The following is a 57,671-nucleotide window of genomic DNA, read 5'->3' as shown; positions in this document are numbered from 1 at the left end:
ACCACTACAAGCTATTGCGCTCCCATTGGCCACTTACAAAAAGATGGCGACTATCAAGAGTCATGGCAACCGCAACCGATGTCAGAAACAGCCCTGTTGCGCTCCCAGCAAATTGCAGAGCAAGTCACTAGCGCCCTCGGTGGCTGGGGCTTGTTCGGCGTAGAGTTGTTTGTGAAAGGTGACGAGGTCATCTTTAGCGAAGTCTCGCCCCGCCCCCACGACACCGGCTTGGTCACTCTTATATCCCAAGACCTGTCGGAATTTGCGCTGCACGCCCGCGCTATTCTCGGCTTACCCATCCCCAATATTCAACAAAACGGCCCCTCGGCCTCGGCGGTCATATTAGTAGAAGGCGAATCTAAGCGAGTTTCCTTCGGCAACCTTGAATACGCTCTAGAGGCGCCAGACACCCAGCTGCGCTTATTCGGCAAGCCCGAGGTGAGCGGAAAACGCCGGATGGGAGTTGGCTTGGCGCGGGGAGGAGATATAAAAGCAGCAAGAGAAAAAGCCTTGGCCGTCGTGGGTGCGGTGACAATAGGGCTATAAATGTCTCGATATAGCCGTTTCTGTGGTGTGAAGATGCCGTGCCTTGTTTGCATGCGGGGCATCTGCTACTATCCGCGGCTTCATTTTCAAGCTACTCCTCACAAGTCGGTCCTTGATTAAAAAACACAAAGTTACAAGCTTGCTTATACGAGTGTGGTGTTTTCCCCGTGTAATAAGGACTGTTGTATGGTGCGCAAAGAAGAGAAATCTGCATTGAATATTCTAGCGATGATCAATGACCGAAGTACCATAATGAGTAAGGTGGTTAGTATATCCAGTTTACTGGTTCTGGCTGCCTGTTCATCTACTCCTGATGCCAATATAGATCGCGACGGCCTGGTGCGTAGCGAGGTGGTTCGCCCAAGCCCTGCCTCTGGGGAAGTCTTGCCCGCGCCGGTGTCAGGTATTGAAAATACAAAGTCTACTTACTATTACTCTGATATTGTCGGTGCCGATGCCATTACCGAGGGCGCTGAACTGCGTAATACCGCACCTGACGGCTCGGCGGAGCCAGATATTTCACTGGGTGGCTTGGATGACGCGATACAAGTTCAAGGTGTGCGCAGCGGAGTGGGAGATACGCTAAGCTTTGATGAGGCGCTCGCCTTAGTTTGGGAAGATCACCCCAAAGTAATTAAGGCGCTTACGGAGCTGGAGGCGACAGATTATGACCTTAAAGGCGCAAAGACAGGTTATTACCCGTATTTGTCGGTGACGTCTATTGAAGCCAGTAACGACGCTTCTAGTACGCAATTAAATCTCGTTCAGCCCATCTGGGATGGCGGACTTACTACAGCCGAAGTTAGTGAGGCGCGAGGCCTGCAAAAGGCCGCTATTGCCAGCCTAAACCAGGTGCGTTTAGATCTTGCGATTGAAACCTCGGAATCTTACCTCAATGTGCTGCTGGCCGAAGAGCAGGGGCGTCTTTGGGGGCGCTATATGGCTAGCCTAGAAGGTTTGCTCAATGCGATTAAGCGCAGAGCAGACAAAGGCGCATCGCCGATGATTGATATACAAACAGCGGTGTCGCGCCTTAGTCAGGCCAAGGCGGGCTTTGCTGCCAGCAAAGCAACGCTGTTGACTAATAGGTTGCACCTGTCTTCATTGCTACATATTCCCTTTGACGAGCTGAGTTGGCCTGGCGACCCATACCGTTTGACCGATGGTGAGGTTGCAGTAGCTAGGCAGCAGCTTAATTTCACGGCGCACCCTGCTGGACAGGCGGTGCTGGCAGAAATTGAAATTCAGCGTGCCAGAGTCAAAGCTGCCAAGGCGGCATTATTCCCAACAGTCAGCTTGCAATACAGCAATCAGCTAGATCAATCTGCTGGTGATTTCACACCAGACTCGTCAACCCAGTTAGTCTTGCAATATAACACCGGTAGCGGTTTGCGTGGCGTAGCGAGTTATCAGGCAGTTGAGCACCGTTTGCGAGGCGCCTTCCAAGATCTAGCGTTTGCACGCCGCGATGTTGGCGATATCATCTCCACCGCTTACGCAGAGCGTCAAGTTGCCTTGCAACAATTTAGTGCTCAGGTAGAGGCTGCTGAATCGTCCGTTGTGTTGGTGGACAGCTTTTTGCGTCAGTTCAAGGTGGGGCGCAAGCAGTGGATCGAGGTGCTCAATGCCCATCGTGAAGCTCATGAGGCTTTGCTCCAGATATCTGTGATTAAAAGAAATTATTGGTCTGCCAATATGCGCTTGGCGCTCCACGGAATGGTTTGGGGGCGGATAAGTAATTTGGTGCCGCCAACTGACATTAAATTTGAAACTCAGTAGTGTCACGCACAGTAATAATTTATTGCGGACGTTTTGTCATTACTAGCATTCAAACAAATAGATATATACAAGAGGTAGCTGCGGCTTATGTCAGATCAAGACGCTAATGCACTGAACGACGGCTTGGGTATTCAGGCTTTAATTGCTATGGCTGAGTCAAGAGGCTTGCACGCATCCCTTCATGAGGCTGAGCAGGCTTGGAGCAGTGTCACGGTCAGTGCAAATAGCAGTCGCCTAGCTGCTAGTTGGGCCTTTTTGTACAAGGGCTACACTGCTGCGTTTAGTCCGGTACGTTTATTATCCAATTCCCAGCTGCCGGCGTGGATTATTGGTGACACCTGTGTGGGATTGCTTAGAAAAGTCGCGTCGGGCGATGAGCCTGCTCAAGTCGAGTGGTTAGACGGCTCGGTTATCCCTGACGACTTTGAGCTAGAGCTTGCCTTGGTTCCCGTCGCGCCGCTTATGGACGCCGATGAGGCATTTTTACCTCAAGAAGAAAAGGGGCCTGCGACTAAGGCTATCTTAGAAGGGCTTAAGGCTCACAAGGGAATCTTTTGGCGCATTGGCGTTGCGTCCACTTTTGTTAATTTGATCGCCGTGCTGTCGTCGTTATTTGTAATGCAGGTATACGACCGCGTGGTACCGAATTTTGCTTATGCGACCCTGTGGTTTTTAGCCAGCGGTGTTGGCCTCGCATATCTTATTGACCTAATGTTTAAGTTTGCGCGGCTTAAAATGATGGACGCCTCAAGCAAACAGTTGGATGAGGCGATTTCGCTCTACATATTTGAAAAGTTGCTCAGTCTCAAGCTAGATCGTCGCCCCTCTCGTTTGGGGTCGCTTGTGGCGCAGGTTCGTGACTACGAATCTATTAAGGCATTCTTTTCGTCTACCACACTTTTTGCGTTGGTAGATTTACCCTTTATATTCCTGTTTATTGCGGTTATCTATCTAATTGCTGGGCCGGTAGCTATCGTATTGGCTGTGTTTGCACTGGTGTGTTTACTGATTGGCGTTATTTCGTATAAGCCAACGGCGCGCCTTCAGCAGCAAAACAATGATGCCATAGTGCGTCGCCAGGGCATGTTATACGAAGCAGTTGCGGGCGGCGAAGTAATAAAAAGCCAAGGCGGCGAAGGTAAGTTTGCAGATGCATGGCTGGTTGCTACGCGAGAAACCAGTGATCGCGCCGAAGCCCTGAGCGGTGTCACCGGTACTGTGCAAATTGTGACCTCATTTTTTCAGCAGGTCTCTTACGTATGCATGATTATTGTGGGTGTTTACGTTATCGAAACCGGTGAACTCACCATGGGTGGCTTAATTGCCTGCTCAATTCTAGGTGGTCGCGCATTGGCTACAATCGCCAACATATCAAGTGTCTTGCTGCGTTGGCATCACGCCAAGTACTCCCTCGCCATTCTCAATCAGCTGCTGTCTGCTGAAAGTGACGACAGCCCTGCGCGTCAATCCAACGTCAAAACCGAGCCGCTGGGCTTATCAATGCATGACGTGGTATATGCCTACCCCGGTTCTCAGCTTCCAGAACTGGTTGTACCTGGTTTGGAAATTCCGGCTGGTTCGCGTATTGCGGTATTGGGTCGTAATGGCAGTGGTAAATCCACCTTGCTTAAATTGCTAGCGGCGGTCGCAACCCCATCCAAGGGAGATGTGCGAGTAGCGCATTTAGATTATCAAGAGTGCCGCCCAAGCTGGCTGCGCGAAGTGATTGGTTACTTACCGCAGGAGCCTCGGTTATTCTCTGGCTCCTTGCTAGATAACCTAACCCTTGGTATGAGCACCCCTTCGGAAGAGGTGATATTTGCCGCTTTAGAAAAAACGGGCTTAGCGGACGCAGTTAACGCTCACCCTATGGGCTTGCAACTTCAAATTTCCGAAGGTGGCATGGGGATGTCAGGTGGCCAGCGCCAGCTTGTCGGTTTAACTCGTATGTTACTTCAACAACCCAAAATTTGGTTGCTTGATGAGCCAACGGCCAGCCTTGATAGCCGAGTAGAGCGGAAAATTGCTGAGGCCATTCAAGCCTTGCCAAGTGATGTGACCGTCATCTTTACTACCCATAGTCAGTCTTGGCTGCGTTATGCCAAACGCGTGATGCTGCTTGATGAAGGTCAGATCAAACGTGACGTTAGCATAGAAGAGTTTCAGAAAATAACGGAACAAGCCCAGCGGGCTAAGCCCAAGAGTAATGTAGTTAACGTGGGAGGGGTGTAAAGTGCGCCAAGAAGATTTATTTGCCCGCGCTCGACCGCTAGATGTGGGTCGCTTTGCAAAAATGACCGTAATGCTTTCATTTGTACTTGTTGCCGTCGGTGCTTGGGCAAACTGGGCGCGTTTAGATGAGCAAGTTCGCTCAGTGGGAAAGGTGATCGTATCTAGTCGGTCTCAAATTATTCAAGTTGTAGACGGTGGTGTTTTACAGGCATTGCACGTTAAAGAAGGTGATACTGTAAAAGCTGGGCAGCTGCTGGCCGAGCTGGATCGTGCCCGATTTGCTGCCAGTGCAGAAGAAACGCGCTCAAAGGCGCTTAACCTGCGCGCTAACTCAGAGCGTTTACGGGCAGAGCTGGCGGGGAGTTTAGAGATTGCATTTAGCCCCGAAGTGCTAGAGGATCAATCTTTGGTTGCACGTCAGACCAATCTTCATCAGCGTCGTCTTCAGCAGCAGCGTGAGCAAGAGGAAAGTTTAAGAAAATCCTTGGCTTTGGCGAGGGAAGAGTTAGATTCACTAGAAGAGTTATCTAAAACCGGCGATGCGGCACAAAGCGAGCTTCTATCTGCAAGAAGACAGGTGGTTGATTTGCAGGCAGAGCTTGCCAATAATAAAAATGAATACCGGCGTGACGCACAAGAGCAATTGGCCAGTACCCAGGGTGAGCTTGAGCAGGTAGTGCAAGTATTAAAGCAGCGAGACGAAGCGCTAGAAGCTACTTATATTACCTCACCAATGAATGGTACTGTGAAAAACGTCCAGATCACCACAATGGGAGCGGTATTAAAAAGTGGTGACGAGATCATGCAGATAGTCCCAGCGGACGAGCCCTTTTTAGTTGAAGCGCGGATATACTCGAAAGACGTTGCATTTGTACGTCGCGACTTAATGGCAAACGTCAAATTAGATGCTTATGATTTTACTGTTTATGGTGGCTTAAGGGGTAAAGTTGTCTATGTAAGCCCAGACACTATAGAAGAAGACCTAAAACAGAACGAAGACCCCTATTACCGCGCACTAATAGAGATCAATGAGGTGCCGGAGCGCACCAGAGAGGAGCAAATCGAAATTATTCCAGGGATGACCTGCACCGTAGAGATCATTACTGGTAATAAGACAGTTGCTCAATATGTAATGAAGCCCTTGCTTCGCGGTAGTGCAGCTGCGCTCACAGAGCGCTAACTGCCGGTTTCTGTCATCAACCCCCTTGTATTGGGGGTGGTTAGGTTGGCGATGCTAATGCACTAATTGATGGCGCGTGTGGTAAGGATAGAATAATAAAAAGTAACGGAGTTGCAGTAATGGAAGGTGTGTCAGTCTGTATAGAGGTTAATGGTGTTGTAATATAAAAATGGTAAAAGTTGCCTCACGTTAGCAGTGATGTTGGGCTGCTTTTTGCAGGGAGCTGCTTAGGTAGGCTTGCTGTATATGTAAGTACGATGTAAAGACCAAGCTTCCATTGAATTAATAGATGTAATCGCTGCGAATGGCGGTGGCTCAATTTGCCTATGCTGGAACTTAAAGAAACTTCTTAAAGGGTAGTGGTAAGCACTTATTGATGAAGAGGGTGAAATATGCACAAAAAGTGTAAAAAGGTCTTGACGCTCATGGGCGCCTAACGTAACTTTGAGAAAAATTTTTGGGCAGGGATTTTGTGCTGTCGCCGTACCTGTGGCAAAAATATTGAATAAAAGTACGTTATCGCCATTAATTTTTAAGATTGTAGTAGGGAGCTTTTTGGAATTATGAAAAATGAAACCGGCCGTTCAACAGATAGTACTCGTACCCAGGAGAAACAAATGAAAGAGTTTGACAAGAAGGACGTCGTTATCAATGACGTGGACGGGGATGCTGTTGATGCATTGTCTGCTGATTTGGCCGATGTGGTTGCTAACCAGACGGATAGCGTAGAAGAAGTTCAGCTGAGCCTAAGCAAAAAAGAGAAAGAGCTGGATGACAGCAAGCAAGCAGACGCAAAAGAAAGTGTCGACGTTGCTGCGGCTGACAGTGGCTTAGCCGACATGATCATGGCGGAGAGCCAAAGCACAGCAACTAGCGGCCAAGGTGGTGGTGCAGCGAGTGCTGATGGCGGTCTTAGCTCAAATGGCAAATTGCTAGCAGTAGCTGGCGTAGTAACTGCAGCAGGTATCGCTGTAGCAGCTAGCGATGGCGACGGTGGCGGCAGTGGCAAAAACAACCAAGAGTTTACAGTTTCTATCGATTCGCCAAGCGTGCTTGAAGGTAACTCTGGCTCTAAAGAGCTTAACTTCACTGTAACCTTAGATGAAGCTCCAAAAAGCGCTGTAACATTTAACTATTCTATCACTGCGGGCACTGCAACTGCAGATGACGATTTCGAAGTAGAATCTGGAACTATCACCTTCCAAGCTGGACAGTTAACTCAAAATGTTTCAGTTACAGTACTTGGTGATACCGACTTTGAAGCAAACGAAACAGTTATCCTTACCGTGACTGGCGAGCAAGCAGGTGCGGCGGTTCAAGGTACTGGTACTATCACTAATGATGATGCGGATCCCGCAGCTATCGACTATGACCTAAGCGTTGTTAACACGCCGAGCGTTGTTGAAGGCAATAACGGCACAGTAACACTGCGTTATGAGCTTTCTCTAGATCGCGCTCCAACAGAAAACGTAACAGTTAACTTCCAAACCTTGACGTCTGGCACTGCTACAGCGGGTGCTGACTTTGTTGCGCAAACTGGCAGCGTAACTTTCCTTGCTGGTCAAACAACTAGCGCATTTGTTGATATCGTGGTGAATGGCGATACTCTGGCCGAAGGCGATGAGACAATTAATGTTCTTTTCAGCAGCCCTCAGTTGTCAGCTCCTGTTACAAGCACCGGCACTATTCAAGACGACGAGTCAGCGAATACTTTCTTCCTGACCACTGGTATTGATAACGCATCTGCCGAAATCTTCAACTCTCAACCAGAATACACTCCAGGTGGTGACGACCTAGTTAACACCCTGCAAGACGAAGACGTCCTGACGGGTACTGGTGCGTACAACGTGTTGAATGCCACAATCGGCTCTATTTCTGAAGAAGGCACCGAGTCTGAAATCGCACCAACATTGATCAATATTCAGGAAGTAAACCTGAACATCAATGATGACGACGTTAGCCGTATTGACTTCCAAGACGCTGACGATGTGACCAATCTGAACATCGTGCGCATGACCGACACTGGTGCTTCTATCACTCTAGATAACCTCGCTGCAGGCACTGACGAAGTAGGCATCGAGAGCGCAACCAGCCAAGGCACAATCAACCTGCTTTACCGCGAAGACGAACTTACCGCGCTAGATAACACTTTAGCTCTGGACGTTGGTCAAGCTGGCGTTGTGCGTTTGAGTATGTTGAATATTGCTGAAACGGGCGACTCTGGAGAAGATCAGGGCTTCGGCTTTGAAACAGTGAACATGACCACTGATTCGCTGACCAATATCGACAATGTTTTCATTGCACCAAATGCCAATGAAGATCGCGACAACGACACCGACCAGTCTTTCAATCTAGATGCTAATGCGGAAACCGAAATTAATAACTTGGTTGCCAATGGCGTCGAGTTCATGACTATCTCCGCTGATGGCGATGTTATGATCGCAGCAGATGAAGACCTAGTTCTGCTCCCAAGCAATGATGGTATAGCGACAGCAGAGCTGCAAATGCTAACTATCGACGGCTCTGCCAACGTGACTATCGACGGATTGGACGGCGATATCGATAACGACACTACCGGTGCCGCAGGTGATTCGGCAGACGATACAACTCTAGTGGTTGATGCTGCGGCGATGACAGGTGATTTGACTCTCGGTGTGCTGACTGGCGCTGATGGTGAAAGCGCTGACGCAAACTACGAAGACCGTGCAGACAAAGATCTATCTGTAACCTCAGGTTCCGGTGACGACACTATCAAAGTCTACTCAAACTTGGCTGGTGATATTACTACCAATGATGGTAACGATACTGTTGCTATTGGTGATGCGGGTCTCGCAACTTACAATGCGGCTTACAATGCGGCATTGGCGGGGATTCTGGTGCCAACTCCTGCCGAAATCGAAGCTGCAAAAGCAGCAGGCTTGGCGGCTAGGAATGCTCCAGGTGCAGGGGTTGTTGATTTTGATCTCGAAGGCGTATCCACCATAGATACTGGCGCGGGTGACGACACGGTTGTTGCTGGCGATATGGGCGTGACTGACACTGATGCCGACGAAGACGGTAATGACGGTTACGACGATGTTACTGCAGCCAAAATTATCACTGGCGACGGCAACGACAGCGTTTCAGTTGGCAATCTGACTAATGGTCAAGATTGGGATAATTTTGACCTGAACGATGCCAATGCCGATGATCTTTACAACATTAAGGCTGCTTCAATTTCCACTGGCGCGGGTGACGACACTGTTGCCTTCGACATGGCTGCTGAAAACGCGGTTATAGACACTGGCGCTGACGCTGACACAGTTAATGTGCAGCTTGAAGGTCAGACAGTATTGGAAGGTGATACCAACGCTAACTACACCATGCTTAACCAAACTTCAGCCGGCGCTATCGCAGGTCAAACCAAAGAAGTTAAAGCAGATGGCACAGCTGACCTTCTTGGTGCACAGTTGCTGTTAGGCGAAGGCAATGACGTTGCAAATTTCGATGAAACAGATGAAGACCGCGATACTATTGAGTCGCAATTCTTTAACGCGACTTTGATTGTAGGGCAAGATGCTCTCCTTGACGGCGGTGCAGGCAATGACGTTATGAACGTTACTGCTTTGGACTTTGTTCAAGTAAACACCACAACCACCGCTGACGATGGCAACACTGCGGCAGAAGAGTTTAATTGGGATGTCGATGCCAATATCACTGGTATTGAAACCGCCAATCTTACTATCGCGAACCAAATCGACAACGCTACTGCATTAGCAGTAGGCGATGCAAAACTTCAGAATGATGACTGGGAACTGGACGGTGTAATCATCGCTGACGTGATGCGTTTTGACACCGCGTTGACCACCATCAACCTCGACTCTCAAGAAGTGCGTATGCGTCAAAGCGCCGCTACAGAGATTTGGGAAGCAGGTCAGGCAACTGAATTTGATTTGTTTAATTTCCGCGAAGACATAGCGTTAACGCTGAAGGCTAATGAAGCTTCAGGCGTGACTGGCGGTTTACGTGTCGATGACACAACTACTGACGTATTTTTGTATGTTGATGTAGACGGTGCGCGCGATCATGACGACGTGTTTGCACTAGACATTCAAGCTGGTAGCGAGTCATTTGACTTGTCGCTAATGATGGGCTCAACAACCACTGATACAGTGGGTGACGCAGCGTCAACGACCGATGACGACGACATGCTGGTTGAGAACGTGGTTATCAATTTGAATGACAGCGCATCACACGCTATCAACATGAATAACTTCGGTGATGCTGGTCACAGCGATGACTATATTGAGGGCTCGCTGGCAGTAGAAACCTCTCTCACAATCAACGACTCTAAAGACGGCACCGCAATCGTAGTAACAAATGTTAATGCGGATACCATTACTGGTATGGGCGCGGCTGACTTCAACATCACTGTAGATGCTGCTAACAACTACGAAATCACTACTGGTTCAGGTGACGATGTCATCAATATGATTGCTGATGATGTTCGCGCGGATGACAATGTAGACGACGGTTCTGACGCAGATGCGATTGATGCAACCGACGAAGCTGATTACGTTGATGGTGGTGCAGGTACAGACCGCCTAGTCGTCAGCGGCGATGATACCCTAGGTACTTCTAACGCACCTATCAGTGGCAACACTGACGATGACGTGTTTGAAGGTCTAGTATCGTTAGAGCAGTTAGAAATCAATAATGACACCGGTGCACTGCAAAGCAATGGCGTCGTACTTGATGAAGCAGCTCAAGATAAGACTAATCTGCAAGAGATTTACCTGACTGGTAACGGTGCGCAAAACACCAACCTGACTATTGGTGAAAACTTCGAGAACGACCTGATCATCGACGCTAGTACGAAAGATGATGGTGTGGCCGGTGTGGCAGGAGCCGCAACTAACCTGATTATCGAAAGCCAAGATTCAGATTCAGATACAGACCTCGTTAACTTAGATGTCAAAGTTAATCTGCAAGACGGTGTAGGTATTGACTTTGAAAACACGGGCGACAATTCAGCCGATGTAGCTATTACCGCTACCGTGTCTGAGCTTGCTGCTGGTGGAACGTCAATTTATGAAGGCGATGGCGCTGGAGACGGTGAAGGAACTTTCGATCTTCGCGTTCAGCAAGGTGTTGTGGCAGGGCAGGTGTCTGAAATTGACACAATCACTTTAGTCGATACCGATGCTTCTGGCGTGATTGATGCAGTAGCGCTTAATGGTGAACAAGACAACGATAGCATTAATGTTGTTGTGTCTGACAACTGGTCTGAGTCTAAATTCACCTTCGATGCTTCTGCTATCGAAAACAATGACCAAGACGCAGATGGCGACGGCACTGTTACGACAGCTGAGTACGATGCATCTATCTTGACCGGCGGTTTGACTTATAACGCAGGTTTAGAAACTGACGCTACTCACACTGTTTTGGGTACTGCTAACAACGACATGATTACTGGTAGCTCACAAGTTGATACCGTAACTACCTTTGCTGGCGACGATACAATCATCACCATGGCTGGCGATGATGTTATTAACTCAGGTGCTGACGACGACACAATCTTTGCTGGAGCGGGTGCGGATACGATTGATGCTGGTACTGGTAATGACCAAATTACTGGTGGTCTTGGTGTTGATACCATTACTACAGGTACTGGTAAAGACAACGTCATTATTAACGCTGTAGCAGAATCTACTGAGTCTCGCGCAGACGTTATAACTGACTTTGAAACTGGCAAAGACACCGTAACAATTAATGCTGACCAGACAAATGGCGGTATAGTGATTGCGAACGGTTCGACCGTAAACTTAGGTCGTTTTGCTTCAGTAGGTTCAATTGGTGCAGGTGATAATTCTCTAGATGGTACAGCTGGCGTACCTGTGTTGCTAGATGCCTACTATGCGAGTGGTGATCAGTTAGCAATCGACGTCGATGGCGATGGCGACATCACAGATATCAACGATGTTGTTATAACATCGGCTAACAGCATTGCTGCTGGAGATGTTAACTATAATGTTAATATTGCAGGTGGCAATAACCACGTCAGATTGGGTCAAGGTGTAGATAAGATTACAACTGGTGCTGGTGATGATGTTTTCACTATTGTTGGTTCGCTCACCGCGGCTGATGTTGCCGGGTATAACGCTAACGTATTAGGCGCTGGTGTTGTAGGTGCTTCTGCTCCGGTTCTTCAATACAACGACCTATTGTCAGTTCGTTCTGGTTCTGAAGCTAATGCTGGAGATGTCATCGACGCTGGTGCTGGTAATGATAACCTCCACCTATTCGGCACTGTCGATATGACTGCGCCTAATGTTTTGGCAGACGTTGTATTAATAGGTGTGGAAACTGTGACGATTCACTCGTCTGTGACGATGAGTCAGTCTCAAGTGCTTTCTGTAGGGCAAATTGTTTTAAGTGGTGACACTGCACATAACATTACAATTGTCGCTGATGATGGATCTGCGCTGACGTATGCACAGCAGCTAGCCATTATCGCAGCAATGCCACAGCCAATTTCGGTTACTGGTTCAGACGTTAATACTAGTGTGACTATTGGTGGTACCACATTAGTTCCTGCCGGTAGTCTTGCTGCGGGCGGTGTTGATGACGGCGCTGCTGCACTTACCGTGAACACTGAAGTCAATAACGTCGGTGCGGCTATTCAGCCAAATGCTCCAACTGCACCTGACTTGGCAGCTTCAGATGACTCTGGTGCGCTTAATAACGACGATATTACTAACGTCACTACTGACCTTGATTTCTCTGGTATTACTGCCCAAGCCAATCAAACGGTCACAGTATTTGACGATATTGATAACGATGGTGTGTATGACCTTGGAGAAAATGCGGTAGTCGTTACTTCTGGGGCTGGTGGAGCTTACTCGGTTCAGCTGGACTTGGCAGAAGGTAACCACAACATTCGGGCTTTCGTTACAGATTCAAGTGGAATTCGTTCCGATATGTCTGCGCCGACCACCGTTACAGTTATAGATACTAGTTCGCCGGTAGCCCCAACAGTCGCTCTGAACAGCGATACTGGTACGGTAGGTGATGGCTTAACCAGTGATAACGTCGTTAATGTGACAGGCCTTGAGGCAACGGCAACTTGGCAGTACAGCTTGGATAACGGTACAACTTGGGTGGCGGGTGTAGGTTCCAGCTTTAATATGGCTAACGATACTAGCTATGCTGCGGGTCAAATACAGGTTCGTCAAACTGATGTTTCCGGTAATGTGAGTCCAGTAGGTAGCAATGGCATTGCTTGGACAGAGGATTCTTCTGCCCCAGCAGCTCCGACACTTGCTTTGAACAGCGATTCAGGCGCTAACAATGCTGACGGCATTACTAATGACAACGTCATTAATGTTGCTGGCTTGGAAGGCACTGCTACTTGGGAATATAGCTTGGATGGCGGTGCTAATTGGACAGCTGGTGTTGGTAGCAGCTTTAATATGGCATCCGATACGGCTTACGCGGCAGGTCAGATTCAAGTTCGTCAAACAGACGCTGCTGGTAATTTGAGTGCGGTAGGCAATAATGGTGCGCCTTGGACAGAAGACTCTTCTGCTCCAGCGGCTCCGGCACTTTCCTTGAACACTGATTCAGGCGCTAACAATGCTGACGGTATTACCAATGACAACCTCATTAATGTTGCTGGTTTAGAAGCGGGTGCAACTTGGGAATACAGCTTAGACGGTGGTACTACTTGGATTGCAGGTGTTGGTGCTGGCTTTAATATGGCGTCCGATACAGCTTACGCGGCAGGTCAGATCCAAGTTCGTCAAACAGATTTGGCGGGTAACCTAAGTGGTGCTGGAAGTAATGCGATTGCATGGACTGAGGATTCTACAGTTGCTGCTCCAACTATTGCACTAGACAATGACACCGGAGTATCCAATGTAGATGGCATTACCAGTGACAACGAAGTTAATGTGACTGGGTTGGAAGCCGGCGGTACTTGGGAATTCAGTCTTGATAATGGCGTTACTTGGGTTGCCGGTGTAGGTACAAGTTTCAACCTAGCTGACAACACTAACTACGCTGCTGGTGGTGTTCAAGTTCGTCAGACAGACGTGGCTGGAAATTTAAGTGCTACTAGTGCTAACGGGATTGCTTGGAGCGAAGATTCGTTGGCTCCTGCACCGCTTACATTTGCCTTGAACACTGATTCGGGTGCTAACGGAGCAGATGGCATTACTAACGATAATGTTATCAACGTTGGTGGTCTGGAAGGTGGCGCCTCAACTTGGGAGTACAGCCTAGATGGCGGTGCGACTTGGCAGGCGGGTGTTGGCAGCACGATTAACATGGCTGATGACACGGTTTATGCCGTAGGGCAAATTCAGGCTCGTCAGACAGATGTAGCAGGTAATCAGGGCGCGATTGGTAGTAATGCAGCTGCGTTTACCGAGGACTCTACTGCTCCGATTGCACCAACTTTGTCCTTGAACTCCGATACAGGCCCTGCAGACGGTGTTACAAGCGATAACGTTATTAACGTTGCTGGTTTGGAAGGTACAGCCACTTGGCAGTACAGCTTGGATAGCGGTACAACCTGGCAGGCGGGTGTAGGCACCAGCTTTAATATGGCTGACGACACTGCCTATGCTGCTGGTAACATCCAAGTTCAGCAAACTGATTTGGCGGGTAATGTAAGTGCAGCCGGAAGCAATGCGGTAGCATGGACGGAGGACTCTACAAATCCTGCGGCCCCAACCTTGACATTGAACACAGATACCGGTTCGTCAAATGCCGACGGTATCACTACCGACAATCAGGTGAACGTGGCTGGCTTGGAGGCTAACGCAACGTGGCAGTTCAGCTTGGATAACGGTGCTACTTGGTCTGCAGGAGCTGGTAGCAGCTTCAACATGGCTGATGATACTGCCTATGCTGCTGGTAACATCCAAGTTCAACAAACTGATGAAGCGGGTAACACAAGTGCAGTCGGAAGCAATGCGGCAGCATGGACTGAGGACTCAACTGCGCCTGTGGCACCTGCTGCCTTCGCTTCAGCGGACGCAGCTACTGATACCTTCATCATAGATTTTGTTGAAGATCTTGGTACCGCTAGCGCTTCGTTGATTGATCTGTATGTGAATGGTGCTTTGGTTGGTGTTACGAGTGCTACTGTTAACGGCGCTGGAAACCTCGAGGTGGTATCAGCATTTGACTTTGTGGCTACTGATGTTCTCGATGTAGCGTTTGATGTAGGTGCAGTGACTGACGTAGCAGGAAATATGCTGCAAGCTGTTGCGCTTGGTGATAACCCAGCTCAGTTCGTTGTAGTGTAAAACGGGATAACACCGCACGACTTATAAGGCCGCTTTTTAGCGGCCTTTTTTTTACAAAAAATTTAGGTTAGCTAATTAATTGGCAGCAAAATTTGATATGGATGCAATGACGTAGGGCGCAAAAAGATAAGAAGTTGTCGTATTGAGGGAGGTGAATACATGCTAGAGCTAAGGCTTTAAATGGTGTTTGTGTAAACGGTAATCAGGGCATTACTCACCGTTATCTACTTCTAAATAACTAGTTATGGTGCAAGTTTGTGCCCTGAATTTAAAATTTGTTTATCTAGTTATTCAAACAGGAATTTTATCACTTTCACCAGAAGAGAATGGTGAGCTATTAGGTTCGTCGCTTTCTGTTTGTGTAAATTTCGATTGTAGAGTATCAATATGCTGCATTGAAAAAATCTGGAGAAATGCAGCATTTAATGCGCCAAGTTGGTTGAGCTCTTCAAGGTCTTTGCCGGGCAGTGAGGCCAAAAGCTCGGTGTTAACCTGATAGAATCCGTTGAGCGTTGCATTAAATTTACCAAGGTTTAAGTCAACACCCCAAGGCATTAAAAGGCCTGCGGAAGCAAGGGCTCGAAAGGCTTTGTCGGAAGCTTTTTGATCCAGTTGTATGTGCTGAATTAAGTTCATGATTTCTCTTAGGGCTGGTGAAGGCTTACCCTCAGTAAAAAAATGATTTCCTTCGCTTGAGTGAGAAGAAAGCCCCAACTTTTCATCTATACATAGAGTAGATTTGCCGTTCTCAGCACCAGGTTCTAAGTGAAAAGGTAGTACTCTTAATTTCGCTGGGATGTAGTGATTTTCTAACCAGCTTCCGTCTTCATTAAGAAATAAATGCGGTTTGTCACCAACTCCTAAAATGCAGGTTGCAATGAAATCATCGTTACGTCGGCAAAACCCAAAAGTATAGTGGCGAGCAACTTGTGCTAACTCGCTATTGAGCAGTGTAACGAAACCGCTGTTGATTAACGGCCTAAAATCATGGATAGGGATCCATCGTAAATTGGTATGCCTATCCTTGGTAACGGGTACAATAGATGTCACTTTCTGCCTCGATATTCAATGAATGAAATGGTTGATGGAAAAGCGATAGATCTTAACCCTGCAGTTATTTTATCGCGCAATAAAATGACTAGGGGTAATGCCGGCGGCAAATATTTGGGGTAGTAGTAATTTAATCCCACTGACGGGGCTAATATTAACAGTCTACAATTATCGTATCGCCATGCAGTAGTTAAAAATTAAATATAACAGATAGTGTGCTGAAGGATTAGAATAAATGAATAGGCATTTGCGGCTAGACCTCACAATTGACGCAATCTTGGTTTGTTCTGCCTCTACGGAAATCAATGCGATCGTGGTCATTTGTTTGTGATTGGTAATTTATAGGAGGCCGCTGGCCCAGGCCACCTTCTCTTGCGATAAAGCCGCAATTCACCTTGGCTGAGGCCGATGAATTACGCTCGGTTTGTCGTTTATGGTAATCGAGGTCAGCCAGGGTGAATTGCGTAGCAAGAGAGGGCAGCCTGGGCTGGCCCGCTCCTTGGGGTTTGTAAGAGTCGATAATTATAACTATTTGGTTTAGCGGTCTGGCTTAACTTAGCGGCTTCTTGTGGTAGTTTGATCCTTCACTTTATCGAGTATTTCTTGCCAGTTAATGGATTCTGGCATCGCTTTGTCAAACTGAGAGATGGCGCCTACTACTGAGCTGAGTGTCATTTTACTTGTTAATTGGGTTTGTTGATTGCTTGACGGTTCAAGGCGGTATTGCATGCCATGAAACACGAGGCTAGTAGCCGTTTGCATGGCTGCCGCCTTATCTACACCCTGCGTGACTAGAGCATCTGTAATTTGCTGTTCAGCGTTTGCCTCTGCGTGAACAATAGCTTTTTTGGCACCCGTGTTAGCTTGTGAAGTCAGCTCCATTTCCCGTCGAGTATAATGCCCGACTTCTAGGTCTAGTTGCCGCCTCATTTCGGCAGTTTCGTTAGCCTCCCTTAGTCTTCCGGAGCGAAGATTGTCAGCATAAGAAAGGTAGTCTTCGTAATTGCTGATCTCACCAGAGGAGAATTTCAAATAACCATCTACCGTAAGCTGTGAGGGCAGCGCACCATTGTAACTATCTTCTCGCGCTTGGTAGTACCAGTCTTTAAACTGTTGCGCTGCTACTTCAAGCTCACCTGAGTCATAGCCAAAATGGTCATTAGCACGGCGCGTTAATACATCTTCTGTCGTCATGAAGTCAGCGTTTTGGCCCTTTTTTAGCACGGTTACCAAGTTATAGTAATCGGTAATGTCTTCTTTATTCCCAGACGCCAACACACTCTCGGCATCAGGAACTTTAATGTTGTCCAGAACAGACCTGAAATTGACGGTAGATTGAGAGACATCGGTATTAACGCCATATTTATCTACTAATTTTTGGGATAACGATTCCGCATGTGATTTTGCGCTCGTATAGCTATTAAGTATTGGAAGATCATTAGTCATTGTGGGCGCCCACTTTATTCATTCTTTGAAGCTTAAAATTTGAGCTATCTAAAGTCTTAACAACTGTGATGCCGAGCTCATGTTTGATGCAACTATTTCCTTAATAGCGTCAACTCTATGTGTTTTGCTAACTAAGGTGAATCCGTAAAAATACGAGGCCGTTGATTTACGCTCGGTCTGTTGTTCGTGGTTATCGCGGTCAGGAGCCCGCTCCTACGCAAGATGGTAAGGAGTTTTGTAGGAGGCCGCTGGCCCAGGTCATCTCTTTTCGTTTGTGGGAGGCCGCGCCGAGGCCGATGAATTACGCTCGGTCTTTCGTTCACGGCAATCGCGGTCAGCCAAGGTGAAATGCGCTCCGACGCAGCCCGAGATCGCGGTCAGGAGCCCGCTCCTACGCGTGATGGTGCGGTGGTTTTGTAGGGGGCGCCCGGCCCAGGCCATCTCTTTTCGTTTGTAGGAGGCCGCGCCGAGGCCGATAGAATTACGCTCGGTCTGTTGTCCGTGGTTATCGCGGTCGGTGCCGATCACTTCACAAATTGCTAATAAGGGGCTATATAAGAACGAACACGGATAAAACTCTGAAGGATCAGAACAATGAGCGCTATGTCATACGTGGCTAACGCCACGGCCAATATCATTCATCACGGAGCGGTGAATGGCGTAACTGGCTCTTGCCACCAATTATTTGCTTCGCCGTTGCATTCAATTTTAATTGATTGCGGCTTATTCCAAGGTGCAGAGACTTCACCCCAAGGGCGGAGCGGCAATGATTTGTCTATTGAGTTTGATCTAAGCACTGTTCAAGCTTTGGTCGTAACCCATGTACATATTGATCACGTCGGCCGTATTCCTTATTTAATCGCCGCTGGTTTTCGCGGTCCCATCTATTGCTCGTGTCCGTCGGCAAAGTTGCTGCCCTTAGTTTTGGAAGATGCATTGAAGGTTGGGGTCACTCGCGATGCGACACTGATTGATCGATTTATGCGCTATATTCGCCAGCAAATTCGGCCATTGAACTACGGTGAATGGCAGAGCGTGATAGATAATAAATTGCGAATTCGCTTACAGCGGGCGGGGCATATTTTGGGGTCGGCGTACGTGGAGTGTGACGTACAGGATGATCATAGCACCCGTCGCCGAGTAATTTTTTCTGGTGACCTTGGCGCACCCCATACTCCGTTGTTGTATGCGCCGCACCCGCCCTCGGGTTGCGACGAGCTCGTCATAGAAAGTACCTACGGAGATCGCCAGCACCACCATCGTAAACAGCGAACCCAGGCTTTGCAAAAGACAATCGAAGCGGCGTTACGGGATGACGGGAGTGTGCTTATTCCCGCGTTTAGCATCGGTCGTACACAGGAATTGCTCTATGAAATAGAAGGTATTATCCATCAACAGCGTCGGCGCAGCGAAAGCGGTAGCCCTTGGCATCAGTTGCCAATCATAGTTGATTCGCCCTTGGCTAGCCGATTTACCAATGTGTATCGACAGCTAAACCAGTATTGGGACAATGAGGCAAAATCTCGTGTACGGCGTGGTCGTCACCCCCTTAGTTTTGAGCAGCTCATTACAGTGGATGATCACGACAGCCACATGCGATTGGTGGCAAGACTCACTCAAACCAAACAGCCGGCCATTATCATAGCGGCTAGCGGTATGTGTGCTGGCGGTAGAATAATGAACTATCTAAAAGCCATGTTAGAAGATCCCAGCCACAATATATTGTTTGTAGGTTACCAAGCTAGAGGTACCCCGGGCAGAGATATACAACAATACGGCCCGCGCCAAGGTTATGTAGACATTGATAGTGAACGCTACACCATACGCGCCGGAGTAGAAACGATTAGTGGCTATTCGGCACACGCCGATCAGCAGGACCTACTTAATTTTATTCGCCGAATGCGTAAAAAGCCCGATACCGTCCGCATTGTGCATGGCGATGATGATGCAAAGAATATATTAAAAGCCGCTATCCTTAATGAGCGCCTAGCTCGCAATGTCATTGTGCCGGCTTGATGAACTAAATCAAGGTCAGTGCTGGGTGGTTTCGTTGACCCGGGCCAATTCTTTTAGCTTGTAGGAGGCCGCTGGCCCAGGCCACCTTCTCTTGCGATAAAGCCGCAATTCACCTTGGCTGAGGCCGATCGAATTACGCTCGGATTGTCGATCGTGGCAATCGCGGTCGGCGCCCGCTCCTACGCTTGGTTGGTCTTGTAGGAGGTCGCGCCGAGGCCGATGGAATTACGCTCGGACGTCGTTCGTGGTCATCGCGGTCGGCGCCCGTTCCTACGCTGGTTGGTCTTGTAGGAGGTCGCGCCGAGGCCGATGGAATTACGCTCGGACGTCGTTCGTGGTCATCGCGGTCGGCGCCCGCTCCTACGCTGGTTGGTCTTGTAGGAGGCCGCTGGCCCAGGCCACCTTCTCTTGCGATGAAGCCGCAATTCACCTTGGCTGAGGCCGATGGAATAGCGCTCGGGCATTGTTCGCGGCAATCGCAGTCAGCCAAGGTGAATTACGTAGCAAGAGAGGGCAGCCTGGGCTGGCCCGCTCCTACGCATGATGGTACGGTGGTTTTGTAGGAGGTCGCCGGTCTAGGCTATCTTTTTTGGCTTGTAGGAGGCCGCGCTGAGGCCGATCGAATTACGCTCGGTCTGTTGCCCGAGGTTATCGCGGTCAGGCGCCCGCTCCTACGCGTGATGGTACGGTGATTTTGTAGGAGGTCGCCGGTCTAGGCTATCTTTTTCGCTTGTAGGAGGCCGCGCCGAGGCCGATGGAATAGCGCTCGGGCATTGTTCGCGGCAATCGCAGTCAGCCAAGGTTAATTGCGCAGCAAGAGAGGGCAGCCTGGGCTGGCCCGCTCCTACGCTTGGTTGGTCTTGTAGGACGCCGCAATTCACTTTCCCCACTGCTAAAAGTTGTAGCAATTTCTCCCCGAACTATGACGGTTCACACCATAATTTGCACGTTATAGTGGTATCTACTTAGTTAATTGAAAAGTTCAGCTGCCTATACTCCTTGCTGGATAACAGGTCAGCTGTGTCGTAAGCGCAGTTTATGCACTGGTGTAAAGCGGGGCGATATTTTTATGTCGCTACTCACTGAGGCAGAGGGGAAATAGCGTGTCTGATTTCACCTTAGTCCTGTTCAAAAATAGCGGCCTTCGATGGCTACGAACTTGATAGCACCCTTTTCGTCGTTTCCAAATAGCGACACCATGCAGCAGGAGAGCAGTATGAAAGATATGAATAACCCTTCTCAGGACAACGCCGACAGCAGTGTTGATATCCAGCTTGACCCCTTAGCGTTGTTAAAGGATCTGGATACAGGCGTGTCTAAGGACGATGCTTTTGACTCAGAGAATGAAAAGCAACGTCTGGAGGAGGAATTAGTAGTTGATGCTGGTGGTGGCGTATTGCTGGCGGCTTTGAATTCAGACGCGGCCATGGTTGCGCCAATGGATGTTGTGAGTAGTCAAAGCGATGTATGGGCAGAAAGCAGTGGTGGAACAAGTGGATCGTCTGCAGGCATTTCTACCGGTTGGCTAATAGGCGGAGGTCTACTGACTGCCGGTGTCATTGCGGCGGCGAGTAGTGGCGGTGGTGGTGGCGGTGGCGGCGGACAGGCTGCGAGTGTCAGTTTAACGCTGAATTCGCCTAGCGTTACCGAAGGTAATGTACTGACCTATACCCTGACTTTGTCTGAGCCATTGAATGAAGCGGTCACCTTTAACGTGCAAACAGTGGCGGCGACCAGTACCGCAAGTGAGGGTAACGACTATGTTCCCGTTGCGACTCAGGTAACCTTTGCTCCGGGTCAGACCGTGGCACTGGTCAATGTTACTACTCTAGGTGATACCGATTTTGAGAGTAACGAAACCGTGGTGCTATCTGTCACTGGAGGTCGCCTTGAGACGGCTATTACTGCCGAAGGTGTTATCGTCAATGACGATGTAGACCCAAGCACAGATGTGTACACACTTACCGCGAATAGTCCCTCAGTAACCGAAGGTGATGGCAATGCGGTATTGCTGACTTACACTATTAGTCTTGATCGCCCAGCTTCTGGCCCGGTCGTTGTTAATTATGAAACCCTGCAAACTGGTTCAGCGACGCCTCAGGATGATTATGTTGAAGAGGCCGGCGCTGTTACATTCGCCAATGGTCAAACTACCGCCACGGTAAAAATCACTGTGAACGGCGACTTGTTGGTAGAAGGTAACGAGACGGTCGTAATACGTTTAACCGGTGAAAAGCTCACCAGCTCAGTCGATGCTGTAGGCACCATTGTAGAAAATGATATTGACCCCACCGCGCCCACGGATGTATTTGAACTCACGGTAAATGACGATCTGGGCAATGCAAATATTTTTAATTCTAGTCCAGATTTTACTCCCGGCGGTGATGACTTTGTTAACACCTTGCAGGACGAGGATGTGCTTAATGGTTTGGGCGATAACCCAACGTTAAATGTGACTTTGGGTTCAGTTAACGACGACGCAGAAGCCCTCATTACGCCAACGCTGAATGGTATTGAAACTGTCAATGTTGCGGTTACCGGTCAAACCGTTGAAGGTATTAATTTTCAGGATGCCACTGGCTTGCGCGCCCTGAATGTGACACGGATTACCGCTAATAACTCTCAAGTTTCTATGCAGGACCTGGATGCCTCAACAACTTCTTTGAGTGTGACCAATGCCACCCGCGATGGCGTGTTGGAATTTGATTATCGCGAAGATGTGCTCACAGCTAACGATGACACACTGGCGCTAACATTGAATAGTGTGCGTCTTACTGAGCTGGCTATTACCGAAGGCGGCGATTCTGGTGAAGATCAGGGTTATGGTTTTGAGGTAGTTAATGTCGAAGTAACCAGTCTGACCAATATTGACGCGCTGTATATCAGCGCCAATGTTGAGGAAGATACGCTTTCAGGCACTGATCAAAGTATTAATATAACTGCAAACGACGATTTGGAATTGAACTGGTTGGAAGCAGATGGCGCTGAGTTTATTAGCCTAACTGCGAATGCCGATGTGGTTATTGCAATGGATGAAGACTTTGTGCTGTCACCGGGGAACGATGGTATCAGCACGCAAGAGCTTCAATTGTTAACCGTTTCCGGTGCTGGCAATGTCGATATTGACGGCCTCGATGGCGACATGAGTAGCGCAACATTAACAGTAGCTGGTGCGGCGATGACCGGCAACCTACGTTTAAGCCTCCAGAGTGGTGCTGATGGCAATAATTCTGGCGGCAGTGCGGCTGCACGAAATGATATAGATGTGTCGGTCACTTCTGGTTCAGGTAATGACGAGATTGCGGTCTACTCCGATTTGGCGGGAGATATATTTACAGGTGCTGGCGACGATTTAGTGTCAGTGGATAGCGACCTTGAGGGTGTGACACGTATTAATACGGGTGCAGGTTCCGACAGTGTATTTGTTGATGATCTAGATGCGACCTATTCCGACGATAACGAAGTTGATAATAGTGGCTTTGACGACGTTAGCGCTGCCAGCATTGATACCGGCGACGGTGATGACTTTGTGCACTTTGACGGCCTGCGCAATGGTGAAGATTGGGATAATGGCGATCTGACCGACAGCAATAACGACGACACCTATCTGACCGTGGCCAGTTCTGTATTGACCGGGGCAGGTAACGACACGGTTATTGCTGGGTATTTGCGTGAAAATGCCCTAGTGGACATGGGGGCTGGCAATGACAGCTTTACCGTTGAAAATGCCTTTGATGAAACCGTTCTTGAGGGCGATAGCCGCACTCAGACAGTGGCCGGCTTGTTCCGTGAGGTTGATAGCCTTGGTGCGGTTGATGAGTTAGGCGCGGTGGTTGATCTGGGCGCGGGCGACGACGTAGCCAATTTTTTGCAGGCAGATACCACCGGTGGCAATGACGATACCACCTTGCTGGGGGCAGATGCAGAGCTGCGCGGCGGTGAAGGTAATGATGTGCTGAATGTTGTGGCGCTCGATTACGTAGAAGTGGCTGCCGCAAGTGTGGCTGACAATGTCGCGACCTTAAGCGTGAACGAAGAAGACGCCAATGCCATGATTACCGGCATTGAAACCGCAAATTTTGTGATCGCGAATCAAATTGATAATGCAACCGCAACGGATGTCGATGGCGTAGTTGAAAATGACGACGACGAAGACGATGGCGAAATTTTTGCCGATATAAAACGCTTTGACGGCGACCTTGCGGTGATCAATCTGATCAGTGAGGAGCAGGCTTTACTGCAAGACCCAACGGAAGAAATTTACGAAGCGGGTAGCGAAGTGTACTTCGGTCTTCACAATGTACGTGAAGATATCGCGATCAACTTACTGGCCAATGAAGCAACAGGCGTGAATGCCGATGATGCGCTGGAAGATGACTACGATGTAGATGTTTACCTGTATGTAGACGGTGACAATGCGCGCAGTGACGATGATACGTTTACGCTGAATATTGACGCGAATAGCGGCGCTTTTGATTTGTCATTGGAGGTGGGTGAAACCTCTACTGATTTGATTGGTGATGCCGCCAGTGCGACCGATGACGACGATATGCTGATTGAGCATGTGGTGCTGAATTTGAACGACAGTAATTCCCATTACTTTGATTTCAACGGCTTTGGCGATAGCGGTCATAGCAATAGTTACCTTGAAGGCTCGGTCTCGGTTGATACGTCGTTGACTATCAACAACAGTAAAGCCGATACAGTGATTATTGCCGATGACGTGACCGCTGATGCTATTTCGATTCTTGGTGGTGCAGACGTGCTTTTGGCGGTCAGCGCTGAAAACAATTATCACATCAGCACTGGCGCGGGCGACGATGTTTTTTATATGAACGCCGATACCGTGCGCGCGGACGATAGCGTTGATGACGCCTTGAACGCACCGAATGTGGCGGCGGATGTTGACGCTATTGATGCGACTGACGAGGCAGACACTATTGCCGCAGGCGAAGGTCGTGACCGTCTGGTTGTCAGTGCCGACAACGATCTGGGTTCTACTAATGCAGTGCTTAACGGCAACACCGACGACGACGTGTTTGAAGGCTTAAGCTCAATAGAAGAGCTTGAAGTGAGCACTGATGGAGTCCATGGCCCGGATGCCGCTGGTAGCAATGTGATCGTGCTCGATGAGGCGGCGCAGGAAGTTACCGGTTTGGAGGCCATATTGTTCACCGGTGATCTGGCTCAGGTCAGTGATTTGACTATCGGTGAAAATTTTGAAAACAACTTGCTGATTGATGCCAGTGCCAAAGAAGCAGCCATGACCTTGACTATTGAAAGTCAGGACTCCGACGCTGATGTCGATTTGATCGATCTGGATGTCCGTCTTGCTACCCAAAGTGGCGCAGCGCTGTTGTTTGAAAATACGGGTGAAGTGGCTGCCAGTGTAACAGTGACCGCAACGGTATCTGATTTGGCCGGAGATCAGTCTGTCGTTCAAAATGGTGACGGCGTGGCCGATGCTGGCGAGCTGGATTTGCAGGTTGACGAAGGCGAAGTTGACAGCATTGTACTGCTAGATAACACCAGCAATGCCGATGGCGACGACGACGATAACGATGCCATTTCGGTTATTGTTGACGATGATTGGAACGCGACCACGTTAACAGTAGATGCCTCTGCTATTGCTGATGACGATGACGACAGCAGTACCGGTGGTCTGGATTTTGATGGCAGCGGGGAGTTAGACGCGGAGTTGAGTGTAATAGGTACGGCTAATGATGACGTAATCGTTGGTGGTATCGAAGATGATTCGCTCAGCGGTGGCGCAGGGGATGACATTTTAGCGGGTCTTGGCGGTGCGGACGCACTGTTTGGTGATGCTGGAAACGATAGCCTAGATGGTGGCGCAGGGGTTGACGCGCTGGATGGCGGCGCGGGTGACGATATTCTGGTCGGCGGCACGCAGGGCGATAGCCTAACTGGCGGTGCCGGTGCTGATACCTTTGATTATGGTTCAGCCGCCGAGTCTAACGGCACTCAGACCGATACCATTACAGACTTTGTTTCTGGCAGTGATGTTATTGAGTTGGACTTGCAGGGCGGTGCTGGCGATGATGTGATTAATCTTGGCTCCTTCGGTCAGGTTGCGACAGTGGGCGAAGGCGATAACCAATTGCAGGGTACCGGTGGTGCCGCGATTATTGGTGATGGCTTTTACGCCAGCGGCGATGATCAGTTGGTTATTGACGCTAATGGTGATGGTGACATTACCGCGCCTAACGACTACGTAATTAGCTCCGCCAGCAGTATTGCCGCTAGCGATGTGAATTTTGTTGTTAATGCCGGCGACGGCGCCGATTTGATTCGCGGTGGTCAGGGAGCCGATACGCTTAACGGCGGTGCCGGTGACGATATATTTGTGTTGGTGGGTGAGATTACCGCTGATGATCGCGACGCTTACCAACTCGCTGGTGCGGGTGTTGTGTCAGTGGACATTGCCGATGTGCTGGATTACAACGAGCTCACTAGTGTTCGCACAGCGACGGAAGTGAACAGCGGTGACAGCGTTTTTGGTGGTGATGATATCGATACTCTGCACCTGTATGGCAGTTTCGATATGTCTTTGATCGATATCGATGAGGACAACGATACGGTCTCAGAAATTGAAAACATTGTAGTGCATTCCAATATGATCATTTCCGCAGCTCAATTGGCGGAATTGGCAGCCAACGGTGGCAGCCTCATTTTTGATGGTAACTCACCGCACTCTGTAACGGTTGTGGACCAAAATGGTGCACCCCTTGCTGACGCTCTTGCCGAGCTGATCAATTCTGGCGTTGGTATGCAGCTTAGCAACCCTGGTGCTAACACCAGCTTTGAGTTTGGTGGTGTGGCGCTTACATTGAATGAGTTTTACTCACAGCTTGCGACCTTGGTTGCCGATACCGCGGCCAATCTGTTGGAATACCCAGCCGGTGATTACGATGTGCGGGTGTTGGATCCGGCTTCCATTGCTCAGCTAAATGCTATTGATGCGCTGACAAGCGGTGTGATTGACTACAGTGCCGGTGTGATTGACGACATTAACAATGTTGATGAGAGCAGTGATTCGAATTTCGATGACCTTGGTGTCGACGTCACTGTTACCGGTATCGCTACCATTTTACAGCTAAGTGATACTGACGATCTGTGGGGCGACGTTGACTACGATGCGCTGTCTATCTTGGATTCGGTGGTAAACCTCGACGAGGCCAGTGACTCTATTTATGAGAACACTGGGGTTAACGTGATGCTTATTGATCCCGCGACCATTGCGCAACTGGAGTCTTTGGATCTGCTTTGGGGAGACGTCGACTACAGCCCTGAAGGGGTTATCGACACCTTTGCGAATCTCAATATGGATTCCGCATTCGACAATCCTGCTGTTAACGCCATCGTTACTGACGTTACAACCATTGCCGAACTGACAGGTCTCGATGCACTCTGGGGCGATGTGGACTACAGCACCTCGGGCATTGCTGACACCTTGGCGAACTTGGGCTCTTTGGATGCACTGCCATTCCAAGATACAGGTGTTGATGTGTTGGTTACTGATATTGCATCTATCGCGGATTTGTCAGCTCTTGATGATCTGTGGGGCAATACAGCGGCGAGTGCGATCACCGATACAGTCGCGAACTTAGTTGCGGATGACGTGCTCGACAACTATGCCGATGAAACCGTGGATATCGTTGCATTGCTAGCCAATAGTGATAGTGGCTCAACCCTCAACGACCTGAATGTGGGAGACATTATCGATCTGGATGGTGTCACCGACACAATAGGTGGTCAGGATCTTACGAACGGCCTGCTGGGTAGTCTTGTGGATGTGCTAGGCGGCGTGCTATCAGGTGTGCTCTTCGACGGCGTCAGCGGCCTGCTAAGCTGGGATGATGGCGATATGGGTGGCTCTATTCTTCTCGACGGCGTTGCATCAATTGTGCAATTGCCCGACCAAGATGCCTTTATGATCACCGGAATTACCGAAGTTATCTAATCCGCAGTGGCTCGATACCAGCCCTCGACCGAAAGGTCGGGGGCTTTTTTTTGCCCGTAGAAGGTCGCTGGCCTATTGTTTGTAGGAGGCCGCTGGCCCAGGCCACCTTCTCTTGTGATAAAGCCGCAATTCACCTTGGCTGAGGCCGATGAATTACGCGCGGTCGTTGTTCGCGGCAATCGCGGTCGGCGCCCGCTCCTACGCAAGATGGTACGGTGATTTTGTAGGAGGCCGCTGGCCCAGGCCACCTTCTCTTGCGATAAAGCCGCAATTCACCTTGCCTGGGGCCGAAAGAATTACGCGCAAAACCTCGTTCGCGGCAATCGCGGTCAGCCAAGGTGAATTGCGCAGCAAGAGAGGGCAGCCTGGGCTGGCCCGCTCCTTGGGTTTGGTTGGTTTTGTAGGAGGCCGTGCTTTCTTGTCTTGTAGGAGGCCGCTGGCCCAGGCCACCTTCTCTTGCGATAAAGCCGCAATTCACCTTGGCCGAGGCCGAAAGAATTACGCTCGGACGTCGTTCAAGGCAATCGCGGTCGGCGCCCGCTCCTACGCAAGATGGTACGGTGATTTTGTCGGAGGCCGCTGGCTTATTGTTTGTAGGAGGCCGCGCTGAGGCCGATGGAATTACGCACAATACCCCACCAAAGACATCGCGGTTAGGCGCCCGCTCCTTGATGGTACGGTGATTTTGCAGGAGGCCGCTGGCAATTACTCGGAAAAAAATTATGAGGAAGCCTTGAAAAATAGCTGACGGTCACAATATACACGGTATGTCTTTTACGGCATGGCTCGGTGCATGTTATATTCTGCCGGCTAAAATTTTATCGTTTCTACTTGGAGATTAAACAAAATGGCTGAACAAGCTCAAAAAGTGACTATTGATGGTAATGAGTATCCGTTAGATTCTTTGAATGATGCGGCTAAAAATCAGTTGATGAATCTGCGCGTAGCAGATCAGAAAATCGCATCTGTTCAGCAAGAGCTGGCGATGTTGCAGACTGCCCGCAACAGCTATGCTAAAGTGTTGGCGGAAAATTTGCCTAAGTAAATGGTTTTTTGCTGCTGGTGTTGGCTCCCTACTCCCTTCATCGGCAGTATTTTCAGAAGATTTTAATTCGTTTCGGCTCCATTCCCCACTTTTGATCCCCCTCCATCTTTTAGTCCTTGTAAATCAAAGGCATCGATTCAAGTATATTGTTGCTATCGGCCACGATAGCACTAGTAAAGTAAACCTTGTGTTGCTGTTAATGGCCTTTAGTGAATGGCTTTTGTGTTGCCCGATGCCGTGATTTTGTTGGGGTCAATCCACTCGGGAAAACAATTCAGTGGCCAGTTAGCTTTTTTAAAGCTGGCTAATAATATACTCAGCCATTGTCGTATCATCAGGTTTGGTAATGGAAGTTGAATTCTATTTTGCTGTTGGTCTATAAAATCGACAACTAGCGTATTGTTGCGAGTGGTTATGTTAAGGCTCTCGGGTAGAAAATGAACGCCGGATTGGGCGGGGGCAATGGGTGCGGTTGTGGGTTGTATGGCACTGCTTGCCGCGGACTGGGCAAAGCTATGGAGAGCAGAGGGGTGTTCAGATGCGCGAAATTTTGGCCCGTGTACTGCTTTGGCCAAATGTGGCACAAGGCGCGCAGTGAGGCGCATAGTCAGCCAGATTGATACCGTGTTCCGATCTTTTTCTATCGGTTCTCCAATAAGTCGTAATCGGTCTTCGACTGGGTCGTATTCCGTACGAAACCGCCCCAGTTGTATGGCGGTTTCGGGCATATTAACTACGGTTGTGCGCATGATAATACGTGTGCTCTATACAGTAATGGCATTTGGATCGGCCGCAAATTCAATAGCGGTTAAGAGGTTGCCGGCTAGGTCGCTAACGCTGTTGTCGGCGATCGCTACGTCAATGAGGCTGCCACTAACTAGGTCTGTTTCGAAGCTGAAGGTTGCGGTATTGCCTTCTACGCTATCTAGTACGGCGGCAATGTCAGTGTCATCCTGTTGAAACGTGATGCCGGTGGCGTCTAAGAAATCAACCGCCTCAGAGAATGTGAGGGTGACTGTGTCATCGTCGGCACTGGCGTTAAACTCAGTAAGTGTTGGCTTGCTAAGGTCAACCGTAACTGAAATTGGGGCAGAGCTGACCGGTTCCTTTTCGCTTTGAGTGACGGTAGCGCTAAACAGGTAGCTGCCTTCGTCTAGTTCCGTTGTTAAGAAATGATATGTGCCGGGGTTTTCGCTGTCTTCGGTGGCCATTCCTAGGGATTGCTCATTAGCAAAAATCTCTACGTTTGCGCCGGTTGCGCTAGTGACCGTTAAGGTGAGAGCTTGTAGTTGAGTGATGCCGTCGTCATTGCTTGTGCCGCTATCATCGTTACTATTTAACGTTAGTACGGTTTGGGGATCATCATTAATAATAGTGCCAGTTACTGAGAGAGGGGCGGCGAGCTGTGAGCTGTCAAAGCTCAGCTCCAGTGTTTCATCGCCCTCATTTTCTGTGTCGCCAATAATGTTAACGACGTAGTCAACAGAGGTTTGTCCGGCAAGCAGAGTGACGGTATCGGTCAGCGTGGAAAAGTCTGTATCTTCACTTGCGGTACCGCCAGTTTTGCTGACGTTCAATATAATGTCTTCTGCTAGGGCGCTATCTATGTTGATGGTGAATACCATGGCAGTGGTATTCTCGGCGCCCTCATAAACGCTCACGTCGTCCGCGGTGGCGGTTTGTGTGCCACGTACGTTAATGGTAACGGTCTGCGTGCTTTCTTTGTCGCCGTCACTGACGATAATTTGAAAGCTGTCTTCGCCAATAAATCCTTCATTTGGGGTGTAGGTGAAGTTGCCGTTTGAGTTTACGACGTCGACCGTGCCATTTTGCGGGGCGTTGTCGCCTTCGCCAACACTATATGTCAATGGATCTTCTTCAATATCTGTGGCGTCGACATCAAATGCTAAGGCGATGCCGGCTTTGGTGCCCAGCTCTTGGCTGGCTTCTACTTGTGGGGCGTCGTTGATCGGGGTGACGGTAACTGACACCGTAATGGAATCGGTGGCGCCTGATGGGTCGCGAGCTAAAATGATGAATGAGTCGTCGCCAAAAAAATTGTCGTCTGGCGTGTAGATGAATTGCTCGTCTTGGTCACCCTGAGTGATTGTGCCGTGGGAGGGGTTGCTGTTACTAAAGCTGAGGCTATCGCCGTCGGCATCTTCTACATCAAGAGTAAATGTGGCGCTGCCGTCTTCCTCTATGGGGTCGAGTGCCAATGTGCTGCTGCTAAATTGTGGCGCTGTATTGTTTGGTGTGTTGTCACTATCGTTGCTATCGCCGTCATCAAGGGCATCAAGCCCGCCGATAAGTGTCACGCCTGCGAGGGTCCATACCCAGCCGGGCAAGCTGTCGTCATCTTTTAAGTAGTCACTTACTGGGCGTGGGCGAGTGTACTCGCTGTCTAGCTGTTCGGGGTTGATATTGCCTTTGGCGCCGTCTGCTATGGCGTCTTGGTTGGCAGGCGACTCCTCTGGCTTTTCGTCGTCCTGCAGGTCTTGTTCTTTTTTGCGTGTTAGAGCATCGTTATCGTCGATGTTAGCGCCTGTAGCATTTGTTTGGCTGGCGGCGGCGAGTTCAAGTGGCAGGCCTTCTTTGGTTTGCAGGGTTTGCTGATTATCAGTTGGCGTGTCCATAGTGTCTCCGCAAGGCGTAAAGAGGTTTTACTTACTGTGTTTACGCCAATTAAATTGCGGGAGATAATAGCAAAAAAAATGTAATGATGCTTGTTGCGGCCTAGCAAATCACTATTTTGAGCTTTAAGGGGGCTTTGATGGTGGAATACCGCGCTAATTTGGGGAATTATTAACCAAGACGTAAAATTTGCTGCTATTACTAGTACGATAGAGTGTAAAGTTAGCATTGCTATGAATTTGTGACGCTACATTAAATTAGAAATGAAAAAATAAGGGGATGCTATGCAATATTTTGGACGTGCGTTAATGCTATTGGGCTCGCTGGCGGCAACCACAGGTGTTTTCGCTCAAGAGCGGGAGTGGTATTTTAACTCTGGGCTTGGTTACCATATTTTTGATAGTGATCAGAAATTTGATGATGCCATTGCTGCTGTGATTGGTGTGGAAGCGAAGCTGAACAGCGATTGGGGGGTTGAAGTAACCACTATTTACAGCGAACCAGAAAACGAAGATAACAACGCAACGCTCGATGGTGAATTTATCTCCGGTAGCCTAAGTTTACTGCGTTACTTTAATTTTAATAGTGACTTTGTGCCTTATTTGGCGACTGGCGTAGGTGCGGCTGTTATTAAGTATGATAACAACCCTCTCGATGACGAAGATGAGTTCACCCAATACAACTTTGGTGGCGGTTTCCGCTATGCCTTTAACGAGAATTTGTCACTCCGTACCGATGCTCGTTACTTGCTAGATGACGATAGTGACCACGTCGGTGGTGTCGTGTCTATTGGTTTGAGCTACGTCTTTGCTCGCAGTGGTAGTCCCGCTGTGGCGCCAGCAGATACTGATGGTGATGGTGTGGTTGATCCTAATGACCGCTGCCCGAACACACCTGCCGGTGTGAATGTGGATCGTAATGGCTGCCCACTAGACGACGATGGTGATGGTGTGCCTAATTACAAGGATAAGTGCCCTAATACACCTGCTGGTCGTCAAGTCGACGAGTATGGTTGTAAGTTTGTACTTAAGCACACTGAGAGCATTAAGCTAGAGATTAACTTTGCTTATGATTCTGACGCTATTCCGGCTGCTTACGTTGGTGAGCTGAAAAAAGTCGCTGACTTTATGAAGCAGTTTGCTGGTGTTAGCGCTGTAGTTGAGGGGCATGCTGATAGTACTGGCCCAGACGCATATAACAAACAGCTTTCTCAGCGCCGCGCTGATGCTGTTCGCAATGCGCTGATCAGTAATTATGGTATTGCCGCTAACCGTTTGAGTGCGGTGGGCTACGGTGAAGAGCGTCCGATTGCTGATAATAAAACAGCAGAAGGCCGTCTTGCGAACCGCCGCGTTATTGCGGTAATGCAGGCTGAAACTGTTGAGTAAGGTCTGAATTTGAAGGCGGTCCATTGGGCCGCCGGATTGCCAACAAACCCCAGTATTTACTGGGGTTTGTTGTTTCTGCTAACGGCTAATTAGTGATTTTCGCTGTTGCTTGTGATTGCGGAGCGGATACCCTCGATCGAGAAAGCAGCTGTTCTGTATCTCTTGCTAGGTAAATCACTTAACCGTACACTAACTGCTCTTGTCGGGGTGCCCGCGCAAATATTTGTGCAATGTGGCTGAGATCGTTTTCGAATCCCGTATTACCTGATCTGGATAATGCCAGCGTAGGAAACAAGATCTTCTCAGCGGGAGTTCTCCTGCGCATTTATAAATCTGAGAACCGATCTCGTTCTTCTCCTTTGGCCTTATTTCAACGCTATCGTCTAACGCTGCGCGCGTTTTGGCGCAAAAAGGGGAAAGAGCATGAGTTCGTCTGACTATCCATTACTGCGTGATACCGCCCAAGTTGATGCCGCGTCTGTTGAGCCACTGCCGGGTTCATCTAAAATTTATGTGCAGGGCAGTCGTGCCGATATACAAGTGCCGATGCGTGAAATTAAGCTCACCCCAACCCCAGTACAAACCAGTGACGGCGCTACCCGTTTGGAGCCAAATCCACCGGTGCGGGTTTACGACACCTCTGGTGCCTACACCGATCCCAAGGCAAATATTGATATTCGCAAAGGGCTGGCGGCAATACGCGAACAGTGGATTATTGACCGCGAAGATACTGAGCTACTGGCCGGCGATAGCTCTGAATACAGCCGCCAACGCGCCGCTGATTTGCGCTTGCAGCAATTGCGCTTTGACTTAAAGCGCAAGCCACGCCGCGCCATTGCGGGTAAAAATGTTAGCCAAATGCATTACGCCCGCAAAGGTATTATTACCCCAGAAATGGAATACATTGCGATCCGCGAAAACATGGCCTTGGCGGCGGCTAAAGAAGCGGGGGAGTCCTTTGGTGAACTGGGCTTTCAACATCCCGGTAATGATTTTGGTGCGAGTATTCCAAAGCAAATTACCCCTGAATTTGTGCGTGATGAAGTCGCTCGAGGCCGTGCAATTATTCCCGCCAACATCAATCACCCAGAATTGGAACCGATGATTATTGGCCGCAATTTTCTGGTGAAGGTAAACGGCAATATTGGCAACTCGGCGCTTGGCTCTTCTATTGAAGAAGAAGTCGCCAAACTGACTTGGGGAATTCGTTGGGGTGCAGATACCATGATGGACCTGTCCACCGGCAAAAATATTCATGAAACCCGTGAATGGATAGTGCGCAATTCGCCGGTGCCTGTTGGCACAGTACCCATCTATCAAGCCCTAGAAAAAGTTGATGGTGTTGCCGAAGATTTAACATGGGAAATTTTCCGTGACACATTAATTGAGCAAGCGGAGCAGGGCGTGGATTATTTTACAATCCACGCTGGTGTGCTTTTACGTTATGTACCCCTGACCGCAAAACGCGTGACGGGAATTGTGTCGCGTGGTGGCTCCATCATGGCCAAGTGGTGTTTGTCGCATCACAAAGAAAACTTCTTATACACCCACTTTGACGACATTTGCGAGATCATGAAAGCCTACGACGTGTCCTTCTCGCTAGGCGATGGGCTGCGTCCAGGCTCGGTGGCTGACGCCAACGATGAGGCGCAATTTGGTGAATTGCGAACCTTGGGTGAACTGACAAAACGGGCGTGGAAGCACGACGTACAAGTGATGATTGAAGGCCCCGGTCATGTGCCCATGCAAATGATTCAAGAAAACATGACGGAACAGCTCAAGCACTGTGACGAAGCACCGTTCTATACCCTTGGGCCATTAACGACCGACATCGCGCCAGGCTATGACCACATCACCTCTGGCATCGGTGCCGCGCAAATCGGCTGGTACGGCTGCGCCATGCTCTGCTACGTTACCCCAAAAGAACACTTGGGCTTGCCGAATAAAGACGATGTAAAAACCGGCATCATCACTTATAAAATCGCCGCTCACGCCGCGGACTTAGCAAAAGGACACCCCGGCTCACAACTGCGAGACAACGCCCTAAGCAAAGCCCGCTTTGAATTCCGCTGGGAAGATCAGTTTAACTTAGGGCTAGACCCAGATACCGCCCGCGCCTACCACGACGAAACCCTGCCGAAGGAATCCGCCAAAGTCGCGCATTTCTGCTCCATGTGCGGGCCAAAATTCTGCTCAATGAAAATCACCCAAGACGTCCGTGACTACGCAGCCAAACTCGAGTCCGACGAACTAGAAGTGGAAATGCAGAAGAAATCCGCAGAGTTCAAAGAGCTGGGTAGTGAGATATATCTTTCTAGTCAGACGTCGGGCGTCTGAGGTCTGACGCAAAGAATAATTGGGGTCAGTGTAAAAATATGGCAGTAGGCACAGATCTTACGTCAGACGTCAGACGTCGGACATCCGACTCGCTCAAAATCGGTATCGCCGGCGCAGGCCTTCTCGGTCGTCTTCTGGCATGGAAGTTACTGCGCCAAGGTCATCGCGTTAGTTTGTTTGATCGCGGCAGTCGCACAGCCGAGCTCAGTGCGGCAAAGGTAGCGGCGTCGATGTTGGCGCCATACAGCGAAGTGCTTAGAATAATTGGGGTCAGTGTAAAAATATGGCAGTAGGCACAGATCTTACGTCGGACGTCAGACGTCGGACATCCGGCTCGCTCAAAATCGGTATCGCCGGCGCAGGCCTTCTCGGTCGTCTTCTGGCATGGAAGTTACTGCGCCAAGGTCATCGCGTTAGTTTGTTTGATCGCGGCAGTCGCGCAGCCGAACTCAGTGCGGCAAAGGTAGCGGCGTCTATGTTGGCGCCATACAGTGAAGTGCTTAGCGCTGAGCGCTGTGTGTTTGATTGGGGGTGCATGGCTTTAAACTGGTGGCCGCAGGAATTGGCGCCGCTAAAGGATCTAACAGGCGAGCATGTTGATTTTGCCGCCGAAGGCAGTGTGGTGGTGGCGCATGAATTGGATAAATCTAGCTTAAATCATTTTGAGCAGCAGTTGCGCAGCAAGGTCGCGGATTGCGAATACAATATTGAACGTATTGATCAACGGCGCTTAGCCGACTTAGAGCCTGAGCTGGCGGAGCGCTATCGCGGTGGCTTGTTTTTGGCGGAGGAGGGCTACCTCGACAACGGTGCGCTGTTGTCAGCTTTAGAAACGGCGATTAGCCAGCTCGGTGGTGAGTGGCATGAATACAGCGAAGTTCAGCGCGTTGAGGCAGGCAAAATAGTTTTAGAAAATAAAACCTACGAGTTTGATTGGGCAATCGACAGTCGCGGTATGGGGGCTAAAAATCAGCTCCCAGATTTGCGCGGTGTTCGTGGTGAAGTGTTATGGGTACACGCGCCAGAAGTCAATTTAAGGCGGCCGGTGCGACTCATGCATCCGCGTTATAAATTATATATCTCGCCACGCTCAGGAAATCGCTATGTGATTGGCGCAACCGAGATTGAAAGCGAATCCATGAAACCCGTAACAGTGCGCTCAAGCCTAGAGTTAATGTCAGCCTTGTACAGCGTACACAGCGGCTTCGCCGAGGCGACATTGCTACACGCCTACGCCCACTGCCGCCCAGCGATGCCAAATAATTTGCCAGAAATTAAATGCACAAAGGGCTTACTTGTAGTGAACGGACTGTATCGCCACGGCTACTTGCTAAGCCCCTATGTTGTAGAAACAGCTTTGGCGATGATGAGTCGTTGAGTCGTTGAGTCGTTGAGTCGTTGAGTCGTTGAGTCGTTGAGTCGGAAGTCGGAAGTCGGAAGTCGGAAATCGGAAATCGGAAGTCGGAAGTCGGAATTTTGGGTGCAGGGTAAAATGGGCGCGGACGTGAATGTGCGGTGATGTGCGCTGTTACGTCAGACGTCAGGCCCCCGACATCCGACTTAAATCGCGTTTTCCGTCTCCCATCCAGATAGTCGGGATTAGCAATATGATTACAGTCAGTGTAAATAACGAACGTAAAGAATGTTCCCACGAGCAGCCTTTATCTCTGTTGTTAAGCCAGTGGAACTTTGACGCTGAGAAGGTGGCAATTGCCGTTAACGAGGATTTTGTTCCGCGTTCGCAGTATGAGCATTATTGCTTGGAAGATGGCGATAAAGTGGATGTGCTCGCGCCGGTGCAAGGTGGGTGAGGGCTTTTTTAGTCTGACGTCGGGTGTCTGATGTCTGGCGATACGCGTGCCTGTACGTCCGACGCCTGACGTCCGACTAAACTATTACTGAGCGATAAAATGACAACATCTGAATCAGACAAATGGACCCTCTACGGCCAAACCTTCCAAAGCCGCTTATTGATCGGCAGTGCGCTGTATCCGTCGCCGGCAATTATGCGCGAAGCGATTACGGCGTCGGGTGCCGAGATTGTCACGGTGTCTTTGCGTCGGCAGTCGCCTGAGCAGGGTGGCGGCGAAGGTTTTTGGCGGCAGTTAAAAGAGATGAATAAAACGCTGCTGCCCAATACTGCGGGCTGTCATAGTGTGAAAGAGGCTGTCACGCTCGCGCAAATGTCGCGGGAGTTGTTTGAAACAGATTGGTTAAAGTTGGAGGTGGTTGGTGATGATTACAATCTTCAACCCGATCCATTTGGCACGGTTGAGGCAGCGGAGAAGTTAGTAAAACTTGGCTTTAAAGTCTTTCCCTATTGCACCGACGATTTAGTGTTGTGCCAGCGTTTGCGCGATGTTGGCTGCCAGGTGTTAATGCCCTGGGGCTCGCCAATCGGAACCGGGCGGGGTTTGATGAACCCTTATAATTTGCAAACTATTCGTGAGCGGATTCCTGAACTGCCCTTAATCGTTGATGCCGGTATAGGTAAGCCGTCGCATGCGGTGCAGGCTTTGGAGTTGGGTTACGACGGTATTTTATTGAATACCGCCATCGCTCAGGCGGGTAATCCGGTGGTGATGGCGGGGGCATTCCGCAATGCGGTGAATGCGGGCCGTCAAGCTGCTTTGGCCGGTGCGATGCCGGAGCGCCAAACCGCGTCCCCCTCTACTCCAACGTTGGGAATGCCGTTTTGGCATCAGCAATGATGGGTAAATCATAAATCCGCTAGCGGGTTAATTGCGTAATGTGATGAGCTGGAGTCCTCATGCATTGCATGATGCTGTATGGTCTAGGGCGAGCTTCGATAATAATAGTAGGGAATCATATGTTGAAAATTCATCACTTGGGTATGTCTCGCTCTGATCGCAGTATTTGGTTGGCGGAAGAGCTGGGCTTGAAGTACGAGCTAGTTACTCATACCCGCAATCCAGACACGTTTCGTTCTCCGCAATCCCTGTGGGATGTAAGCCCCATGGGTAAGGCGCCAGTGATTGAGGATAAGGGGCGCACGATTCCCGAGTCTGGTGCCATTGTCGAGTATCTACTAATGACGTATGGCAAAGATCGTCTGAGACCATCTGTTGATAGCGACGATTACATCGATTATTTGCATTGGATGCACGCGGCTGAATCCACGCTAATGACGCCGATTTTTATCAATATGCTTAACGTGATGACGGCGGCAAATGCGCCGGGCTTGAGTGCGTTTTGCGACGGCGAATTTAAAACTGTGTTTACCTATATGAATACAATTCTTGGTGAACGTGATTACATTGCGGGCGAATTTTCCGGTGCCGATATTATGATCGCGTTTCCTTTAATGATGTTGGAATCTCCCTTGTTTATACAAGCAGGCGATGTGAAAGGGGAGGCCTTTGTGCCTTATCCAGCTATTCAAGCTTACTTAAATCGTTTACGAGCAAGACCTGCCTGGGTAAGGGCTGAGGCTATTTTTAAAGCATAAAACCCAAGATTTAATAACGAACCTCAAACCCTAGCGATGGGAAAATCCCAATCCCGTGTTCGGCGGCGACGGGGATGTTTTCTCCGTAGCCTGCGGGTGTGTAAGACAGGGGGTCGCGGTCTGTGGGGCTGTATTCGTAGCCTTCTACATTGTCTTGGTCGTAGGCGTTTAGTACGTCTATATAGAATTTCCAGTAGCGGCCATTTTCTGATGGCTTGGTATATTCCGCGCGTAAATCTAGGCGATGGTAATCCGGCAGGCGCTCAGAATTAAAGCGGCCATATATTGGGTCTGCCACCCCTATGAGATTGACCTGATCAAGCAAGTCGGTGATGGCTCCAAGCAAGCCACCGGCGGGGTTTTGCAGTAGTAATTCAAGTAGGTTGGGGCTTGTTTGATTGCTGGTGTCGAGGCCGACTACCGGCGTGTATAGCGCGCCGGATTGATAGGTCCAGGTTGCGCCGACGTTCCAGAAGTCGTTGAGTTGGTAATTGACGGCGATATTAAAGATAACGGGTTTATCATATTCAAAGGGGGAAGTGTCGCCGCTGCGTAAATCTTTTCTTTCGGTTTTGCCAAAGCTCAGCGCGGCCCAGCCATACCATTTGTCACTTAATTCCTTTTTAAGAAAAAATTCTATGCCGTAGGCATTGCCTTCGGCATCGTTCGAATAGCGCTCGGCGAAGTCAGGCTCGCTAGGCTGAATATTAATGACGACATTGTTCAGTTGTTTGTAATAAAGTTCTGCACGGAAAAGCCAATCGACGGATAAAAATTTCTCAAGCCCAAGTACTAGATGCTTGGCTTTTTCTACATCGAGATTGGCATTGCCGACGCCGTCTATAATCTCTGCTAATTCCGGTGATTGTGAATGCATGCCGAAGGCTGCGTAGCTTTTTAAATTGTCGTTTGCTTGGTATTCCCATCTTAGGCGCGGCTCAATTTGAGATGTTTCTAAATAGTCATAGCTGGTGTAATGGGCTGCGACGGTAACGGTGTGTTTGGTATTTAAGCTGATTACGTCTTCTATATAAGCATCTTTGGTTTTAACGGTCACTTCGTCATTTAGGGTAATGAATTCTGCGTCGGCGGTTGAACAGTCACTTTCAAAATCTGAGCAGGTAGGAATTTTTGCCGCAATTTCAAAATCGTATTTCGAGGTGCTGGTGTTCACACCAAAGGTAAGGTGATGCTTGTCGGAAATGGCTTGGCCGTAATCGAAGCGAATCACGTAGCGGTCTGCGGGGGTATTTACGGTTTGCTCATTGCCGTAATCTAAATTTAAAAATTCATCTATATGAGAAACAATTAAATTCGCTTCTTTAACACTGCTGTCCGAAGACCATGACCATACAACAGATTGGCTGTGGAAGCCTTGGTCGTAAGATAGTGGCCCAGCAAGATCGGGGTCACGGGCGACGTAATCGTTATTGCTGTCTGCCTCTGCTTGTAAATCGTCTTCTGCACCGGCGGCGATAAAAGACAGGCTATTTTTGCGATTCACATCCCAGCGATATTTTACTTGGTAATCCTGTGCGACTGGAAAGTCAGTGATTGATACGCCGTCCTCATCTTCGGTTAAAGAATCGGTATCAAACTGATCGAGCAAACTGCGGCGGTAAGAGGCATAAAAGGCAGAATTCTCGCTGAGCTGACCTTCAAAGAGTACGCCCGTGAGTAGAAAGCTAGCGCTGATGGTGGTGCTGAATTCTTCGTGCCGAGGATCGCGCAGGGTAACATCAATCACGCCGCCAGTGGCGTTGCCATAGCGGCTAGGAAATGCGCCGGAATATAGTTCAAAGCGCTGTATTAGGTTTTTGTTGAAAATAGAGTTGCCAAAGACGTGGAATAGATACTCAGCGGGAATCGAGTCTATATAATAGATATTGTCTTCTGCCCCAGAGCCCCGAATAACGGGTTCGCCACCACTAGAAAAGGTGACGCCAGGTAATGAATATATCGCCTGTAAAGGGTCATCTGCCGCGCCGGCAATGCTAAATAGCTGGCGGGATTCCTCACTGATTTTTGTGGTGTCCTGCCGCTTTAGGCCGGTAACAATCACTTCTTCTAGGGTGCCGCTTTTGCCCCGCTCATTTTCTGCGGCGGCCAGTGCGGGAGTTAAGAATAGCAAACCAAAAACCGTGAGTTTGAAGGCTTCCATATGCCACCTTTTGGGTTTGGTGTTTTTTTTATAATGTAACTAAGCCTAGCACAGTATGTAATAGGGGAAATACCGTGGTGTTGAGGTCTTAGATTAATGTTAATCAGTTGAGTACTGTTTTGAAGAGTGTAGCTTAAAATCTTGGGGTGGGAATCAGGCGTAGAATATTCTTGTTTAAAGTAGTTTGTAAAAAGCCGCGATAGCGATTTTAACTTGGCTATCGCGGCTTTTACGTGCTTATTGTAAGTACAGTGATTTTAATTTGGCGATATCTTTTTGATCTACACCAATGGCGCGTTCTAAGTAATTTTCTACAGTGCCGTATTGCTCTTCTATTTGTGCGAAGGCGATGCTGATATACGGTGTGCCATCTTGGGTGATGAGGGGTTTGGCTTCAGTCACTTTGCCGTTGTCTGTGTAGTGCAGCATCATTTTGGCGAAGTCATTGGTTTTGGCTGCCTTTTTAAGATCGACACTTCCCATCTCATTCTTTGGATTGCGGTATTGGGTCGAGAGTAAATAATCTTCAATAATCACATCGCGGGGCACGCCGAGTGCGCTAAGCAGCATGGCTGAGGCGAAGCCGGTGCGGTCTTGGCCTGCAGAGCAGTTCACTACCAGCGGTGTGTGTTCTTGTAAAAGTTCTGCAAAATATAATTTCAGTTGTGGTTGTAGTCTGTCTGCAATAGAGAGATAGAAATTGCCTGCGCCGTAGCTTTTAACTTCTTTGTTTTTGAGTGAACCTTGAATGTCTTTAATGCTGTATTGGTAATTTACATAATTGATGTCGCTATTATGTTTAACCCATTGATTGGGGAATAAATCTAGTTCTTCCTGTGAGCGAAGATCGACAACAGTTTTAAAATTGTGTTTATTTAAGTAAGCCTCATCTTTGGCGGTTAAGTTTGCCATCGCGCCAGATCGAAATAGCATGCCGCTGCGAACGGTTTTGTGATCGGTGGTTTGGTAGCCGCCTAAATCGCGAAAATTAGAGCCGCCCTCTAAAGGCAGTAGGCGAGACTGATTTACAGTTTGCGCGGTACTAGTATTCGGTGTTGCGGTGCTGGCATAGACCGGAGAAAGCTGGCTAAGTGTGCATGCGCCGATGACGCCGCAGATTGACAAAAACTTGCGAGTATTCATATAGACCTCTGTGATGTAGAAAATTATTTTTAAGTATGGAATTTTGGTGGTGCGGGCTTAATGTCTTGGCCCGCATCACCGCGCAGTGATTAAAAATGTAGTCTTACGCCGAGTAAGTAGCGACGCCCATAGCTTTCTGATTGATTGATGGTGCCATTGCCCGCATAACGTACATCGGTTTCATCGGTCAGGTTGTTAGCGTTGGCGTAAACTGACATCGTCGCGCCTTGCAGGTCGAAGGGAAGCTCGTAGCTGATGGAAAGATCAACGCGTTCTTGCTCGCCCCAGTATTCGCTTGGATCTTCAATTGGCGATATCCATTCATCGCGGTATTGGTAGTTAATTCGCGCTGACAGCCCAAAGTCTTCGTAAAATACTGAGAAGTTATAAAGTAAGTCTGAGGTGCCAGGCAGCTTATAGTTTTTGCCGTCGATGCCGGTAAACTCGCTGTCTAACATGGTGATGTTGGCGCTGACGCCAAGGCCGTGCGCAGTGTTAATCAAGTCGCTGGCATGGCCGACAAAGCTTAACTCCACACCCTGCATTTCACCGTCGTCGCCGTTAACTGCGCCTTTGTAAACCCAGCGTTCGCCGGCTGCGCTGGGTAAATACACACCGCCGTCTATGGTGCTGGTGTCAGCGTAAATAACATTGTCTATGGTGCGGTAGAATACACCGGCAGACAGTATGCTGGCGGGGGCGAAATACCATTCAATTGCGGTATCTATGCCCATTGCCTCTTCGGCGTCTAGGGTGGGGTTGCCGCCATCAACTTCTTTTTCGACAAGGTCGATTCTTGCTGCGGCACGCCATTCGTCATAAGTTGGACGGTTAATACCGGTCGAGCCAGAAATGCGTAGCTTCAGGTTTTCGGCTAGATCAATATTGACGTGTACGCTTGGCAATATATTGTTGAAGTCGTCATCAACTGATATTGCATTGCCATTGACGACACCTTTGCTGCTGTAGTCGGTTTTCTCGAATCTAGCGCCGGTGACGATATTGCCCCATATAAATTCGGTGGTCGCCATTGCGTAAATCGCAATGATGTCTTCTTCTATATCTATCACACCGTCTTCGCTTGGCGTGACGGAGCCTAAACCGCCAGTTGCAGCCCAAGCATTGCGCAGGCCTTTATTATTGTAATAGCTGGCGCCAATTGTATTGCTGGTGTTGCTGTCCCAGCGTGATCCGGTATTGAAGCTGTCGATGTCGATTGTGTCGGGGAAGCTCTTAACGGCTGGTGTTGAAATAAAGCCGTCTGCGCTGCGGCTGTCGTGTTGCACACCAATGCGTAGCACCGCAGATTTGTTAAACCAATTAAAATCTCGTTCGGCATCCGCCTTGAATTTTAGGCCGTCGATATTGAGTTCTTGGCCATAGTGAATGCCGATGGTGGCGGCGTAGCTGATGCTGTCTAGATCGCGGTCAAGATAAAGTTTGGGATCTTCAATATCGCTTAGATCGTAGCTTCCCATAGCGCTGCCGCCGACGCTGCGGGGAATCGGCAGGTTCATGGAAAATTCGGTTTCCGTTGCATTGATGCGGGTTTCTACGCGCCAGTCGTTGAGCTGAAAGTCGGCGCCGATGGTGTTTGATAAGGTCGAGTTTTCGTATTGACCGTATTCCAGCAGGCGAGAAACGCTAAGCTCTTTATTGCTGACGGCGGTGCCGGCTTCTGGATTCGTTACTGCAAACACAAATTGATTGCGCTGTTCTTTATCGACGAATTCGCTGTAGAGCGTAGAGACGAATACGCGCTGCAAGGTGTCGTCACCACGGTACTCTAAGGTGCCGCCGTAGGCGCTGTCTTCGCGGGTAACTTTATAACTGCGAAAATCTAATTCGTTAACAATGAGTTCGCCGTTGGCGTCGCGCTCTAAATCGTATTCGCGATTGTCGGTGATTTGTTCTCGGCTGTTTTCAGAGGCAAAGGCAACGAAGCCAAAATTGTCATTAGACCATGAGCTGCGCAGGCCGTATTTGCTGATGTCGCCACCGCCCAAGTCCTGCTCGCCTAAGCCAACGTCTGCAGCAAAGGACCAGCCCTCTTGGGCGAAGGGGCTGAAGGTTTCGATGTTAATAAATCCGGCAACGGATTCGCCGGGCATGCTTGGCAGAATGGCTTTGTTTACTTCGACTTTGCGGGTGATAACCGATGGAATGCTGTCGAAGCGTGGAATGCGGCCATTCTCTGCACCTGGTACATCTATGCCGTCAAAAGCGATGCTGGTATAGCGGAAGGGTGCTCCGCGCAAATTAATATAGCGGGCTTGGCCTTGGTCGCGCTCAATAGCAAGGCCAGGAAGGCGGCCGAGTGAGTCAGCTAAATTTTGATCTGGAAAGCGACCGATGGTATCTGCAGAAATAATCTCGACGTAGTTGTCGGCAAATTTTTTGGCGTCGAAGGCTGCCTGTTGGCTGTCGCGAATTGGGGCGGCGGTAACGGTCACTATTTCCATTGGCTTCTCATCGGCCTGTGCGACAAACGGCACGGCGCTGACAAGGCCGCCAAAGACTAGCGCGGATAACTTCTGTGCTGCATGTGAAGTCATGTGGGTGATCTCCTGCTCTAAGGCTAAGGTGTGAATAAATTAGGCAGGGGGATTGTCGTGATTTTATATTTCGATGATGTGACAAAGACATCTTTGCTTGTTTAGAGATATCTCTAAAGCGAGTTTGAGACGAGTTGTGATGCGTAGTTGTTTGAATTTAAAGATATTTTTTAAGTGTGCGATGCGGTGGCGGCTTTTGGTGCAGAACGACTTTTGTGTTCAAAAAATACTATATCGCTGGGCTTGATGGCGAGGCGGTATTTAAAGCGGGCGGTTTGCGGGTCGCGTTCTAGTTCAAATAAATACGGAGCGGCTAGGGATTCACCTAATACCTGGCAGAGTTCATCTTTTATTTTGCTGCGATTCTGATCTAGGGTTTTGGCGCGCAGCCCCTTTTCTTCTAAATCGTTTATGGCTTTGTAGTGGCCGCCGTATTGCTGCATTAAATTAATTAGCTCGATATCGGCATTGCGGTCGGATCGGTTTGATGGCGGGTTAATAAACCAGCCCTCGCTGTTATCGGTATTTTGATGGCGGCGTTGGGCGTACCAAAAATAGTAGAAGAACGGTGTTGAAGGGAGTTTTATGTCGACACCGTGGATGACGACGCGCCCTGTTGCAAGGTAAAGGCTCAGGGTAGCAGGGGCCATGCAAATATGAATGGCATCGTCTAAACATTCGGGATGTTTTTGTAAGCCGTAGCGAAACCAGTCCAATTGTTCGGCGCTACTATTTTTCAAGCCGCCATTATCTAAAAACTTTAGTATCGCGGCGGTGTGTTGGGGAGCCTTAGTGATAACGACGTTTAATGCCTGCGCTTGTGCGTTATTACAGCGATTTGCTGCAGTGCTCAAAGCGATGGCATCTGAGCGTGGGTGGCCGTGGGCAAGCAAAATATTAACTATTTGTTTGTTGCTGCCGCGCACTGGTTTGTTGATGCTGATCAGTAATATCGCCAAAAGTAGAGCTAAAATAAATTGGCTAAATAATAGCGATGGCCAGTTGTGTTGGCAGTTCAAGCCTAAACTTATCGTCTGGGGATGTTCATTGACTGACCAGTTTATGTTGATTGTTCGCAGGGCTGAGTAAGGTGGGTGATAGTTCTTGCCATACAGGCTTTGTACTTGCGCTTGGCAATATTTAATATTGTTGAGGTGGCCGCTCATCGGCAGAAAGGCCAAGTCTTGATTGATTCTGCTCACTAAAAAATCATTCAATAATTCATGATGGGAATCATTAATACCGGCGCCAATAATTTTTTCGGGCAGGCTGCTGCTTAACTTGGTTTCTAAGCTGCTAGCGGCACCGTTTAGGCCTAGCTGGTAGCTTAAGCTGCTCAAGCCAATTAAGCCGAATAGCAAAATAGCCAAGAATATTAATACACGTTGAGGTCCCCAGTTCATATGCATGCCGATTCCTGTGGGGAAGGGCTGTGTATAGAATTAAATAGTGGCGTGTAAACGCTGAGACTGTTTATTACTGCGCATTTTAGCTGCTCAATATTGCTTAGCTGCAGTAATTCGTTTTTTAAAAACCACGCGCCAGATGGCACTTCGCTATCAATTAATGTGCTGTAAATTGTTTCGCCATTTTTGCTTTTAGCCTGCGACAGCGGTGCACTGATAATATCGACCTCATTATTGTAAAACGCGTTATAGATAGCGCTGGGGTCGGTATAAAATTTTTGCTGTTTTGCATTCAAGTTGATGCCTGCTTGTCGCAGTGCACTCATAGGTTGCAGGTAGTGGGTTTGGCTTTGCGGGTCGTGCGAAAAGCCAATGGTTTTATCTTTGAGATAGTCAGTGTTTATATTTGGTGGGCTGTCTTTGCTTAGCCAAAATAATTTATAAGTGGGAGTGTCTAGCAGGGTGGTATAAAAATCAGAAAACTCCGGCACGAGCCCGTTTACTACATGGTAGCGATTCCAAAATAGTTCGAAGTCTTCATCGAGAATATGTTTGGCACCAAGATAGGCGCGTGGCCGCCATAGTATTTCTACGGAAGAAAAGTTTTGTTGAATAACATCATTATTGCAAAGTGCGTCTGCTAGCTCGGTTGCGTAGCTAAAGAATAAGGTAAGTACACGAAAGCTGGGTTTGCCCTGAGTATTGCCAGTGCTGCATTGATAGCTCCGGTAGTCACTGAGTTCGACCGTGTTTACCTGTGTTTTAGACAGGTAGGCAGAGGCAGTCAGGGCTAGGCCAATAGCCAAGCTCAGTAATAAATAATAAGTGGCGCGGTTAGCGCTAATGAGCGGAGCGGACAGCATCATTAGTTCAGTCTGAAAAACTTCATAATACGGTGTGTTTTTGACAGTTATGTTACGGGGCCTCACTTTGATAAGGCTTCGCGCCTCATCAAAGTGGGGTATACACGCTGCTTATTAGCTGTTCTACACTCCAAGAGATAAGTGATAACAATAAGAGGCGATTCCATGCATCTTGGCTTTAGTTCAATGAATACGGTGAATGATCCAGACCCCGCTCAACTTGCGCGGATTTTGGAGCAGGCGGGTTTTGAGTCGCTGTGGTATGGCGAGCACAGCCATATTCCGCGTTGCCGGACTACCGCCTATCCACCGGGCGGTGAATTGCCAGAACCGTATAAAGAGATGATGGATCCCTATGTTTCCTTGATGGCGGCGGCTTCGGCAACCAGTCGCTTAAAGCTGGGTACCGGCATTGCGCTGCTGATGGAGCGAGAATTGTTTTCCCAGGCCAAGACCATCGCGAGTTTAGATCGCTTGTCTGGTGGTCGGGTCATTATTGGCACGGGTGTCGGTTGGAATCAGGAAGAGTTTGAAAACGCCACAAACCTGCCGTGGCAGCGCCGCTATTTGGTGATGAAAGAAACAGTGGCGGCGACGCGGGTATTGTTTTGCGATGAGGCGCCGGAGTATCACGGTGAGTTTATCGATTTTGATCCCGTTTGGTTTGAGCCAAAGCCGCTACATATTCCAGAGATGATATTTGGCGCGATGGGGCCCTTGGGTGTGCGTCACGCCGCGCAGTGGGCAGATGGCTGGATGCCGGTTGATGTTGCTCTGCCTGATGTGGGTGCGGCGGTGAAGGATTTTCGGCGGCAAGTTAGCGAGTTCGGTCGCGACCCCGACAAGGTGGAGATTACGCTGGTGGTCATGGCTGAAGTGACGCCAGATTTATTAAAACAGTATCGCGACGCGGGTATAAGCCGCTGTAATATTGGTGTTGGCATGCAGAACTGGAATAAGCCAGAGATTGTGATGCCGATGATTGAGCAGTTTTCAAAAATAATTTCAGAGTTGTAAGAAGTGCTGCGCTGATTTCGGGGGCGCCGGGCCGCAGATGAAAAGATAAGTACATCGGCTCGCGCGGCTCTTTAGCCGCGGCCTGCTACATCTCCTCAAAAATTTCTCACCAATAATTAACGCCCTTGTGCAGAGGCGCCTTAAGCCGGTTATCATGTTTTAATTTAGGGCCTGTCACACTAATCAGATTAGTGTGACAGGCCCTATTTAACTCGCCGCTAAGGAAGCGCCAATGCCACATGAAAGCAGTCTATTACAGGCTACCGTTGTTTTGTTATTAGCGGCGGTGCTGGTTGTGCCCTTGGCTAAGCGCCTGCAGCTGGGGGCGGTATTAGGCTACCTTATTGCGGGGGTTGTGATTGGCCCTGCGGTGCTGCAACTCATACATAATCCCGAAAACGTCGCGCATTTTTCCGAATTTGGCGTGGTGCTTCTGCTGTTTATTATTGGCCTAGAGTTATCGCCTCGGCGCTTATGGCTAATGCGTAAAGCGGTGTTTGGTGTTGGCTTGGCGCAGGTTAGCTTGAGCGCTCTGCTTATTGGCGGTGTTGCCTACATTGGTTTCGCGCAGTCTTGGCAAAGCAGTGTGGTATTGGGCCTGGGTTTAGCGCTGTCGTCCACCGCATTTGGTTTGCAAATATTGGCCGAGCGCAAGCAGCTAAACAGCTCGCACGGGCGTTTGGCCTTCGCGATATTACTCTTTCAAGATATTGCGGCGATTCCCCTAATTGCGCTGGTGCCCTTACTGAGTGGCGGCGCAAGTGTCGACGAAGGCGGTGCCAGTTCGGTGCTGCGAATTTTACTGAGCATTGCGGTGGTGATTATTGGCGGGCGGTATTTGCTGCGGCCCATATTCCGCATGGTTGCTAGAACAGGTTTGCAGGAAGTGTCTACGGCAACCGCTTTATTAGTGGTGGCGGGGACTGCGTGGTTGATGGATGCGGTTGGGGTGTCGATGGCCTTGGGGGCATTTCTCGCCGGCTTGCTACTGGCAGACTCTGAATATCGCCATGAGTTGGAATCGCAAATTGAGCCTTTTAAAGGTCTGTTGTTGGGTTTGTTCTTTATTAGTGTTGGCATGAGTGCCGATATTCATTTGTTGTTCACCATGCCCTTGGCGGTACTGGGATTAACGGTATTGTTGATGGTTATAAAACTGCCGATCCTCGCCTTGGTGGGCAGCGTGTTTGGGGGCTTAGATCGCCGTAGTGCTCTGCGCTTGGGGGTTGTATTGGCGGCGGGGGGCGAATTTGCTTTTGTGGTATTTCAAATTGCGAAGGATCAGCAGCTGTTGAATTCGCAGTTACATAGCATCTTAATTTTGGCGATCACCCTATCGATGGCGCTCACGCCACTGCTCATAATGTTCTTGGCAAGCACCCTCAAACCAAAGCCGGTAGTAAAAGAGGTGCCGCCAGAATACGAGCAAATCGAAAGCGACGAGCCCCGCGTTGTGATTATCGGTATGGGCCGAATGGGGCAGATCGTTGCCCGTATTTTGCGAGCGCAGCGGGTGCCATTCGTGGCCTTGGACCTGTCGGTAGACACCATAGAGTTGTCGCGCAGTATTGATAGCATGCCGGTGTTTTACGGCGACCCGCTGCGGCCAGAAATACTGCGGGCAGTCGATGCAGATAAGGCCGAGTATTTTGTGCTAACCGCCGATGATCCAGAAACCAATATTAAAATCACAGAGCTGGTCAGTCGCTTGTACCCCCATATTAAGTTTATTGCTCGGGCCCGCAGCCGTTTTCATGTGCATAGGCTTTTGGAGCTGGGGGCTAGGCCGATTCGCGAAACCTTCCATTCAAGCCTAGAGATTAGTCGAGAGACATTAATTGGCCTAGGTTTAAGTCCAGAACGGGCCGAGGCACGTATACAGCGATTCCAGCGTCATGATGAGGAGTTACTGGCGCAGCAGCATAAAATGTTTGATGATCGAGAGGCGCTAATTCAAAGCGCGCGAGAGGCGCATGATGAATTACAAGCCTTGTTTGATGCAGACCTAATTGAAGAAAAAGGGCTGTGAGCATGGGTGGTTTTCGTTGTGTATGGTGTTGGGGCGGTTGAATACATTTTTCTATATGCCGCGCGCTAAAATAAAAAACAGTGCAAATACCTTGTAAATAAATTTACCCTGTTGTACGCTCATTATGTCCTTTCGAGACTCTTTGCTTGGCAATGTATAAGATATAAAAGCACTGCTAAGCTAGTAGGCATTAATTAATATTCATGAAAATCAGTCACTTATAAAATAGTTTTCAAGACGGCTATTTTTCAGGTATATTATACGCATGCTTATGAAAAGCATACGGAATGTAATGGTGATTGCTACATAGATTGGCGGTGCCAAATAGGCAAATAATATTAAGTAGTAAAGTCAAAGTGGGTGGGGTCATTAATAATGAAGAAGACAAAACTAGCGGCTGCTATTGCAGCGGTGTCTGTTTTTTTCGGTGGGCGCAGTAGCTCAGGACGAAAAGGAGGCAACTAAAAAGCGAAGTAACCGACTTTTAGAAGAGGTTGTGGTCACGGCGCAAAAACGTGAAGAAGATTCACAAGATGTACCTATTGCAATTCAGGCGTTTTCTGGCGATAAGCTAGATGCCTTTAATATTGAAGATACCGCTGACTTGCAGCGTATTACTCCTGGCTTAACGTTTACTTACACCTATGGATACACGCTGATTTATTTGCGTGGTGTGGGTAGTGACGCGTTTCTACCTAACGCTGATCCCAGTGTGGCAACTTATATCGACGGCATAAACATTCCCGCCAGTCAGGGTAAGCAAGACACCTTGGGCCCGGTAAAGCGGGTTGAGGTATTAAAAGGCCCGCAGGGTACTTTGTTTGGCCGTAACGCGACTGCAGGTGCGATCAGTATTGTTACTGAAGATCCGCCAGTTGATGAGATTGTTGGTAATATTAAATATGTTACCGGTAATTATGGCAGTGAAGAATACCAAGCCTATTTGGGCTTACCCATCGTAGAAGGTCTGGGTATTACTATCGCGGCCTTTAAAGATGGTCATGAGAACTACGGTAAAAACTTTAATAACGGCGTAGAGCAACCTATCCGTGAAGATTTCTCGGAAGGTGGTCGCGTTAAAATAAAGTGGGATAGCGACGATTTCTCTGCGACCTTGATTGGGTCTTATGTTAACCAGTTTAACGGTAACTCTCTAACTCAGGAAAATACTCGCCCGTCTTTGATTCTTGGTGCAGGTGCACGGGTTGATGAGCCCGATCGCAATACTGAAACCAACTTTGAAGGTGGTAATGGCACAATCAACACTATGTTCGGTGCTATTTTAGAGTGGCGCCCAGGTCCGGTGGATTTAAAATTCACCTATGCTGATCAGTTAGCTGATGTCGATTTTGGGCAATATGACTACGACTCTACTGATGAAGATCGCTCCGGCTTCTTTGTTTATAACCAGTATAACGACCAGCAAACCTATGAATTCCAAGTGCTTTCGAACTCAGAAACACCTGGCTCAGACAAATTTGAGTGGGTTGCGGGTTACTATCGCCTAGAGGCAGAGGGCGGTTTTGGCCGTTTATTCTTCTTTGTTAATAATGGTCTTGCTACTGGCCCGCTTACTAGCATATTAGACCCCATTGTCGCGCCGTTGGGTTTGAATGTTGGCGGTCTTCTGGCGGGACTACCAAGGATTACCTTAGAGTCGGGTGGCATACTGTCTACCGAATCTGATGCAGTTTATTTCCAAGGTACCTATAATCTTAGCGAAGATTGGAGATTGACTTTGGGTGCTCGCTATCAAGAGGAGACCCGTGAAATCGGTAATACGAATCTCTACTTGGTTGATAATTTAACGCCAGGATTCGATAAATCGTATTACGAAGGTAACGATTACTCACGCAATACGCTGATCTCGGAATTTGGTGGTCCACCACTAGAAGAAGAAACCTTTTCGCCGAAAATCTCTTTGCAGTGGTTTCCTAATGAAACAACGCAGATCTACAGCTCTTTACAGCGTGGCTACAAGAGCCCGACCTACAACATCGTAAACTTCTTCGGTAACCCCGATGCGGTTGACGGTGAGGAAGCGACGGCGTTTGAGTTGGGCTTCAAGTCTGAGTGGCTGGATGGCACCTTGCAGCTTAACGGTGCGGTATTTGCGTCTGAGACCAAAAACTTACTGTCGGGTATTGTATCGTTCACCTCGGGCGCGATTGTACGCTACGCTAACGCGGGTGCTGCTGAAGCCAAGGGCATTGAATTTGATATGCAATGGCAGCCTATGCCTAATCTAAACCCAGGTTTAGCCATTACCGGTGGTGCAACCTATGTGAATTCAGAATTTACCGATTATAAAAACGGTGAAGGCTTTGATGACACAACAGGTTTGTACTTCGGTCCCGGCGGTCTAGAGGATATTCCACTCGGCTTGCTCGGTATCGAGTTGCCGGTTTCGACTGGTGGTGTTGTAAACGGACCGCGTGATTTCTCGGGCAACCAAGTGCCGCGTTCACCCAAATTTACTTCTTCGGTTTCGCTTAACCAATACATTGATATAGGTGACTTTGGTGGTCTAGAAGTTGCTGTGGATTACTCCTATAAAAGCGAGTATTTCACTACGCCGCAGAACTCACCGTTCTATGTGCAAGATCAGTATGAAATCTGGTCTTTGCGTACCAGCTACTTCTACGATCCCTGGGGACTTCAGTTAACAGCCTTTGTTGATAACGCGAAGGACAAAGATTACTACGCAAGTATTTTGCAACAGGACTTTGGTCGCAGTGTTACGTTGGCACCGCCGCGTCTTTATGGCTTGAAAATTAAGTGGGATTTCGACACTTTCTTAAATTAATTTAAGTTATTTCGACCTTAGCCGAGCTTATGCTCGGCTTTTTTTTGCCCAATTTTTATGGCCTAGCTTGCGCGCTGTATTAGAAATAAGACGCAAGGCGAGTAGTGGTGTTCGCGTCGTAAATGCTAGTCTAGAGCTTATAGCAAAGCAGTAGTTCTTGTTCCTCCGTTTATAAGGCTTTTATTGGTGATCATTGATCCCTTCTTTTATCTGTGCGCAGTCCCCGCAATACTGATTTTTGGTATGGCAAAGGGGGGCTTTGGCGGCGGCATTGCTGTGGTGTCGGTGCCCCTGATGAGCTTGGCTATTTCGCCGGTACAGGCGGCGGCAATCCTGCTACCCATTTTATTGGTGATGGATGCGGTGGCACTGTGGAGTTTTCGCGGTAAGTGGGACAAGCCAAATATCAAAATCTTACTTCCTGGTGCCGTTGTTGGCATTGTGCTCGGCAGTATTGGGTTTCGGTATTTGTCAGAGGATATGATCCGTATTTTAATCGGTCTTATCGCGGTGGTTTTTTGTTTGAATTACTGGCTTAAAAAACCAGCTGTTGCCGCGCAGGGGCCGAGTGTTATTCGCGGTGGATTTTGGGGTGCCGTTGCGGGCTTTACTAGTTTTGGTATTCACGCGGGCGGCCCGCCGGTAAATATGTATTTGCTTCCCCAGCGCTTAGAAAAGTCATTGTTAATGGGCACAATGGCAATCTTCTTCGCGGTGGTGAATGTGATTAAGCTGATCCCCTACAGTTTGCAGGGCAGCTTTGATCACACCAATTTATTAACCGCTGCGGTGTTAATGCCAGTGGCCCCAATTGGTGTGCGTTTGGGATTTTACTTGCTGCACAAAGTGAGTGAGCAGAGCATTTACCGCATCTGCTATTTTTTCTTATTTGTGGTGGGGCTTAAGCTGCTGTTTGACGGCGGTGCTGGCGTATTTGCACATTAGCTGTATCAGGCGCTCGGCAGCGCATAAGTGCCAACCGCGTGGGCAACCATTCGCTCATCGCCTTCCGAATATAATGCTACTTCACCAATAATTAATTTACGTCCTACTTTGATGAGTTTGCATTCGCCGATGATGTCCTTGTCTGCGCTGGGTTTGCGTAAAAAATTGATATTTAAGTTGGTGGTGACCGCTAGTGCGATAATGCCTACCTCGCCAAGAATGGCGGCGTACAGGCCGACATCGGCGGTGGTCATTAATGTTGGGCCAGAGACGGTGCCACCGGGGCGCAGGGCGCGGGCGTCAACACGGTAACGCACCGTGGCAGACTGCGGGCCTATGGCGTCTACAGAGCAGGGGCTTTGTGGAAACTCCTTGGCGAGAAACTCGGATATATCCTTTAGTTTAGTCATGTACTTATCTCTTCGCTGTTGTTCTTGGTTTGTGATGTATTGGTGTCGCAGCTTGTTTATTACTAATCATACTGCATTTTCAAAACTTGCTAAGTTATGTCGCCTTTCTCAGCCTCCGCTATACTGACGATAGTCACACCTAAAAATAGAGGATTTATGGCAAGTCGTAAAAAACCTATCGCATGGAGTATCGCCGGTTCTGATTCCGGTGGTGGCGCGGGTATTCAGGCTGATTTAGCAACCTTTCACGACTTTGGAGTGCACGGCTGTACGGTTATTACAGCGATTACCGCGCAAAATAGTTTCGCGGTGGGCCATGTGTCTGTCACGCCGCGTCGTACTTTGGCCGCGCAAATTAACGCCTTAGACAGTGACCTGCAGGCTGACGTGATTAAGCTGGGAATGCTCGCTTCTGAGGAAGTGGTCGAGATGGTGAGCAAGTATCTCGACGCCTATACTGGCTTCGTGGTCTGCGATCCGGTGATGGTGTCTACCTCGGGCGGTGAGTTGATGCCCAGCGGCGTTTGCGATGTGCTAATAGAGAAGTTGTTGCCCCGCGCAGATTTATTAACCCCGAATCTGAGTGAGGCAGAAACCTTATTAAATAGAAAAATTAATGACCTAGATGATGTCGAGCGGGCGGCGGTAGACATCGTGGCCTTAGGCGCGCGTTCGGTTTTGCTTACCGGTGGGCATTTGAGTGCTCGCAACAATGAACGCCACGATTATTGGACAGACGGCGAGCAGGGCTTTTGGCTTAGCGGCGCCAATATCGACACCCTGAATACCCACGGAACCGGTTGCACCTTGTCATCGGCTATCGCTGCGGCGGTGGCCAAGGGTTATGCCCTATTTGACGCCTTGGTTATTGCAAAAGCATATGTGAGTCAGGGCTTGCAGATGTCTGTGCAGCTGGGCGGTGGCCCCGGCCCCGTCGCCCACATCGGTTGGCCGCAGCGCTTGGCAGACTTGCCGAGTTTGAATCGTCGTTTGCCCGCGGTAGGCCGGCGAACTGCGTTTGCCTCCTGTGACGGTGAGTTGGGCTTGTATCCGGTGGTGGACAGCGCGCAATGGATTGCGCGATTACTGGCCTGTGGCGTAAAGACGATTCAATTGCGGGTGAAGAATTTAGACGGCGAGGCTCTCAAACACGAAGTTCGAGAGGCCATCGCCTTGGGTAAAAAGTTTAATGCGCGGGTGTTCATCAACGACTATTGGCAGCTTGCGATAAGCGAGGGCGCCTACGGCGTTCATTTGGGGCAGGAAGATTTAGATTGCGCGGATATTGCTGCAATTGCCGCAGCTGGTTTGCGCTTGGGAGTTAGTACTCACACCTATTACGAGGTGGCGCGAGCCCATAGTTTGCGCCCCAGCTATATCGCCATTGGCCCCGTGTATTCCACCACCAGCAAAGAAATGCCTTGGACTCCGCAGGGGTTGCCACAGCTGCGGCGCTGGGTGGCCATGCTATCGCCAGATTACACGCTAACCGCAATTGGTGGCATAGATAGCAAGCGTGCCAAAGATGTATTGGCGACGGGGGTGGGGAGTGTGGCAATGATTAGCGCAATTACTCAAGCGGAAAATCCAGAAGCCGTGGTCGCCGAGCTTTTGGCATTGCATGAGTCACATCGGTGATTAATAGATTAGTTTTGGTGTTATGCCTTTGCCTTGCCTGTGTTGCCGCGAACGCGGAGCCCGTAAAGATCGTGGTGCGGGGCTTATTTGAAAATGCCGCATTGCTGGAAATTGACGGTCGCCAGCAATTATTAAGAGCTGGTCAGCGTGATTCATCTGGCGTTCTGGTCGTGTCGGCAAATCCTGCGCAGGCGGTGTTGGAGATAGACGGCAAGCGTAAAACATTGGGCTTGAATAAGCAGATCGGGACGATTTACCGAGAGCCAGCGAGGGCTGGAGTATCCTTGCATAAGAATAACAACAAGGAATACCGCACCCGCGTCACAATTAATGGCCGCAGCGCTGATGCGGTTGTTGATACCGGTGCTACTTCGGTGGCCATGAGTTCACGTCATGCCGAGCAATTAGGCCTTGCCTATAAAAGCGGAACGGCAACCGCGGTGGCGACGGCGGGTGGCGTGAAAAAGGCCTTTGGTATCACCCTGGGGCGGGTCGATGTAGGTGATATTAAAACTCAGCAAATTGCGGCTGTTGTTATTGAGGGCGAGCATCCCCATGTGATTCTGCTCGGAATGAGCTTTTTGGAGCATATCGACCTGCAAGAGCGGGATAATATTTTGGTACTCACCCCGCGTTATTAGTGAACTCGGCAAGGAATATCGGTGCAGTGGTCGCCTAGCGGGCGTCGTGCTGATAAAATGCGCGACCGGATTTGCTCGTGGAGATACCCGTGGCAGTTAGCTTTATAGAATCCTCTAAACTTCCCACCCCGTGGGGGGTGTTTGATATTCACGGTTTTGAGGACACCGACAACGGCAAAGAGCACGTGGTTCTTAGTCTTGGCGATATTGGCAATGGTGAGCCTGTGTTGGCGCGGGTGCACTCTGAGTGTCTGACCGGCGACGCGCTGTTTAGCATGCGCTGTGACTGCGGTTCACAGCTGCGCGCGGCATTGGAAAAAATTGCCGAGGAAGGACGCGGCGCGCTGTTCTATCTGCGCCAAGAAGGCCGTGGAATTGGTCTGCTAAACAAAATTCGCGCTTATAAATTGCAAGACGCCGGAGCCGATACCGTCGAGGCCAACGAGCAACTGGGATTTGGTGCCGATATGCGCGACTACAGTTTACTGGCGGTAATGTGCGAGCATTTGAACATCACCAAAGTGCGTTTAATGACTAATAACCCGCGCAAGGTAAATGCACTCACCGACCAAGGTGTAGAGGTTGTTGAGCGCCTGCCACTGCAAACCGGACAAAACCCTCACAACGCAAAATATCTGGCGACCAAGTCGGGTAAATTAGGGCATTTGTTTTAAGTTTTGATTTATAAAACCCGTGGTGCATTTAGGAAATGACCACTTTCAGGTTGTTTAATTTATTCCCTTCACGTTGGTTGAACCATTGAATTAATGTGAGGGACGCTATCTTTGTCACAATTCTGCGCGAAATACCCTTGAACGATTTTGCATAATTCCGCCGTATCATGAACTGGTCACAAAGTTGTGAAAACAATGTTTCGATCCGCTTTCTGGCTTTACGATATTTAGCCGGAAAGTCTCTAAACTCTTTCTGGTTCTTTCGCATCGGTGTTTGCAAATTGATACAACTTGATGAAAATAAATCTGTTTGCCAAACTCTGCTCAAATACCCTTTATCGCCAATCAAAACACAATTGTTTAACTGGCCTTCAATATCGTTTAGGTAATGGATGTCATGAACCGAAGCCTTTGATATATCGTACATTTTTAACACGCCACTCGGTGAGCAAACCGCGTGTAACTTATAGCCAAAGTAGCGCATATTTTGTGCTGCACAAAAACCAAAATCTGGCGAGCTAGATTCAAATTCTTGGCAAATTTTACTGCGATTAGATCGACTCATTTTACACACTTCCAATGGCATGCTATCGACAATATTTATATCGTTATCAACATCTAATCGCGTGACAATAGCGCTTCTGATTTCTTCTAATTTAAAACTCAACCTTCGCGCTCTTCTGTTATAAACGGAGCGCTCAATTTTCCCATTGATGCACGCAGGCAGCTGTTTGAACAAAAAGTGTTCTGAATCAATGCCCAGTGTTTCAGCTGCAAGACTGAGCGCGAGTAGCTCCTTATCGCTTAGCTTAGGTGTTCTGATTTGATTCAAAAAATTATCGGCTGGCTCAATTTCGTGCAAAAGAGACAGAATTTTGCTATAAACGCTGTGTAAGTTACTCATCTCGTTACCATTTTTCTCGTAAACTAATGATAACCTCTTTATGAGGGTGAGTAACTTACCTCCTTCCTAAATGCACTACGGGT

The 57,671-nt window shown here is 49.0% G+C and carries 33 protein-coding genes, 1 pseudogene and 1 riboswitch (1 of these 35 running past the window's edge); of the genes and pseudogenes, 23 read left to right on the top strand and 11 right to left on the bottom strand.

The window, feature by feature from the left end:
* The 5 genes from purT to C0068_RS10650 form a co-directional block, all read left to right on the top strand.
* Positions 1-546 carry the 3' portion of a formate-dependent phosphoribosylglycinamide formyltransferase gene (gene purT, locus C0068_RS10670; RefSeq protein ID WP_103684483.1) on the top strand. The gene continues 651 nt to the left of window position 1, outside the view, so the window shows 546 of its 1,197 coding nt (coding positions 652-1,197); its start codon lies beyond the left edge, outside the window; it ends in the stop codon at positions 544-546.
* Between the two features lie 186 nt (positions 547-732).
* Positions 733-2,325, top strand: coding sequence for a TolC family protein (locus C0068_RS10665; protein WP_103684482.1), 1,593 nt, complete (start codon positions 733-735; stop codon positions 2,323-2,325).
* 87 nt (positions 2,326-2,412) lie between these two features.
* Entirely contained in the window at positions 2,413-4,557 is a 2,145-nt protein-coding gene (locus C0068_RS10660; protein ID WP_103684481.1) for an ATP-binding cassette domain-containing protein, read from the top strand.
* A 1-nt stretch (position 4,558) separates the two neighbouring features.
* Entirely contained in the window at positions 4,559-5,737 is a 1,179-nt protein-coding gene (locus C0068_RS10655; RefSeq protein ID WP_103684480.1) for a beta-barrel domain-containing protein, read from the top strand.
* Between the two features lie 617 nt (positions 5,738-6,354).
* Positions 6,355-15,030: a beta strand repeat-containing protein gene (locus tag C0068_RS10650; RefSeq protein ID WP_158249975.1), complete on the top strand. Its 8,676-nt coding sequence runs from the start codon at positions 6,355-6,357 to the stop codon at positions 15,028-15,030.
* Between the two features lie 291 nt (positions 15,031-15,321).
* On the opposite strand, the gene C0068_RS10645 is transcribed toward C0068_RS10650, so the two are convergent.
* Positions 15,322-16,080 carry a SapC family protein gene (locus tag C0068_RS10645; protein WP_158249974.1) on the bottom strand — a complete coding sequence of 253 codons (759 nt, stop codon included), beginning with the start codon at positions 16,078-16,080 and terminating at the stop codon, positions 15,322-15,324.
* Between the two features lie 555 nt (positions 16,081-16,635).
* Positions 16,636-17,526 carry a hypothetical protein gene (locus C0068_RS10640; RefSeq protein WP_103684477.1) on the bottom strand — a complete coding sequence of 297 codons (891 nt, stop codon included), beginning with the start codon at positions 17,524-17,526 and terminating at the stop codon, positions 16,636-16,638.
* A gap of 594 nt (positions 17,527-18,120) precedes the next feature.
* Between C0068_RS10640 and C0068_RS10630 the strand changes: the two genes are divergently transcribed.
* The 3 genes from C0068_RS10630 (at position 18,121) to C0068_RS10615 (ending at position 28,568) form a co-directional block, all read left to right on the top strand.
* Positions 18,121-19,542 (top strand): MBL fold metallo-hydrolase RNA specificity domain-containing protein, encoded by a 1,422-nt coding sequence (locus C0068_RS10630; protein WP_103684475.1) that lies wholly within the window; start codon positions 18,121-18,123, stop codon positions 19,540-19,542.
* A gap of 1,216 nt (positions 19,543-20,758) precedes the next feature.
* Positions 20,759-27,523, top strand: a complete 6,765-nt coding sequence (locus C0068_RS10625) for a Calx-beta domain-containing protein (RefSeq protein WP_103684474.1) — start codon at positions 20,759-20,761, stop codon at positions 27,521-27,523.
* A gap of 847 nt (positions 27,524-28,370) precedes the next feature.
* Positions 28,371-28,568 (top strand): DUF6447 family protein, encoded by a 198-nt coding sequence (locus tag C0068_RS10615; RefSeq protein WP_103684472.1) that lies wholly within the window; start codon positions 28,371-28,373, stop codon positions 28,566-28,568.
* A gap of 206 nt (positions 28,569-28,774) precedes the next feature.
* On the opposite strand, the gene C0068_RS10610 is transcribed toward C0068_RS10615, so the two are convergent.
* Both C0068_RS10610 and C0068_RS10605 read right to left on the bottom strand, forming a co-directional pair.
* The gene (locus C0068_RS10610; protein WP_103684471.1) at positions 28,775-29,317 is read right to left on the bottom strand and encodes a hypothetical protein; all 543 of its coding nucleotides are present in this window, start codon (positions 29,315-29,317) and stop codon (positions 28,775-28,777) included.
* A 15-nt stretch (positions 29,318-29,332) separates the two neighbouring features.
* Positions 29,333-31,204, bottom strand: a complete 1,872-nt coding sequence (locus C0068_RS10605) for a tandem-95 repeat protein (RefSeq protein ID WP_103684470.1) — start codon at positions 31,202-31,204, stop codon at positions 29,333-29,335.
* A gap of 282 nt (positions 31,205-31,486) precedes the next feature.
* Between C0068_RS10605 and C0068_RS10600 the strand changes: the two genes are divergently transcribed.
* From C0068_RS10600 to C0068_RS10570, 7 genes are all read left to right on the top strand, one after another.
* Positions 31,487-32,590 carry an OmpA family protein gene (locus C0068_RS10600; RefSeq protein ID WP_103684469.1) on the top strand — a complete coding sequence of 368 codons (1,104 nt, stop codon included), beginning with the start codon at positions 31,487-31,489 and terminating at the stop codon, positions 32,588-32,590.
* Between the two features lie 193 nt (positions 32,591-32,783).
* A riboswitch (TPP riboswitch) is annotated at positions 32,784-32,898 on the top strand.
* Positions 32,899-33,013: 115 nt separating this feature from the next.
* Complete coding sequence (gene thiC / locus C0068_RS10595; RefSeq protein ID WP_103684468.1) at positions 33,014-34,927, top strand: phosphomethylpyrimidine synthase ThiC; 1,914 nt, start codon at positions 33,014-33,016, stop codon at positions 34,925-34,927.
* A 38-nt stretch (positions 34,928-34,965) separates the two neighbouring features.
* Entirely contained in the window at positions 34,966-35,220 is a 255-nt protein-coding gene (locus tag C0068_RS19465; RefSeq protein WP_146047876.1) for a 2-dehydropantoate 2-reductase N-terminal domain-containing protein, read from the top strand.
* Positions 35,211-36,305 (top strand): glycine oxidase ThiO, encoded by a 1,095-nt coding sequence (gene thiO / locus C0068_RS10585; RefSeq protein ID WP_103684467.1) that lies wholly within the window; start codon positions 35,211-35,213, stop codon positions 36,303-36,305. The genes C0068_RS19465 and thiO overlap by 10 nt, the downstream gene beginning before the upstream one ends.
* Before the next feature lie 229 nt (positions 36,306-36,534).
* Entirely contained in the window at positions 36,535-36,738 is a 204-nt protein-coding gene (thiS, locus tag C0068_RS10580) for a sulfur carrier protein ThiS (protein ID WP_103684466.1), read from the top strand.
* Between the two features lie 99 nt (positions 36,739-36,837).
* Positions 36,838-37,638, top strand: coding sequence for a thiazole synthase (locus tag C0068_RS10575; protein WP_103684465.1), 801 nt, complete (start codon positions 36,838-36,840; stop codon positions 37,636-37,638).
* Positions 37,639-37,757: 119 nt separating this feature from the next.
* A complete protein-coding gene (locus C0068_RS10570) occupies positions 37,758-38,396 on the top strand; it encodes a glutathione S-transferase family protein (RefSeq protein WP_158249973.1) in 639 nt (212 codons plus the stop codon).
* Between the two features lie 10 nt (positions 38,397-38,406).
* Here C0068_RS10570 and C0068_RS10565 read toward each other — a convergent pair whose 3' ends face one another.
* From C0068_RS10565 to C0068_RS10545, 5 genes are all read right to left on the bottom strand, one after another.
* On the bottom strand, positions 38,407-40,557 hold the full coding sequence (locus tag C0068_RS10565) for a TonB-dependent receptor plug domain-containing protein (RefSeq protein ID WP_103684463.1): 2,151 nt from the start codon (positions 40,555-40,557) through the stop codon (positions 38,407-38,409).
* A 237-nt stretch (positions 40,558-40,794) separates the two neighbouring features.
* Positions 40,795-41,700: a tyrosine-protein phosphatase gene (locus C0068_RS10560; protein WP_103684462.1), complete on the bottom strand. Its 906-nt coding sequence runs from the start codon at positions 41,698-41,700 to the stop codon at positions 40,795-40,797.
* A gap of 89 nt (positions 41,701-41,789) precedes the next feature.
* On the bottom strand, positions 41,790-44,255 hold the full coding sequence (locus C0068_RS10555) for a TonB-dependent receptor (RefSeq protein ID WP_103684461.1): 2,466 nt from the start codon (positions 44,253-44,255) through the stop codon (positions 41,790-41,792).
* Positions 44,256-44,425: 170 nt separating this feature from the next.
* Positions 44,426-45,664 (bottom strand): hypothetical protein, encoded by a 1,239-nt coding sequence (locus tag C0068_RS10550; RefSeq protein ID WP_103684460.1) that lies wholly within the window; start codon positions 45,662-45,664, stop codon positions 44,426-44,428.
* Positions 45,655-46,527 (bottom strand): hypothetical protein, encoded by an 873-nt coding sequence (locus C0068_RS10545; protein ID WP_103684459.1) that lies wholly within the window; start codon positions 46,525-46,527, stop codon positions 45,655-45,657. Before C0068_RS10545 ends, C0068_RS10550 begins: the two co-directional genes overlap by 10 nt.
* A gap of 138 nt (positions 46,528-46,665) precedes the next feature.
* Between C0068_RS10545 and C0068_RS10540 the strand changes: the two genes are divergently transcribed.
* From C0068_RS10540 to C0068_RS10525, 5 genes and pseudogenes are all read left to right on the top strand, one after another.
* Entirely contained in the window at positions 46,666-47,541 is an 876-nt protein-coding gene (locus tag C0068_RS10540) for a TIGR03619 family F420-dependent LLM class oxidoreductase (RefSeq protein WP_233208797.1), read from the top strand.
* A 232-nt stretch (positions 47,542-47,773) separates the two neighbouring features.
* A pseudogene (locus C0068_RS19920) lies at positions 47,774-48,889 on the top strand (monovalent cation:proton antiporter-2 (CPA2) family protein); the annotation flags it as partial.
* Complete coding sequence (locus tag C0068_RS19915) at positions 48,881-49,570, top strand: NAD-binding protein (protein WP_404810255.1); 690 nt, start codon at positions 48,881-48,883, stop codon at positions 49,568-49,570. The pseudogene C0068_RS19920 and the gene C0068_RS19915, both read left to right, overlap by 9 nt.
* A 427-nt stretch (positions 49,571-49,997) precedes the next feature.
* Positions 49,998-52,376, top strand: coding sequence for a TonB-dependent receptor (locus tag C0068_RS10530; RefSeq protein ID WP_233208796.1), 2,379 nt, complete (start codon positions 49,998-50,000; stop codon positions 52,374-52,376).
* 186 nt (positions 52,377-52,562) lie between these two features.
* Positions 52,563-53,321, top strand: a complete 759-nt coding sequence (locus C0068_RS10525; RefSeq protein ID WP_103684455.1) for a sulfite exporter TauE/SafE family protein — start codon at positions 52,563-52,565, stop codon at positions 53,319-53,321.
* Positions 53,322-53,326: 5 nt separating this feature from the next.
* On the opposite strand, the gene C0068_RS10520 is transcribed toward C0068_RS10525, so the two are convergent.
* A complete protein-coding gene (locus C0068_RS10520) occupies positions 53,327-53,731 on the bottom strand; it encodes a PaaI family thioesterase (protein ID WP_103684454.1) in 405 nt (134 codons plus the stop codon).
* A 156-nt stretch (positions 53,732-53,887) separates the two neighbouring features.
* On the opposite strand from C0068_RS10520, the gene thiD reads away from it, so the two are divergent.
* The 3 genes from thiD (at position 53,888) to ribA (ending at position 56,684) form a co-directional block, all read left to right on the top strand.
* Positions 53,888-55,369, top strand: coding sequence for a bifunctional hydroxymethylpyrimidine kinase/phosphomethylpyrimidine kinase (thiD, locus tag C0068_RS19460; protein WP_158249972.1), 1,482 nt, complete (start codon positions 53,888-53,890; stop codon positions 55,367-55,369).
* Positions 55,366-56,010 carry a retropepsin-like aspartic protease family protein gene (locus C0068_RS10510; RefSeq protein WP_103684453.1) on the top strand — a complete coding sequence of 215 codons (645 nt, stop codon included), beginning with the start codon at positions 55,366-55,368 and terminating at the stop codon, positions 56,008-56,010. Before thiD ends, C0068_RS10510 begins: the two co-directional genes overlap by 4 nt.
* 89 nt (positions 56,011-56,099) lie before the next feature.
* Positions 56,100-56,684 carry a GTP cyclohydrolase II gene (gene ribA / locus C0068_RS10505; protein ID WP_103684452.1) on the top strand — a complete coding sequence of 195 codons (585 nt, stop codon included), beginning with the start codon at positions 56,100-56,102 and terminating at the stop codon, positions 56,682-56,684.
* Positions 56,685-56,712: 28 nt separating this feature from the next.
* Here the strand turns inward: ribA and C0068_RS10500 are convergent, their stop codons facing one another.
* Positions 56,713-57,588, bottom strand: coding sequence for an IS982 family transposase (locus C0068_RS10500; protein WP_103682565.1), 876 nt, complete (start codon positions 57,586-57,588; stop codon positions 56,713-56,715).
* Between the last annotated feature and the right edge of the window lie 83 nt (positions 57,589-57,671).

The organism is Zhongshania marina (assembly GCF_002915595.1).
Taxonomy (GTDB): domain Bacteria; phylum Pseudomonadota; class Gammaproteobacteria; order Pseudomonadales; family Spongiibacteraceae; genus Spongiibacter; species Spongiibacter marinus_B.
This window is presented reverse-complemented; position numbering and strand designations above follow the sequence as displayed.

What these genes read in the sequence shown, in the direction of transcription:
- C0068_RS10665 (WP_103684482.1), top strand. Translation starts at nt 733, where the DNA reads ATGGTGCGCAAAGAAGAGAAATCTGCATTGAATATTCTAGCGATGATC.
- C0068_RS10660 (WP_103684481.1), top strand. Translation starts at nt 2,413, where the DNA reads ATGTCAGATCAAGACGCTAATGCACTGAACGACGGCTTGGGTATTCAG.
- C0068_RS10650 (WP_158249975.1), top strand. Translation starts at nt 6,355, where the DNA reads ATGAAAGAGTTTGACAAGAAGGACGTCGTTATCAATGACGTGGACGGG.
- C0068_RS10640 (WP_103684477.1), bottom strand. Translation starts at nt 17,526, where the DNA reads ATGACTAATGATCTTCCAATACTTAATAGCTATACGAGCGCAAAATCA.
- C0068_RS10630 (WP_103684475.1), top strand. Translation starts at nt 18,121, where the DNA reads ATGAGCGCTATGTCATACGTGGCTAACGCCACGGCCAATATCATTCAT.
- C0068_RS10625 (WP_103684474.1), top strand. Translation starts at nt 20,759, where the DNA reads ATGAAAGATATGAATAACCCTTCTCAGGACAACGCCGACAGCAGTGTT.
- C0068_RS10615 (WP_103684472.1), top strand. Translation starts at nt 28,371, where the DNA reads ATGGCTGAACAAGCTCAAAAAGTGACTATTGATGGTAATGAGTATCCG.
- C0068_RS10610 (WP_103684471.1), bottom strand. Translation starts at nt 29,317, where the DNA reads ATGCGCACAACCGTAGTTAATATGCCCGAAACCGCCATACAACTGGGG.
- C0068_RS10605 (WP_103684470.1), bottom strand. Translation starts at nt 31,204, where the DNA reads ATGGACACGCCAACTGATAATCAGCAAACCCTGCAAACCAAAGAAGGC.
- C0068_RS10600 (WP_103684469.1), top strand. Translation starts at nt 31,487, where the DNA reads ATGCAATATTTTGGACGTGCGTTAATGCTATTGGGCTCGCTGGCGGCA.
- thiC (WP_103684468.1), top strand. Translation starts at nt 33,014, where the DNA reads ATGAGTTCGTCTGACTATCCATTACTGCGTGATACCGCCCAAGTTGAT.
- C0068_RS19465 (WP_146047876.1), top strand. Translation starts at nt 34,966, where the DNA reads ATGGCAGTAGGCACAGATCTTACGTCAGACGTCAGACGTCGGACATCC.
- thiO (WP_103684467.1), top strand. Translation starts at nt 35,211, where the DNA reads ATGGCAGTAGGCACAGATCTTACGTCGGACGTCAGACGTCGGACATCC.
- thiS (WP_103684466.1), top strand. Translation starts at nt 36,535, where the DNA reads ATGATTACAGTCAGTGTAAATAACGAACGTAAAGAATGTTCCCACGAG.
- C0068_RS10575 (WP_103684465.1), top strand. Translation starts at nt 36,838, where the DNA reads ATGACAACATCTGAATCAGACAAATGGACCCTCTACGGCCAAACCTTC.
- C0068_RS10570 (WP_158249973.1), top strand. Translation starts at nt 37,758, where the DNA reads ATGTTGAAAATTCATCACTTGGGTATGTCTCGCTCTGATCGCAGTATT.
- C0068_RS10565 (WP_103684463.1), bottom strand. Translation starts at nt 40,557, where the DNA reads ATGGAAGCCTTCAAACTCACGGTTTTTGGTTTGCTATTCTTAACTCCC.
- C0068_RS10560 (WP_103684462.1), bottom strand. Translation starts at nt 41,700, where the DNA reads ATGAATACTCGCAAGTTTTTGTCAATCTGCGGCGTCATCGGCGCATGC.
- C0068_RS10555 (WP_103684461.1), bottom strand. Translation starts at nt 44,255, where the DNA reads ATGACTTCACATGCAGCACAGAAGTTATCCGCGCTAGTCTTTGGCGGC.
- C0068_RS10550 (WP_103684460.1), bottom strand. Translation starts at nt 45,664, where the DNA reads ATGCATATGAACTGGGGACCTCAACGTGTATTAATATTCTTGGCTATT.
- C0068_RS10545 (WP_103684459.1), bottom strand. Translation starts at nt 46,527, where the DNA reads ATGATGCTGTCCGCTCCGCTCATTAGCGCTAACCGCGCCACTTATTAT.
- C0068_RS19915 (WP_404810255.1), top strand. Translation starts at nt 48,881, where the DNA reads ATGGCGCTCACGCCACTGCTCATAATGTTCTTGGCAAGCACCCTCAAA.
- C0068_RS10520 (WP_103684454.1), bottom strand. Translation starts at nt 53,731, where the DNA reads ATGACTAAACTAAAGGATATATCCGAGTTTCTCGCCAAGGAGTTTCCA.
- thiD (WP_158249972.1), top strand. Translation starts at nt 53,888, where the DNA reads ATGGCAAGTCGTAAAAAACCTATCGCATGGAGTATCGCCGGTTCTGAT.
- C0068_RS10500 (WP_103682565.1), bottom strand. Translation starts at nt 57,588, where the DNA reads ATGAGTAACTTACACAGCGTTTATAGCAAAATTCTGTCTCTTTTGCAC.